This is a genomic window from Pectobacterium quasiaquaticum (assembly GCF_014946775.2).
GTDB lineage: Bacteria > Pseudomonadota > Gammaproteobacteria > Enterobacterales > Enterobacteriaceae > Pectobacterium > Pectobacterium aquaticum.
Genome location: NZ_CP065177.1, coordinates 1497220 through 1553772 on the forward strand (window position 1 = coordinate 1497220; position 56553 = coordinate 1553772).

Genomic DNA, 56553 nt, shown 5'->3' on the forward strand with positions numbered 1-56553 from the left:
AAACAATTCTTTCCGACTTCCGATCGTCCTGAGGTACTGGTAGAAGTACAGATGCCCTATGGGACTTCCATTGAGCAGACCAGCGCGGCAACGGCGAAGGTTGAGGGCTGGTTGCAGAAGCAGGAAGAAGCAAAGATTGTGACGTCTTACATTGGGCAAGGTTCACCGCGCTTTTTTCTGGCTATGGCACCTGAACTGCCCGATCCGTCGTTTGCAAAAATTGTTGTGCGGACGGACAGCCAAGAGGCGCGCGAGGCGCTCAAGTTTCGGCTTCGTGAAGCGGTGGCCAATGGCCTGGCACCCGAGGCGCGTCTCCGAGTGACTCAACTGGTGTTTGGCCCATATTCACCGTATCCGGTGGCCTACCGTGTTATGGGGCCGGATTCGACCACGCTGCGTGAGATTGCCGGCAAGGTGGAAGCGGCGATGCTGACAAACCCGATGATGAGGACCGTCAATGCCGATTGGGGCCCGCAGGTGCCGACGCTGCATTTTACGCTCGATCAGGATCGTTTGCAGGCGGTGGGATTGACATCGAATGCGGTTGCTCAGCAACTTCAGTTCCTGCTCTCGGGGGTTCCGATCACGTCGGTGCGTGAAGACATCCGCGCAGTACAGGTTATGGGGCGTGCTGCTGGGGATATCCGGCTTGATCCAGCCAAAATAGCGGGCTTCACGCTCGTGGGGGCTGCCGGTCAGCGTATTCCTCTATCACAGATAGGGGAGGTCGGCGTGAAGATGGAAGATCCTATCCTGCGCCGCCGCGATCGCACACCAGTCATTACCGTACGGGGTGATATCGCCGAAAACCTGCAGCCGCCTGATGTCTCTATGGCGATCTTGAAACAGCTACAGCCCATCATCGATACACTTCCGGCCGGATACCGTATTGAACAGGCTGGCCCGATTGAAGAGTCAGGAAAAGCCACTCAGGCGATGGCACCGCTGTTTCCTATCATGATTGCGATCACGCTACTGATCATCATCCTACAGGTGCGGTCAATGTCGGCAATGGTGATGGTGTTTCTCACTTCACCGCTGGGGTTGATTGGCGTGGTGCCAACGCTGCTGCTCTTCAACCAGCCGTTTGGCATTAATGCGCTTGTGGGGTTGATTGCGCTATCCGGCATCCTGATGCGTAATACTTTGATCCTTATCGGGCAGATCCATCACAACGAGCAGGAAGGACTCTCACCATTCGATGCGGTGGTGGAGGCGACGGTGCAGCGAGCCCGACCTGTGTTGCTGACCGCGCTGGCCGCCATTTTGGCGTTCATCCCGCTCACTCATTCTATTTTCTGGGGCACGCTGGCATACACGCTGATTGGCGGTACGTTTGGCGGCACCATCATCACGCTGGTGTTTTTGCCTGCGATGTACGCTATCTGGTTCAAGATACGTCCAGAGAATGAGAAGCACGTCGATAAACCCGCCGCGGTGTAAGCCGTCATTCATATGAAAACGCTCGTCACACAGGGTGGCGAGCGTTATCCAGTCTGCTGCGTGGCACAGTTTTCCACGTCGTCATTGTCATTAAAATCACCATGAGCACTGTCATTATGGCGAAAACGCATTCCTTCGAAAGCCCGCGATTGACCGGAAAAATTGTCGCGTTATTGGCTGGCCTTTCGGCGATTAGCATCTTGTCTACAAACATTATTCTTCCGGCTTTCCCCGATATCGGAGAGCAGCTTGGGGCATCCCCCCGTGAACTCGGTCTGACGCTGTCCAGTTTTTTCATCACGTTCGCGCTGGCTCAATTGGTTGTCGGCCCATTATCGGATCGTTACGGACGCAAGAAATTGGTATTGGGCGGACTCTCGCTATTCATCGTGGGTACGGTAGTCGGTGGCTTAGCCGGTTCATTTGAAACGCTGATCGTTGGAAGAGTGATTCAGGCGCTGGGCATCTGTGCTGCGGCAGTGTTAGCCCGAGCAATTGCACGCGATCTGTTTGACGGTGAAACGCTGGCGCGGGCGCTATCGCTGACGATGATCGCGACAGCGGCGGCCCCTGGCTTCTCACCGCTGGTGGGAAGCGTGCTGACGACGACATTGGGCTGGCGCGCGATCTTTATCCTGGTGGGGCTGGCCGCCTTTGTCATCGCCGTCTTCTATGCGCACGGGCTGGGGGAAACGCATCCCGCTGAGCGTCGCGCACCGAACTCCCTTTCGAGCGTCATCGTGGCGTACGGCAAGCTGGTTGTGGATGGGAAATTTATCCTTCCGGCACTGTCGATGAGTCTGTTGATGAGCGGCCTGTTTGCCTCTTTCGGTGCTGCACCTGCGATTCTGATGGAGGGGATTGGCCTATCGTCATTCCAGGCCGGACTCTATTTCGCCTCCACCGTGTTTGTTGTCTTCGGGGCGGGAATGGCTGCGCCGCGACTGGCGCGTCGCTATGGTCCGAGAAGCGTGGCGTCGGTGGGGCTCGCTACCGCGTTAGCGGGTGGGAGTTTGCTCCTGCTTGGGCCGGAAGCCCCAAGTCTCAGTGGGTATACCTTGTCGATGATCGTCTTCCTCTGGGGAATGGGCTTAGCCAATCCACTGGGAACGGCCATTACGATGGGGCCTTTCGGGAAAGAAGCGGGTTTGGCATCCGCACTGCTTGGGTTTTTGACGATGGGAATGGCGGCAATAACAACCTGGCTGGGATCGGTACTGACGTTTCCCGCTGTCACCACGTTGGGCGGTATACAGGTGACGGCCTGTCTGATAGCACTGATATTGTTTCTCAGTGGCTCACTATTTAGCTCCACCTAACCGTGGCGTGTAAAGGTAAGCGCTGTCACATTTTTGTTAACCTTGTCTGGTGTTTGATGAGGTTTTTTCATTCAAAACTGCCTGATGAATATCAGGTATTCATTCCAGCCTCAACGGCTACAGAAGGTCTATTGAGCTGTGATTTATAAAGATATAGGCCGTGTGAGTCGGATAGTGTTAGGGGGGTTATCAGAAGATTTGATACTGCGGATTTTCGCGTTGTGACGAGACAGTTGCTAAGGGATTTTTGGGGTCACTCCGTCATCGAACCAGCTTGACCCCAAATCTGACCACCACATTCTCCCGATGCGGAGGGAAAACGGAACGTACACCAGAAATATTTTTGCATGTGAACGTATTGAATCAAATGATAAAAACAAAAATCCCGCTTAAGTTTCCTTAAGCGGGATTTTCTAAATTTGGCTCCTCTGACTGGACTCGAACTTCATTTGTAACTCCTGTTTTTATTGGGTTTTAAAAAATAATCTGATTTTTTACCAGCATTTTTACCATCATTGTTTAATCCACTCACATAAAATGTCAATTAAAAACAATTGGTTGTTGTCATAACTTGTTGTCTTCTGCTGTTTGTTCAAGGTTTGATATTCAGCATCATATTGTCAGTGTTATTATGACTTTATGCTTTAAAAACAGATCATTATTGAATGAAAACTCCATTTTTAACATTTTTCCTTGATTGGATCTGATACAGGTTGAAGCCGGATTCACTATGCGTGAGAATATGCATCCAGTTGATCAGTTTCAGCAAGACCTGAGACACCCACATGCATGTGACAAGCTGTTTTGAGCAAGTAGCAGAATTCTGAATTGTTCACAGGGGCTTCATGGACATACTTTGACTCCCCCTTTATAGTGCTTCACTTCTGTTTTCAATGTTTTCTAGCTCCTGTCAGGAACAGCTAATGCTCGATCTAACTGTGTTGGATTATCTAAAATATATGGGAGTCGGGTTAATTCTGATCCCTTTTTTCCTTGTATCTATAGCTGTAATGATAAAAACGAAAAATGAGTTCAAGAATAGTGGGCTTGGATTTGCAGTTTTTTTCCTAGCGATTCATATTACGTTATTCCTTGCTCCTGCGGGTATTCTCCTGTCTATCTATCTTGATAAAGGAACGGGTGCGTTATTAATCACTTCTCTTACTTTCTTATTTATTTTATCAGGCGCATACGTTTACGACAGGATCATAAAACGCACTTTCGTCATCAGGATTGATGAGGAGACGTATTATGTATTATATCATCGAGCAAAAGATGATGGTGTTTCCATCAAAGACCTGATTGTGGGGAAAATAAAAAAGAATAATGGTACAGATTGTCATACAGGTTTTAATGAACCTGATCAAGATAGGACTTGAGGCTATCCCGGTCAATTGATAATGAAGATCTGAGACTAGGCATCAATTAATGATTTCAATGAATCAACGTATCCATTATAGGCTACCTGACATCTTTTTTCACTTTCTCTATCCTGTTGAATGAGATAGCTTTATCACAAATCAAAGCCAACATTTATAGAGAAAACAATGACAAAAAAGATGCCTAAAGCGGAGATTGTCGAAGCACTGAACGAGTGGTTTGACATAAGCCGCTATGATGTGCTGAAAAATTTAACCTTAGAACAAATTTATGCTGAGTTGGAAAGACGGATTTTTGCTTATAAAGCAAGACAGCAATGGGAAACAGCAGGCGAAGAGAATCGTATGCTAGCGGTATACCATGATGCCCAAATCCGTTCTGGTAAGGTTATACATGAGACTAAATGGGTCTCTGACAGTCATATGCTGGCACACAGTTATGCTGTCAGGCCAATGACAAGGACTTCGCTCTTTAACTATGGTCGGGCAATGTATCGTCTGGAAAACAATGTTGCTAAAGATGATGTTTCAGTGAGTTCGGAATACATATCTGAATACCTGAAACAGGGCGGGTTGAATCCTTCCAATAAGATGCTGATTGAAATTGATCTGGATGAAGCCAGCAGTGATGATCTGGCAGAACACCTAAAAGTGCTTATCACTCAATGGCAGAAGCACCTGAAAGCGCTCAAGCCACCGGAAAAAGATTTCCGCTTTGGTCATAAAACCTTCCAGAAGATACTCGATTACAAAATCATTCCCCTAATGGATCTCATTGGTTGGGAACAACTCAACAATCAGAAAATCCCGTATCCGGTATTGGCGGGTATCTTGCACCCAGATATGCGGTATGCCAGAGGGAGCGAGCAAATCAAAGACACTGATTACCCTCTAGCCTATGACTTCTTAAACAATGATAATTATTTCAAGTCGTTAAATGATTTTTTCATAAAAAACATGCATGTAAAAAGTTCGAATATTATTGAAGTCATCACTATGAATGACAAACCTGAACCTAAGAAGAAAACAAGGGAAAGTCGCTAAGCCTGAACGTCCCCGGCATTCACCCCTCGTAAAAATCCCCTAAATTCACTGGTCCTGAACTTCCCCTCTGTTCAGGGCTGGTGAACCAACCTCGTTTTTTACAAGCATTATCCATACAATTATTTCCATCAAGTGCACAGGAGATAAATATGGTTCAAATCGTAGCAAACAAAAAACAACGTCTTATTCGTTTACCAGAAGTGATTAGAAGAACAGGATTTGGAAAGACATGGATTTATACGCTTATTAAAGCTGGACGTTTTCCTTCACAGGTTAAAACAGGATTAAGGTCTATTGCTTTTATAGAAAGTGAGATTGATTCATGGATTGAGAAAATCATTTCTGATTCACGTCCTGCATCTGAATAACAAACATTTAAATAACAATAAGAGGAAATAACATGAATAATCAAGAAATGGAAAGCATCAAAGAGTTATCCACAAAAACATTTTATGACATGACAAAGTATCTTTATGTGGCTGGAATGCTGATATATAAAGAGCAAGGAGATCATGAGTTAGTTGCATCTATTATGTTAGATAATAATAGAACGGAATCATATCTTTCACATGTTAAAGATCATCTTGCTAAGCGTTTTGATGGACATATGGAAGAAGCGGGTAAAAGAGAAAGACTGATTTATGTTGATATGGATAAAGTTATATTGGAAATGAAAAGTGTCCATATAAATGCATTACTTTTTGGCATGAGCTAACAACAGCGTATTCGGCCCCGAAAGGGGTTAATAAAAAACACAATGAATTAAATAAGCATTTAACTATGAGGATATAAATATGTCTAAAAATACGATGGGTATTAATAAATCAACCGAACTGTTCTATGACCTTGCATGCAGATCGTTTTCCGTAAGCTGGAATATGTTTATGGAAGTTAATGGTGATGGTGACGCCAATGATTATTTGGATGACCCGGATTTTATGAGTCCATTTATTATCCATGTGATAGACCATATCCAGAACAACTTTGAAAGATTCACTGCTCAGGAAGGGAATAGTGGTGATATTAATCAGGTTAACTTTGAACAGATCGCTACCATGTTAGTTGAGTATTTAGACACCTTTAGAAAATAAGAAATAATCTTGCCCCAAAGGGGCTAACCAAAAATATAGGAGGGAAATATAAATGGTAAACAACATAAAGAAAAACGAAATACCTACGATATTACGTAAAAAAGACAACGAAAAAAGTTCTATGACAAATAAAATATCTGTAGTTGTAAGCGTGTTGTATGATGGAACTCCAGAAGTAATGAATACTATTCAAGAGCGTTTTGAAATATTTGTTGCTATTACTGGATATTCAGCAGAAGAAATCATGGATGACAAGAATATACTTGATGAGTTAAATCGATTTATTAATAACGAGCTAGTAGATGATTTGGGGCTGGAGTATGGCTGTGTCATCACCAATATCGGTTATAACAACTAATATTTTACTGACTATTAACTGAAAAGTAAGGATGAGAAAATGAAAGAGATTGTATTGAATAGTCATGATAAAACAAAAAATGAGCTTGTTGCTAACATCTTACAAGGATTCTGTGATGAGATATATAATATTTATGAAAATGATCCTGAAACAGCAATCTATATTATGAGTTGGGGGAAACTTTCAGAGGCTATTTATGATGTGGTGATAACTCGTGAGATAATGAAATACTCTATTAAAAATGATGTATCTGGTATCAATAAAAATGATTTGAAGGATGAAATCTTACATTGGCATCTTGAACATATCATTGAACTTGTTTCAAGAAATATAAATCAGGATGAAAATCCAGATCCTGTTTACTGGAAGCTGAAAATGACAGTTGTTTGATATTAAACATTATGATTATTCCCTCGAAAGAGGGAAATAACATGAATGATAAAACTAAGGGTTATAATATGATTGATGAATTCCACGTTATGTATATGTATAGAAAAATCCAAGCTGAAGCAGCTACTACTGATTTAAAAACCTTGAATCAACTGTTGAAGAAGTTCCGTAAGGTGGTTGCGGAGCGCCGTGAAGAATACTATCAGGAGATTGGTGAGAAAAAGGCTCAGAAATTGAGGGATAAGAGATTACAACAGCTACTTGAGAAAATGAGGCGTGATCGTGTATCACCTGAAGACCTTTATCACTGACACCTGACACTGACACAGGTACTATTGCTGACGACATCCATATTTCGCCCTCCATCGAAGTGTTCATCACTGAAAACGGTACAGTCATACCCGTGTCTAATATATAGAGGGTAGGAATGTGATCGCAGTGCTTTTTGAAGCAGATGTTATTCCCACACAGCAAGAGCGTTATCTCCAGCTTGCTGCTGAATTGAAACCGCTATTAGCCGATATTGATGGTTTCATTTCTATCGAGCGTTTCCAGAGTCTGACAACAGCGGGAAAGATACTGTCATTGTCTTGGTGGCGGGATGAAGACGCCGTATTGCTATGGAAACAAAATGTTTTGCATAAAGCGGCTCAGGCAGAAGGACGTCAATCTATCTTCTCTTTTTATCGCATCCGTATTGCCCCTGTGCTCAGAGACTATTCATCAGAAACCCGAGGTCAGGCCGATGTATGACATCCATGTTGTTTTAAATAATGCGCCGGGCGAACTGGCGGCATTGGGGACAGTATTAGGTCAAAACGGTATTGGCCTTGAAGGTGGTGGCGTATTTACTGTTGCAGACAAAGCACATGCGCATTTTCTTGTTGAGAAGGGGGATGCTGCCAAAGCCGTGCTGGAAAACGCAGGATTTCAGGTTGAAAGCGTACGCAGGCCACTGATCCGAAAACTTAAGCAAGAGCGCCCCGGTGAGCTGGGAGAGATAGCGGCAATGCTGGCTGAGAAGGGGGTTAATATCCTGTGCCAATATAGCGACCATGCAAACCAGCTGATCCTTGTGACTGATAATGATAGTCTTGCCAGTAAAGCAACGGAGAAATGGGCTGTCGTGCCTGAGTAACATGTTAAAACACGCTAATTCAACAGATAGCGGTGATGAACTGGAACATTCAATGGCGGCCTTAGCTGCTGCCATGTCTGATCCGTCCCGCATAAAAATGCTCTGCGCATTGATGGATGGACGTGCATGGACAGCGACAGAGTTAAGTGTGGTCGCTGATATCGCGGCGTCAACTGCCAGTGCACATCTGTCACGGTTGGTCAGTGATGGGCTGATTACTTGTCTTTCGCAGGGGCGTCATCGTTATTACCGTCTGGCCGGAACAGACATTGCCGGGCTGATTGAAAATCTGATGGGTGTATCATGGCGCTCAACATCATCAGCTAAAATCAGCACACCTTCCTCATTACGGGCTGCCCGGACGTGTTATGACCATTTAGCAGGTGAGATCGCGGTTCATATCTATGATTTTATGGTTGCTGAAGGTTGGGTTACGTCAGATGGCGCGTCAATGACGCCATCAGGACAAGAACAGTTCCGAGAGTTAGGTATTATGTCCAAGCCAAAAACACGACGTAAAACGTGCTGTGGCTGTCTTGACTGGAGTGAACGGCGATTTCATCTTGGTGGTGAGGCTGGTGCTGCCTTTTTTGCACATTGTGAGCAAAAAGGGTGGTTAACCAGAATACTGGGGTTCAGAGAAGTAACTATTACTGCCAGTGGGAAACGGGCGTTTAAAAAATTATTCGGGCTGTATACGTAATTTATGAAAGTGAAAACGATACACATCGCTACAGTGCTCTTAAGGCGGATTTCATTAAACATCATCTGCGGTTGGCTCTCATAGAATAATAATGGTAGAAAGCCCTGCTTACACTACTGTTAGTTAAATTTATTAAGTAATCTATTAACATCAAAATTTTTATTATAATATAATCATCTTATATCCATGGCATTCATAGGGGAAAGTGTGAGAGTTGGAAGCTCAAGTGCAGGTAAAATCAAATCTTCACACCCTCAATTTGAGGTAAAGGCAGTCGTAAGAGATGGTATTACGTATTACTACCTTTATCATAATGGGACTAATAATTTACGTAAGCCAGTAATTGAATATACGGATAAAAGTGTTGCAGATAGGGACTGTCATAAATTCAATCGTGACTTAACAATCTAACGTATTACCTCGATGGTAAGAAGAGGGTGGGATTCGACATCATCATATAGCTCTTTGTAACACTTTCTCATTGCATTTATTTCTAAATGAGAAGGTGTTACTTGACGATCATTATGCAGATAAAGATAAACACAATCACCAGTATTATATCTTTCTTTAGCAACAAAACCTGATTCTGCTGAAATACCAACAGGCCATTCACAATGAGTATCTAATATAAACGTATTTGGATCTATGGTTTCTACTCTAAATAATTTTTTATCAGGATGTAGAGATAACATAGGGCACATTATTCTATGCTCATAGACTACGCCATTATCGAGAAAGAAGTGCTCACGTACCTTTGGTGTAAGGCTCCAATCAAATAAATCTACATAAGTAAATCCACCACGTTTCTTGGCTATATTAGGCCATTCGGTTTCTATTTTTAATTTGTATTTCATAATATATATTCCTATGTGTGTTTACAGATATAACACATAGGGTGCTATTATCTATGTGTTGGGGTATTTTTTTCAAAAATAGATAATGATATTATGTAGATAAAGAAACATAAACTTATGCTATTATATTTGAAATTTATTTAAACTTAAGACAGTATCAGCCATTGAAAACCCATACCATATTGGTGCCTTCACCAATATGGTCTTTCTATATTCATTTAAACAGCCATTTTTCTACGTGCTTTATTCGATGCTCCAAAATCTGATGAAATACTGGAAAGCTGTTCAAGACTCTGCTCAACAGAACGTTGAAACTCAAGTGCAGCCTCTGTGCGCTGTTTTATTACCAGAGCAACAATCTCAGCGTCTGTTTTTTCTGAAATAGCTCTCTGGTAGATCATTCGCTCATGCATGATATCAAGATTACCGGATGATTTGGCGGCTGTTCTTGCCGTTGAGCTGCTTATAGGGTTGAGTTCAATGACAAAATTATCTATCAGTGATTGTCTCTTCTTATCCAGTCTGCGTAGCTCATTATAAGCAGACCTGTATTTATCTACTTGTGTTCCAAAAGGATATTCTTCACGTACTTTACGATAGCCTTCTAGATATTCATCCATTGATGGTTGTTGTTTTAGTTTTTCTACAGTTTCAAAATAGGTTAATATATCACTGTTATCCAATTTTACATTTCTCATAAATACCTCGTTAATAATATGTGTTATATTTATATGTTAAGGTATATAAAGAAACTGTCAAATTCAGCAGTAAATTAAATAAGGGGAATTACTTTCGTTTTATATTAGTTGGTATAAAAACGCCTAAGACTGATTGCTTTATATATTAACCTTGATTCAATCTATTATAATGCCAAAATGAAATTATTATTTAAAACAAGCTGAGGGGTTTTATACTGATCTGAAATAAACTCATCACTACCAGTATAAAACTCAATTTTCCCGAATTCCCCATCAAGGTTTTTATTGAATAGTAAATCAACCTAACATCGCAATATTTATCTAATAGGTCTCTTCGATAAAAATATTTTTATGTTGTAGTATAATCTATTAGATGGTTATAGGTTGAGCCAATAATTTTTCAGATAGGTCACTTTATTTAATTTTTTGGGTGGTAAAACCTTTTAAATCTACGGAGTTGTTCTTCCTTATTATATTGTTTCTCGATGAGATCTAGCCTCTCTTTCTCTGCCTGTTGGCGATTTTGTTCATTTTGAATGATGCTACTTACCTGTGAAGCTGGAATAACCTTAATATTGTTTGACCAATATCGGTAAGGATTATTCGTCTGAATGTTGTCAACTGTGGTTGATATTTTATCTACATCAAGCTTTTTTTCAAAAGAAATGACACGGTTATTACCCTCTTTTGAAATTAATTTGGCTGTATTCTCTAAGTTTTCCTGACTTCTTAAATTAAATGCTCCTACAACGATATTGTGATCTTGGTGGTATAAAGCCTGTTTTTTATTTTCACGATAACACTCAAGGTAAGAATAGAGTTTGAACTCTTGAATACCAAATGTTTCCTCAAGCATAGTCATTTGTTCAGCCAAGATATTCAGAATATCGTTTTTGGATAGTTTTTCATGAAGTTTGATTTCAAGTGAACCGGGGAGTTTTTTCATTTTTTTTTCCTTATTGTTATTTTTATCATGATACTGCTTTCAAATGGTTTGTGGCATCAGCCAAGTCTTTTCTTGCCGCTTCATTTTCTTTCGTTCGTTTGTATACCTTTCGGGGCTTATCGATCTTGATACTGTTTTTAGCATTAGGAACAGCATTATTATTTTTCTTCTTACTAAAAATAAAAGCATCAGTATAGATCTCTTTCGTTTCTGTTTCTAAAGCTAGGCTTCGTCTTTCTTGCTTTGAGTAATCAGTATAGCTTTCTGGATATTTTTCAAGCTCAGCATGAAGACTTCTGGCATTGCTTAAATGCTCTTTACGCTTTTCATCAAGTTGATGGCTTAGACCTTTGGCGAAAATGTTCGAGTTAATATACAGATGCCCATGATGTTCAACGAGAATACCTTTCTGTTTGAGCTTTTTGAATATGTTGGACATATTGCCGGATGCAATATTCAGTGCCTTGCAGAGTGATGATTGCGACAGATTGATGAGGTTTCCGAACTCCATATATTCTAAGATATAAGTCAAGACACGGAATTCATTCTTAGATATATCCAAATCAGAAAAAACACGAAAGTTGGAAGTGAAGGCAAAAACATAAGGCTGTGCAAATGAGATCGATTTATCTTCTTTTGTTGCAATAACTGTAGTCGATTTTATATCCTTGTTTTGCAGTAAGTGTCTTGCGATATCAATCTTTTGTTCCGTGGTTAATGTTTCAAATAAGCGAAGTAGTTCAGTGTCATTAGTATTCATATTATTCTCTCTTATAGTTTTTATTATATGTTATTTATTACTATGCAGAAAAATAAAAGTCAATAGTTAAACTATAAATAAAATAGGACTTTTATTATTATGCTATTGTTATATGTTAAAAAACCTATGTTCAAACATAGATCTTGCTATGTTCGAACATAGGACGGATCTATGTGCGCACATAGGAGTTTGCTATGTTCGAACATAGCAAAAAAAGTTGTGAAGCCTTGATTTTATTGGGCTGGGACAGTGCTTATAATCAAATAATTAGTAAGAAGTTAAGAGAGTCCAGTTTTCCTTTTTCCTTATGTGCAGGGTGTTTTACGTGGGAATATGTGGTTTTCTTTTGGTTTATTTTCAGCGAAGTGATTGTTTCATACAATCACGAAGCGCTGCTGATGTATTAGGAATAGTGTAATTGTTTTCCTTTTATTTTATTGACGGCTATCGCCGCAATTCTCTATGGATAAATCCATCATTAACAGGGGCAAGCCCTGTTCCAGCAATGTGATTGTTTTGGACAATCACTAAGTGCTGCTTCTTTGAATATAGTTTTCCTATGCGTTTAAGAGCAAATGCTATAGTCTTGATGAATTTCTAGCTAATATACTGACAAAGAGCGAAGCCATGAGCGAAAGCTCATAAAAAGGATCTGTTTTTTCAATATGAAGTTTTAATTAAGTATAGGGTAAATCTGGGGTCACGTATTCAACTCGGTGATCGTCAGGTAGAATGTTAATCTGTTTTCCTAAATATTTAGAAGAAGAGCCTGATGGCAACGGTTGAGGTAAAATGCCCATTTTGTGAGCAAACAGACCCAGTTAAAAAACATGGACTGGGAAGCACCGGTCATCAGCGCTTCCGCTGTCAGACCTGTTGTCGAAGTTTTCAGCTTGAGTATGAATATCGTGCCTGTCAGCAGGGTATGAAAGAGAAAATTGTTGACCTTGCCATGAACAATGCCGGTATCCGCGATACCGCACGCGCGCTGCATATCAGTATTAATGCCGTTGTACGCACCTTAAAAAACTCGCGCCGCGATGTGTAACCACGCTTCCGCTGGACAATCTCCAGATTCAGCTTATCTGCGAAGTTGATGAAATGTGGTCGTTTGTTGGCAACAACAAGCAACAACGCTGGTTGTGGTATGCATGGGAGCCTCGTCTCAAACGTATTGTTGCTCATGCTGTTGGGCGTCGGAACAAAAAGACGTTGCGCAAATTACTGGGATTGCTTTCAGGCTTCAGCATAGCTTTCTGGTGTACGGATAACTTCAGTGCTTATGAGATGTTGCCGGATAAAAAGCATATAACTGGCAAGCTTTACACGCAGCGGATTGAACGTGAAAATCTGAATCTTCGCAACCGGTTAAAACGACTGAATCGTAAAACTATCGGGTACTCAAAATCAGTGGAAATGCATGACAAGATAATCGGCACATTCATCGAGCGTGAACATTATCTGCAATGACCTGATCTACATATTGAATACGTGACCAAAAATATATCACAATGTCAGAAGTGTAATTTGTAAGCATTGAAGTGCATTAATCAACAGAGGGTAAATTTAAAATTCAAAGTAAAAAAGAATATTAAATTCCAATTAAATATTAGCGTTTTTTTTAACGATGAATTATTCTCACCAAAATGGAGGGATTATGATATTAATTGATAATGTTAAGAATGAAGAGTTACGAGATATACGTTTTGTTTTAACCGATATGGATGAGACTCTGACTTATCAGGGAAGGTTGCAGGCTCGGACCTATGAAAGTCTTGAGAGGTTACAGGATGCGGGTATCAAAGTTATTCCAGTTACGGCTGCCTCCGCCGGGTGGGCTGATCAAATGGCCAGAATGTGGCCTGTTGATGGTGTTATAGCCGAAAATGGTGGTTTGTTTCTTATTCGTAATACCAGAAACCATGATGTTGATAGGTATTATTGGCATGAAGATGAGTTTTTAAATAATCGACAACAGCTTAGAAAAATCCAGAGACTGATTCATCATCAGCAGCCATGGTTAGAGGTATCTGATGATCAGGATTTTCGCCTTACTAGTATCGCATTCAAACTACCGAGCGTTCCTGAAAAAATACAACTGCTTGTTGATGAATTAAAGAAATATGGGTGCAGTTACACTATTAATAATTTATGGGTGTTGGGCTGGTTGGGGCAGTATGACAAACTGCTTATGAGTCGAAGGATATTGAACCGATTTTATGCTCTTGAAGAGTCAGATGAGCAAGAATCAGTTTACTACAGTGGTGATTCACTCAATGATGCACCAATGTTCAAGTTTTACAAAAAAAGTTTAGGAATGAACTCTATCAATAATATATTAAAGGATATGCCTGCTTTGCCTAGCTGGATTAGCAAATTTCCGGGTGGGAAAGGGTTTGTGGATGGCGCGATAAGGATTATCAATGCTAAAGAGGAGAATATAATTAGTTTTTTTAAAGATCATAATTGAAACATTTAATTTAATATTACTCTTTCACTATTGTGTTGTGAATATAGTAGAAGGACTGTGCTTTGTTCTATGGGGACTGTCAGGTTTTTTCGTATTCTAATACAGGCAGAACAAAACGGGCTAATACAGCTATACAGATGGAAACCATACCATATTGGTAGAGTCACCAATATGGTTGTTATCGTCTTCATTTAAACAGCCATTTTCATGCGTTTTTTATCTGACGTTATAAAATCTGATGAAATACTGGAAGTCTGTTCAAGACTCTGCTCAACAGAACGTTGAAACTCAAGTGCAGCCTCTGTGCGCTGTTTTATAATTAGGGATACAATTTCTTCATCACTTTTTTCTACAATTGCTTTCCCATAAAGCCTACGTTCATAAAACTTATCAAAATTCCCTGATGATTTTGCAGATGTGTTAGCTGTTGAGAAACTTATAGGATTAAGTTCTTCAATAAAAGAATCTAAAAGATATTTTCTCTTTCTATCCAACCTGCGTAGTTCCGTATGGGCTGAGTAATATTCTTTTAGTTTATATTGTGGCACAGCGTCATCTTCATGCAGTTTGAAATACTCTTTTCGATATTCATCCATTGGGATCTGTTTTTTAATTCTTCTGTCGTATTAAAATATGCTAATAAATATCTGTTATCTAGTTTTGTTTTTCTCATAATATCACCTTTAATTATATACGTCATAATATATATTAAGGGATAGAGTGAAAGTGTCAAATATAGAGAGGTGAAAATAATACAATGTACGGATGAATAGATTATATATTTTCATCTTCATTGATGTATTCATGATAATCATCAAACATATTATCTCCTGAAACTGAGTCCCAATCTATATCATCATCAGGTGCAGAAAGTAATGGTGTTTCATCTCCCTTTGTTGTTTCTTCTTTATCCTTATTATTTACAAGTATGGACTCTTTATATACGGTAGAAAAAACGTTCTCTACGCCTTCACTGGTAGTTCTGAGCGATTTTTTTACATATTCCTTGCGTGTTCCATTAAGCGTCCTGTATTGGCCTTTCAGAAAGAGATTTGCATTTATTAATGTGTGTTTACCATCTAGGATAAGGATGCCTTTATTGATAAGTTTTTTCCAGCATTTGCATACATTTGATTTACTCATGTTCAGTTCTTCAGCGAGGGCTGATTGAGATATACTGGCTATAAGATTACCATGCTGCATGAGCTTACATAATCGGATCATTATTGTGTACTCTGCGCCAGACATATTCTTTCCGAGCTTTTCCAGATTATCTAAAAAAGCGTGAGCATAGGCTATTCCCGGTTGTATATCAGAACTATGCTCTTTCCTTACATTAACAGTTATTTTGTCTTTTTTATTTCTGTTATAAAAACTGTAAATCTCTAGCTTTTGTTTATCTGTGAAGTGATTTCTGTTGATATAGTTTTCTACTTCTTCACTGCTTGAGTTCATTATTTTGTTGTAATCAATGCTCATAACCATTCCTTTTATTATTATAATGTTTTTTATATACAACACAGAGTGTAATCTTGTCAAAAATAAATGTGAAAAAAGGAAAAATAATACACTTTTGCGAAATTGCGTTCACTTTTCTGGATATGTTAGATTAGTGAAAAGTTTCCACAGAAGAAACTTTAGTTGCCGTACAGGAAACTTCGATTTCCTCATGGGAAACTTAAATTTCCGTACAGGAAACTTTTATCGTTAAATTTCTTTTAAATATAATGAGTTACGACTCTTTAATACTGTAATATGTTTAATAACCTTAACGTGAATTGTGCCGACTAAAATGCACCATCTAATTTCTGTCTTGTTTTTACTCTATGTTATGACCAGTAAGTGATTGTTTTATACAATCACGAAATGCTGCTGGTATTTAGAAATGCTGCAATGTGTTTTTCCTTTATTTTATGAGCGGCTATCGCCGCAATTCTTTATGGATAAATCCATCACTAACAGGGATTAACCCTGTTTCAGCAATGTGATTGTTTGGGACAATCACTAAGTGCTGCTTCTTTAAATATAGTTTTCCTATACGTTTAAGAGCAAATGCTATATGTTATCGTGGTAATGCTATGTTCGAACATAGGATCAAATTTATAACTTGACGATAAAACGATCTAAAACAGATCTTTTTCGTCTTTACTATCAAATATTAAAAATACCATTTCAAGATAAAATATATTAATGTCAGAGTCAGGGCGTAGCCGTGCTCATGAAAACAGATTCATCGTTTTCGATAGCACATGAGCGTTAGCTCATAGAGGGAAGTGATTTTCAAAAAAAAGATGTTAGTGCAAATAAAAAGGAAAGCTTCGCAATGAAAATTATATTTTTTACTTAAGAATAGTCAATCATTGCTAAATGCTTAAACCCCATGTGGCGATCATGAAAATCGCCCGGTTTCTTTTAATCCTCTTAAGTATTATCTCTTACTTCTTGCAAAATTAAATTAAGTAAAAATCGGCTTGTAGCCCTTGTGGTATAAGACTTATGACGAAAATACACGACTGACCGTACAGTCAGTGTTCCTGACTCTATAGTCAGTATTCCTGACTGCACGGTGATATTTCCTGACTTTGCAGTCAGTTTCTATGTCATTTTATAGCTTAAAAACGACAGTGCTTTAAATTATCGTCACTGGAATAGTTGCGATTTTTAAAATATTTTCGCAAAAAAATATGCAAAAAAACTTGATATCTTTTTTGTGCATGGTATTTAATTTATTATAAAAAAAATAAGAGGGAATAACATGATGAATGAAATAGATGTTGACTTGGATTTAGGCTTAAATCCTTTTTGTTTTAAGACTGAGCTAACGATTGAGACGAGAAAGAAAAATCTGACTGTTTCACGAGGAACGGAACTTATTGAAAGAAAAGATACCAGTAAAAGCTACTTCGCCAATATCGTACATACGCAAGAGGTCGATAAAGAAGAGTTTATTAAAATTTATACATCTCAGATAAAAGCATACTTTGATCTCACGAAAACAGCGTACAAAGTGTTTTTCATTTTTTTACGTATATATCAGGATGCGATAGGAAAAGATCACTTTTATCTGAGTTGTAAAAAAGCGATGTCGCTTGCGGAAAAGATAGATCATTTTGTCTTGTCTGAATCAATCTTTTACAGAGGGATAAAAGAACTCATCGAAAAACGTATTATTGCTAAAACCAATGAGAAAAACTGGTATTTCATAAACCCTGCTATTGTTTTCAATGGTGATCGTGCTCGTTTTGTTTCAGAGATTATAAAAAAGAAAGAAGCAATGGAAGAACAACCCGAAAGCGTGGTCAGTCATGGTAGCAGCAACAGAAAAACCGAAGATAAAGACAGAGAAATTGAGGCAGTGATACAAGAGGTTAATAACCAAGAAGACATAGATTTTTTAATCTCAAGATTACAGGCTAAAAAATCCCAAGGAACAATGGCTGGTACAAAAATGGCTTGGTGTGCTGCTACTGAAGAAGCAACTCTTTTACCGCCAGAAGAACCATTGGATTGGGATAATATTTAGGGAGAAGATTCTTTTACGAAGATAATGCTCAATGAGTGTATCAGCGAGAAACATGGAAATACCCATGTGGATGAACAGGAGAACGTATAATGACAAATAGCAACAATCATAGTTCTATGAACAAGAAGGAAAAAGAAATTTCCAAATACACAGTAGCTCAGCGACTTAAAGAGCAAGCCATCAGCTCTTATACTGATTATCAGAAAAGCAGAGAGCACTTGACAGGCAAAGAGGTTAGCAATTTTCTGCGTAGTGGTCGTACTGGTGAACTCCCAGAGTGCCATAGATGATCTGATACTTACTTGAGCTATACTCGATATTAAGACTATAGAACCGTCGGATGATTTATTTTCATAAAAGGTAGAAAGAGTAAAAAATTATTAAGCAAGAGTTAAATTTGATTTTCCTAAAATAAATATGGTATTAAAAATAAAACAAAAGGAAAATAAAAAATGACTAATATTAAAATCATAACTCTATTTAATACTAATGAGAAAATACCATTTCTGACTTGTGTTGTTAAAGATGTTGAAGAGAACGAACACGGAATAAAACTTATCCTTGAAAACGGGAATAATATCTATGTTAAAGATTACGATTCTTTCTTCCTGTCTGAATCAGAAAATGATTGTGATAAGGAACGAATGGTAAATGTGTATGGGAGATTGATTTCTGAACTCAGTCAAGTCAGCGAAGAAACAATAAGATCACTGATGTCAGAAATCAAAACTTACAACAGTCAGCATCCCAACACACCTGTTAGTGTTCTGGATGATTACTATTACTGTAGCAGGGTGAAAGCCAATACCTCAGATGAACCCGCATTGATGAATGCACTTGGCCTACAAGATCTGCGTGAAGCCATAACAGAAGATATCTTCTTATCCGAACTGGAAGCTTCTGGCGGTATCGTGCTTCACACCGACATGGGCTATCCAGTAGCGGAATACAAAGGTACAGACATCAGAATAGCTATAGAGCCGATAAACCTTGCGCACATCCGAGATCTGACCGATGGCTATGTGGTAATGTTCAGAAACGGTGAGTTCGAGCATGAGATGGAGGGCGATCTCTATGAGGCATTGTCTGAAGCTGTTGATAGGATTAAGATTGCGGTGGTATTTCATTAACATCGATAGCAGTTATTTAACAATCTAGAGAAGTTAATTCGCATTTTTATATCTAAAATAACGTAATTCGGGGTTTTGAAAATTGAAAAATAATAATTTGCGTAGATATACAAATCTACCATCTCTATTGTGCATGCTAACAACTAAGAAAATTACATTACTAGATCCAAAATCATGGGATGATAAAAATGATTCTTATTTCTTGGATATATATACAAGTAAGAAAGGGCTAAAAAAAACTCTAGCTCTTTGCATGACTAAAAAGAACGAAACGTATCATCACTGGAGCGTTTTTACGTCAAAGGAAAGTGGTATCTGTATTGTATTTGATCTCAATAAATTTGAAGCCCATCTTAATAAGCAAAAAAATATAATTCATGGAGATGTAAGCTATATGACACTAAAGAAAATTAAAAACAATAAAACTGTCAATGTAGATAAGCTACCATTTTTGAAGCGCTTTGCCTTTACGGATGAATCTGAGTATCGTTTAATTTATCCTTCATTGGAGGACATAGACTATAAAGATATTCCATTACCTATTGATGTAATCAGTAAAATTTCAGTTAGTCCTTGGATGCCAAAGCCATTTTTTGACGTGATTAAAAACACTGTCAAAAAGATAAGTGGTTGTGAAAATATAAAGGTTAGTAGATCCTCCCTTATTGATAACATTACATGGAAAAATATTGGGGACAATATAAAATAGAGTGTTATTCTTTTTTTAATAGATATTGTTTTGTTAATGATAATATCAGGAACTAAAGATTCAGTTCCTGATATTGTATCTGTCATTTCAATCCAACAACCCACGCGAAACCTTACTTGCTGTCTGACTGAAATTATATCGGTCAACAACATTCCCTTTGAACCAGATCTCAAGGGAGTTCATGTGAGCCGTGTTGCTGTTCTTCAGCAGGGCCAGACCGGGAATGTAGTTTGAGATCTGAGTTTCGCCTGACATACTGGAGTAAGACCACATTTCCTGTCCATCGTTGGTGGCCCTTGTTTGTGGTTCCCCGAATGCAGCTAAGATTTCCTGCTGGGTAGTTTTCCCTTTAACGATTTTGGTTTTTACAGTCTGCTGGGATTCATCTTTCAGGGATTTGTTGCCGTAAGTAGTGCAAGCGGTAAGAGGTAAGATCACCAACGCAGCGATAAACAGTTTTTTCATGTTAACTCCATATAAACAGTAAACGTAAAAAAAGACGTAAAGAAGCCGGGGCCAGAGGTATATCGAATCTGGCTATATAAATTTGTGTTAATGACTGGCGAAGAAAGCCGCTTATCAGATGTTGTGAGTCTTTTTATCTAATCAGCTAACGGCATACCTTATGGTTGTTTTCCCTGATGTTACATTGATAACAGTGATGTAAAGGCTATAGAACCGCTTTTGTAGCAGGTCTTACGGCCTGTAGTCCCACCTGCTTGAACCTGCGTATAAATCATCCTGTAGCCCTGTCGCTCACTTTATCCAGTAAAGATTCATCTAGCAAGAAAATGATCGATAACACAGATCGATAAATTGATATTGATAGATATTGACGATTGATAATGCTTTTTCGATCGGTGTTGTAATTGATTTAATCGATCGAATAAGCAATTTATGATAGTTAATATCTATCATTAATTTGTTTTTGATCGTTACAAACGATATGACGGACCTTAAAAATAATTGAATCCTATCAATTGGTTAATCAGGTGGTTTTGCCGTGTTATGCCAGTAACAATAAGCTTCAACGACTACAGGTGCACAGCAGACAACCTCTACATAACAGCATTTTTGATTATCAGGATGGATGGGAAGATGAAGAAGATTTTACTCGTTGCTTGCACGGCTCTTGTTCTGGCGGGATGTGGTGAGAAAGGTGATTTTGAGAAGGCGATTAACGCGCAAATATCAAGGTCCAAGCTGTGCTACTCACTGCAAAACAATGACTTTGCGTTCAATAAAGGTTTTCCGATCAAGGTTAACCGTGGCTACCGCTCTGCCGGATACAGTGCCAGTGATGAAATCCTGAATGGTCTTGTTGAACAGGGGCTTCTCACCGTTTCACAGCAGCCTAACGGCTTTAGTAGCGTTGATGTTTTGGAAGTAACAGACAAAGGACAAGAGGTTGATTTCTGGAACCGTGAGGAAGGTGCCTGCGTGGGTCATCGTGCTGTTGCTGAGATTACAAGCTGGACCGAACCCAGCGAAGGTAATGGCGTTAAAATGACGCAAGTGACCTATACGTGGAAACTCGATGGAGTGCCGGGCTGGGTTGATAAAAATGCGTTCTCTGGCGTTAAGGGGATGGCTGAACCAGAAGAAGCCAAAATTGTTCTGGTGAAAACCAATAACGGCTGGGCCGCTCGGTAATTACAGGAAGAACGCTATGAACTCTATCTATTGGGTGCTTTTCATCGGTCTGTTGATGAACATACCATCACTGGCACCAGTGCTGTTTCTTCGTAAGGCATCAAAGAATGTGAAAGTATCGATGGCGTTGAGGCTTTTTCTGCTTAACGCCTTCTTCGTCATATCTCTAGTGACGGTATCGCAGAACACCACACAAAAATACGGGTTATTTCCTGTATGGCTGATCATCACTGCTATCGGACTGTTTGCGGTCACGCTGGTGCCAACGGTGAAATTCGTGCGTAAGCATTTAACTGTCGGGAAAAGCCGGGCAGTTATCCTGTCATCATTCCTGATTGTCTATGCCGTCAGATTTCATAGCGTGTTTTCAAACGCTTATGGCAGCGGATACACGCTTAATGGATACAATGTGGTGTGGACGTTGTTTTTTCTGTTTGCCTGTCTGTTGGCTTATCTCGGTTGTGCTGGGAGTAAAACATATTCCGGTTATTCTGCGCCGTCATCTGCACCGCAGTCAGATTATTTTAAGCCGACCAAAGAATATGAGACGCAATCACAGATTGATTACGATATTGCTGTGAAGGGGCGGAGTGTTCTATCTGATCCCAATCTAAGCATTGTTGAGCAACAGCGTTATCGGGATGCTTTGGAGCAAGGGAATTATGAAAAATAGTGACTTATAGAAAATAATGGAAGGTGATGTTGTGCCTTCCATTTTTATGTTTTTATTTATACACGTATGTTTATTTTATAAAAATAATGGTTTTTCTCCGATTTATGTTATTTCTTTAAGATGTGTTTTTTTTTGTGTGTTGAATAGTATACATTGAGATTTCTATTAAAGCATTTTCTATATAATATATGTACTTATCTTTGTCACAATTGCCGTGCGCTTGTATTTCAGCAAAGGACAAGCTTTGCCACTTTTTTGACTTCCTTTATATGGTCAATTAGTTCTTTAGCATTTAGCTCTTGAGATATCCTTCTCTTTAAATTAGATGTTTTACCAATATATAGCGCTTCCCCGAATTCGGCATAACGGCGATGAAGAATATAAATTCCATACGTTTCTGGGATTTGACATATTAGTTCATGTTTCCAGTTATAGTTAATATCTACAAGATTTATTGGCTTGTGCAAGTATAAATCAGCTGGGATTGAGTATATTTCGTTTGAATATATTATAACGTTCTACTCCATAATGAAATAAATCGGTAGAATTGTCTCATGTGATTTATTAGTGTGTAATACCATTTGTCTATCAACTCTGGTTGGTATTTGATGGATATCTACTTTAAATCATGCGATTTTTTTATGTCCAATCGTTATGATAATCCGGTGGTTTCAACTGTGCAACAGGTGCTTTCCTATCAGCCGCTAGTGTTGGTATATAATCAAGATCACTATCAAGCGATGCTGACTTAGCCGGATGGCTTGGGAAGCTGATCATACCCACGTAATGTGGACACAGCCCTGCGAGGTTCTGGTTTTCAAACTGTTCCGGGCTGAGTCCGCCACAGGTACTGTGGCGACTACAGCGATTGTAATCGTACTCAATATAATTAAACACCGTTGTTCGCATTATTTCCCGGCTGGCAAAGTGCTCACCGTGGATACATTCCACTTTCAGCGAGTGGAAAAAACTTTCTGCACAGGCATTGTCGTAATAACATCCCTTTGCGCTCCGCCGTAATTTAACAACAGGTTTTACCTGATTCTGGCAAAGAACTTTGTGGATCGTTGCCATTGCAAGTGAGATAGAGTGAATTCGTTTTAACTCGCTCTGAATCCGTCTTGCCCCAGATTTCGCTGTGAAGGTAACTTCAGAATTAGTGCGACTTCGCCAGCGACAGTTTTTGTTGATGGTGAGTGTTTAGGGCGAGGGCTATGGCTTTCCAGACCAGCAATGTATTGAGCCAGATATTTTCGCCACCATTTACGCAATGTAGGGCGAGAAATTCCAAAGCAACGACATACGAATCCTGCATCACCGGACTGTAGCCGCTGCTTAATTTCACTGTTCATAGTGAGCATTATAGTGAAACAATGTCTATGAATCATACACTATATTTTTGTAGCCTACATCTAATTGTAACAACCTGATTTATAGTGAACTTTATAGCGGGCTGCTTTGTTGCCAAGTATGCCCGCTTTTGAATAGATTTTATTTTATCTTATCTAATATTTTAATTAGCATTAACTCACAGGATCTTATTGAATATTCACCTGCATCTATATTGTTTAACCCCTTTATTTGCGAAAGCATGTACTCACAACATGATTTAAAACCATTTTTATTTTTGACTGAGAGGATGTTATATTTAAGTGTAAAGAATTTATCATACTCTTTTACTTGTCTATATCGATACTTGTCATTTTCGCACTTAGATAATAAAACATGCGCACTTATAAAATAATCCCATACAGCCTTGTCATGCTGTTCTTTTATCGATTTTTTGATGTTAAGCCTTGCCTGTTGAGTGTCTATACTTGACGTCGAATAGTTTCTTATAGCTTGTTTTTTATTAGCCCACTCATAGGCGGTATTTAAATTAGATTGAGCATCATCGATTCTGTCATTGGCTATTTTAGCCATGGCTAGTTGAAGCCAGTAATGAGATTCTCTGCTCAGCCATTTAGCTTTTAATATTAGATCATTGTAATAACTGAATAAATATGATTTTTTACCATCCATATCTTTCAGTAAATTATCAATATTACTAAATCTCATTATTTCTTTAATGAGACTATCTTTAAGATGAATTATATTACTATCTCTTTCACTATTCCGTCTGTTTTTTTCATTCTCAATTAAACCTACTAGATTTAAAAATGCTTCAGTTTTGTATTTGTTTGTATATAGATTTTTTAATGTTACTCTACAAAATATACTAGATTTATTTGTAAATCCAGAGTCTCTATCATCTGAGTAAAATAAGGATATATGTTCATTTCTCTTGAATGAAATTGAGTCAATGTAATCGCTACCTAACAACTCTCTTATTATGTAATTATCAATGCGAATATTGAGGTATTTAAATAATAATATCAAGAAAGATATATCTCTAGTCTTGGGGTCTTTTATTATTGAATCAAGGTATTCGTTGATTTTACTTATGATATTTTCAGATGACAGAAGATCTAATAACGTTTCACTTATTTGATTTTTATAGTCATCAGCTAATATTTTTCTTTTTATGTTTATTGGTAATGTTACTTTTTCCTCGCCCCAGAAGTTAAGAATATCTACTAGCTCAATTAAATAATCAACTTCACTTTTCAGATTTTGATTAATAGGTTTCGTTGATAGTTCATCTATGTTAATAGTGTCAAAATCAATATTTTTGAAATCAATCTTGTCAAACTCTATATTCCTAATGCTTGAAACCAATATCACATTATTTGCATTTTTTAACATTGAAAAATCAGATGTTAAATATTGATTATGATTTAAATCATCACATACTATAACGGATAAGGCATTTGAATTTTTTAACTTATCTAAGTCATCAGAATATGATGGAGGGCTAGATATGTCTATTTCAGTTGGTGTGTATATATTAACATTTTCAGTTTCTGACAAATGCTTTATTAATTGTTCCAGAAGAACACTTTTCCCATTTCCTATTTCGCTTTTTATGAGTACGTTTTTGTTCTTTTTGATTTTTTCAACGCACTCAAGGATATAATTTACTCTAGGGATAAAGTGGTTTCTTTCATTATTAAGAAAATTTTTGTAGTCACTGTGTATTTTTTTTCTGTCAATCTTGCCAAACAGTAAGAAATTATTAATATCAAACATTGTTATTTCTTCAACATCTTCAATATCTTCATATTTTACAAAATTTCTTAGAGATTCTTGTTTAATTGGTAAGATGGTTTCAGTATATTTCGTTTTTATAACTTCTGTAAAACATTCAGTTCCAATATTTAATACATGACCGTAAATCCCTAACTTAAATAAATCTGATGAGCTAGCATCTGGAGACGTTATAATAAATGTCTTTTCTTTGAATCTATCATTTGATTTAAGGATTTTTTTTATCAACTCATCGTAGAGAGAGTAACCTATAAATACAATTGCTGGGGCGCTTTCAAAGTCTTTTTTTAAAAGCTTAAACCAGTATGTCTCATCAAATTTATTAAGGACATAAGATATATCGCCAAGTGCAAATTCATTTAAAAGTGATTTTTGACTTAGTATATTCATATCACCATTGATATGAATGCAAACATTACCATCTCGAAGACATTCGGACCCAGTGAGCGGGTTTATTGTCCTCATTTTTTTTTGTATATTATTACAAGCCAATTCAAAACCAAAATCATAGTTTGTTGTGTAACATCTTCTCCAATTTATTCTCGCCACTTCTTTATGGTAACTGCGCACTTCACTTATTATAAATTCATCCTCTAAGGTACTTATTAGATCGTTTGTTTTCCTTTCATTTATATAATGGTCAACGATGTCTTTAAGTGGTATTTCATTACTATCTATAACCCCTGCTTTTTTTAATAAAACTTCAGCTAAATCAGTGGCACCTTTCGGTTGAGCATTTTTTAAATTAGTCATGCCATAAGAAAAACCGGCACCCGTAAATAGAACTGGGTCACCAAACTTCATTTTTTCTATTAATAAATCTATCTTTTCTTGCATTATATTTCCTTTTTTAAATAGATGCGTTATAAATTTATTTGCGAGAAATTAAAATCGTGTATTTTCAGCAATCAACTTCTTACCGTATATTCTATACGGAGCAGGAATAACTAATTTATATTCCTGTCATCGCATAGGATTCACTAGTTACCTACTCAATACTGACAGACTTCACATCAGCATAGGGAACCATAGTATCGATAATATGATATGTTTTTTTGTCTATCCCACACAGTGAAATGAACACCTTGACAGAGTCATTAATTGTCTGGGTTAAGTGACTTCTTCACCTATACAGATAAATGACGTGCCTGATATCCACCTCGTATGCCTGCAATTTGTTTCGGTTGCAAAATAGTAGACATACTAGGTCTTTCCTGTGAGTTTAAATCGTCTCCCAGACTTAAAGGCTTTGTTCTTCCAATTAGCGGATCTTTCTTAGCTCATAGAGCGAAATCCAGTCATATTTTTTTGTTATGTATAAAACTTAGCCTCGGAAACACTCAGCTATGGCAGCCTTACCGCTCGATTCTGCTGGTGTTCAGCCCCTAACACAATGTCCCCCTAGTTCAAGGATATCGTTGCATCGATCAGTTGAACTCACAGCTCCTTGCCGACTATCAGATCATGTCTGTGACAGTATACATAAACACAGTGTTATTCATAATCACGATTATGGCAATATCTCGGCAGCCTCAATTTTGGAATACGGTTCTTTCCTGTATATTCTGATGGCTGCGATAGCGAGAAAGACACACTGTTATCAACATCAATTTTATCCTTCTCTGGACGACTTGGAAAGCGTCTGATCTCGTCTTTGGTTGGACTATAAGTGTCACTGTTAAATTTGGTACGTTTTTCATACTCAACGCGTGGCACATAGATACCTTGCACCTCATCAAACACGTAGTTTTCAGCAACACGCTTATCATGTTCAGCATCGACTGAAACAAGGGCTGGCTTCTTCTTGGCCCAGACGAATTTCTCCCTTATATATTCAACCACCAGTAGGGTGAAACGCTTGAACACACTACTCTGACGGGGTTTAGCTTGCTTCCTCTTACTTTTAACAGGAGCGCGTTTAATTGCTCTGGTCGTTGAGGGGGGAGAGGTTTTCAGTTTAGTGCGTGTATGAGGAGCAGGGGCAACCAAAACAGGTCTTTGGTTTTCTGATGATGACGACTGCGAACCCGTTTCAGTCAGGATAATTTCTACTGGTTCAGGTAGTTCAGATACGGTGAAACTTCTGAGGTCAACAACGATCTGAAGATCCAAATCTTTGAAGGTGTTGTATGTGGCCTGAGCTTCTTGTTTCATCTCATCACGTACAGCCTGTTCAGCAGCACGTTTTTCCTGAACCTGTTTGCTGTTCCATTTAGCACGATGAACACGTTGCATAGGGGGGCGGCAGGTCAGCGTAGCCTTGGCAATCCATAGTGCCTTTTCTTCAATATCTAACGTAATAGCTGCGTTTTCCAAGGCTTCATTGTATTGAGTATCAATAGAACGGTGATCAATACGCTCATTACTGCCAGCGGAGGCAAGATAGCGGTTGGCAATTACTGACCATGATTCACGCCAAAGGATTACGTTTTTTTTGTCGTTCCAGCTTCTTTCTTTTTTGCCGAAGCCATCAGCGGTGATTGGTTTTAATGTCAACATCACATGTGCATGGGGGTTTTGACCATCCAAATCGTGGAAGGCTATATCGGCAATCATCCCTTTATCAACGAAATTTTTCTGGCAGTATTCAACAACTAATTTTATCTTGTCTTCATTGTTAAGTTCGCAAGGGATAGCCACATCAAAATAGCGGGCTGTTTGACCGTCTTTTTGACGCTCAACCTTTTCGACTTCATTCCAAAGAGAGGTAGAGCTTTCGATAATATGGGCAGGTGCGGAAACAGGCGCTAATATCTGATTATGGAATAAATCTGTTCTATGGCTGAAATCGTAGGTATTGCCTGTGCGATCATCTGTTATTCTGCAACGCGCGTGGTAAGCAGCCTTCCTACAGGAAGACATGCCCTCTGAGCGCTTCACAATTTTAAACTCCAGATGAAAAATCGCCATATAATAAATAACCTCAAATATAACTATGCTGCTGTTAGTTTTTCGCAAGAAAAACTTTTGTGTTGATGTTGACCTTTCTTTTAGCCTGCGGCAGGCAACCGTCGGTAGACCCCACACGCTCACGAAGTGAGTGTATAAGTGGGCATTGTTTTCTTAAAAAAAGAAACAATGTAAAAGCTCCTCTCATTAATTAATACGAAATATATTACTGTCTGTAAAACAAAACGCCGAATTAAGCGACGCAATATGGATAAACGGCTGAAGTATTCCGCGATATTAAAATGATGGGTTTTTAAATGGCGTCCGAAGGACAAAAAGAGTGTTAATTTATCCCGCCGTAAGGCGGGAAAGTGCTAAAACAAGAAAATAGGCAAGTTTATCGGTAGTTTTCCCTGTTGCACAATTCACAGGTCAATTATGGAAATCAGGATTAAATTTTAATAAGTGAAATGAAAAACACTAATAGACAAAAATAAGTAACGCGGAGAGTATTAGATAAAATAGTTAGTGATTACTATCATGTGGTGTTGTTGATTTTTATTTTACCTTGCCATTTTGGGTTTTTGTTTTGTTTTTTTTGACAAGGAATAATAATTTGAGTAATTAATATATAACAATTATTAATTAACAATAGAGGGTTCAGAATGGGAGGCTTGATAACAACAGCAGCACGCCTTAAAGATGGTACGGTTGTAAGCTTTAGGCACTATACCAACAATGACTTTAACCTTGTCTTGAGACAAGATGATTTTATTAAGGAAATGAAAAAGATTTCTCCAAGCATAAAAATATCACCTAAAAGAAAATACATGAAACTCAGCAGGGATGATGTTGTCGATAAATTTGAAAGAAGGTTCTCAAAGACAACGTTTGATTATGTGTGTGGGAATAGCTTTCTAGCCCCTGTCTGGTATGGAATCAACTTCTTTGATTATAGAAAAAATGTGGCATTTTCGGTGAATGATTTTTCAAGCAATTTGCATTTTTTGACTTACAACCTAATGTCTAATCCGATAGTCATAAAAATGCTTAAACAGGGTATTATGTTTACAGAGAGTGATCTTGTCCGCTTATCTCATAATGTACCTTTCGTTTATTTGAGAGAGCTATTAAAACTCAAAGAGCTTAAATATATCAATGCATTATATGATGAAAATGGAAATGTCCTTGATCTTAAAGATCGTGACACATTTGATGTCATTCGTTCTTTTTTTGATGGAAATTTAGTCAGGCCTGAATATTTCAAGTTAAGAGTTAAATATCCGAGGTGGGATTTTTATTCCCGCTCTGATGGTGAGTATGGATTCGATATATTGAAGGCTTACTTAGAAAAGGAAAACCTCCTGACTAAAAATGATAAGATTTCGTGGGGGCTATTCGAGTCAAATGGGCGATAATTGAACATGGCAACGGTTGATGTTGCCATGCATATTCTATTCGTTAAGGCCTATTTTTAGGTTTATTCTGACGCTTAGGTTTTAGTGTTATTTTTGGTTTAGGTAAGTTTGTTTCTATCTCGATAAGAAACCTATTGAACTCATCAAGACCACTTTTTAACATTGTATTAATGTCATCTGTATTAGTTTCTCCATGTAAACAAGCCATAACATGGTCTATAAGATAATCATCGAAAATTATACTATCTTCATGGAAATACTTCTTTTCACGATCTCCTATATGAACGACAGGAATCTGATGGCTGTTATCTCTTAAAATCACGATATAATGTTCAGTGACTCTCGCCATCTTCGCGCATTGTACTGAGAGATCTTTAGTATCAGAGTTTTTTAACGTGTTATTTTTGGCCTGACCTATGATACCTTTTTGAAGGCTTTCATCGGATGTAGAAATCCATTCTATCTTAATCCCAAAATCACATCCGAATCTGTGTTCAGGAGAATTTTTTCCCTTGTGTGCAGTTTTTGATGTCTTAAAGCGTAAATAATATCCATTACCAAAAGATATCTCTGCTAATGATAACCCAGCGCAAAATGCAGCGAAAAAATCATCCTCTTGTCTATAATTTTCCCTTGTAAAAATATTAGTGATTTTTGTAAGTTCAGCATGTAATTTCGTTTTTAATTCATTGTAGTCATCGATAGAAATGTTTAGCCTTTCGTAACTCATTTATAGTCCTTAATAATTATGAGTGTCAATTTTCTATTTGTTGTTAAATACTTGTGATGGTTTATATATTTTGAAACGTTAGAAAATAATAGCAGACTTAAAATGGAAATAAAATGATTTTAGGTTGATAGCTCTCACGTATAAGTTTTCGCCTCGCGCGATGAGAAGTGAAGCATCAATGTGAAAAGCTATTTAGGTTAGTTGGATGAAATAGTATTAATTTCGATAGGTATTAATGCTGTTATGTGGGGTATCAACATCGGTTTGATGAGTTTTTTTATAAAATAAAATGAGTTGCCTGTATTGATAATTATTCAAAATGTGTTAAAGGAGAATATATAACAAATACAAGGAGGTGTAATGTATAAAAATAACGATGAAGCTATTGATTGGGAAGCCAAGCGACTTTTAGATGATGGTATCTATACCGATACAGAACAAGCCTATTTAGAAGCAGAAAAGATAGTAATCAATATTAGGGAACAGGCAAAGCAGCGCCAGATAAAGCAACAATTTAAATTGAAGATTAAGTCAATCAAGAAAAAAATTGGTAATGGTTATGATTACGCTGACATCCCTTATGCCAACAAGAAAAAACATTGGGGAGATGATATATGACAACAAAAACGATCAAACAACAAATTGCTTCAGCACAAGAACGTCTATACTTCTTGGAAGCTAAAAAGAAACAGCAAACGAAAAAAGAAAACACCCGCCAGAAAATTATTTTCGGTGCAGAGGTTGCCAAAGTCTTAGGATGTGATATTGGTTATGTAGATAAAGAATTAGTCTTTGGGGTTCTGCTTAACATATCTAATCTATCTGAGCGTGATATTGAGTCCTACAGAGAGCGAGGACAAATCTATATCGAGAATGTTATAAATAAATCCAAATGTTAATTATTTTTTCACGTCCGAACGGTGAACCGGTCTAAAACTTGCTTTTAGGTCGGTGAACTGTTGAGCAAGCCCTAGAGGGCGCGGTAGCCAATTCAGATAAAATAAAAATAGGGGAAATATGTATTCTAAAGAAATATTTTCTACAGGAACGCCTGAAGATATATATAAAATGATTTTTGAACAATTACCATCAATCGAAAGTGATTATATTTGGCACGGTAGAGGTTGTAGATTATTGTTCACTATCATAGAAGTATTGGTCTATTTGAGAGAAGCAAAATTTGTTATCATTGATTATGGGAAAATAATCCAATTAATTGAACTTAAAAATCTAAAGGCTTTAATCGATTCAGATATACCAGAGCATTGCCGAGATAGTTTGAAGGAATATATTAGCGGTCTTCTCCCCGTTGGAAATGAATACCCTGTACACGAGTTCATCACGTTCCGTTTCCTGAAGATAGATACTTCTTATTTTTCATGACCAAAATTTCCACCATGTTTTTTTGCTTTGAACCCCTGATGTATCTTTGGGGGATGAAAATGATTCCAATGTTGTATTAACAGAAGGTGAATTATTTTTTATGTAATCGATTAGTGATATCCATTCTCCCTGTCTCATTGTTTCAATGTGCTCTAAAGAAATACCCATGCATGAGAATTTAGTGTTACTTTGGTTCAGTACTTCCTGACACCAAAATAAATAAGCCTCGCCAACATGAAAACCGTCATCCCAACTTTCTATGAAACCAGCATCTAATACAGTTTCTTTACGACAACGTGAAATCTGACAATCACCGAGATAGGAGAAGTCTTTTTTAACGATATTTCAGCTTTTTGCTGGCTTGAATAGAAGCACATTAGGTAAACCCCCTCGGCTGGCGCGAGTTCTGCGTAGTGGTCTTTTAGAAGCTTATGGGGATAGTCTATCCCATTTCTGTTTTCCCATCTTTTGGCGCGAAAGAAACCATCCTGAATTTTTTTAAGTTTTACAGCGGTATCGATGCGGTAAATGTAATCATCCATACAATAATCTCTTCGCGTAATATAATAAATCCGCTAACTATAGATTAGCGGATTCGTTTTCGTGGCTTTATCAGATAGCAAAATCTTCCAAGCTCTTACCGTTATCAAGTGCTTCCTTGATAGCTTTAGGAGTACGGCCTTGACCTGTCCATAACTTTTCACTGCCGTTTTCATCGACATATTTATATTTGGCAGGGCGAGGCTCACGTTTAGATTTTGCTGACTTGGTTGCAGAAGCAGAACCAAGCAATTCGGATGGATCAATACCATCTTCCAGAAGTTGAGCACGAAGAGCTTCAATTTTGGCCTGACGCTCTGCGTTTTGTTGCTGTGTGCTGGCTTCTTCTTCACGGCGATCTTCTACAATCACAGTGAGTTTTTCCAGCATTTCTTCCAATGTTGCCAGATCGGTTTCACGCGCCTGAGCACGTAGGGTACGAATGTTATTTAATACTTTAAGTGCTTCACTCATAACTTATTATCCTGATGGTGATAAAGAATCTTGGATGGATGTTATTAGGACTTACTATATAAATGCAGTATTGTATATCATTACAGATAAGTAAGTACAGATTAAAAAATATTTATGAGCACTGAAATTTTACCATCTGAAACAATAATATTATAAAATATTACCTGAGTAATTGCGATAATTAATCATATCAAGCTATTTTAATATAAATATTTTATGGGGTTCGCACATTGTTACTCTCTTTTTGTTCGTCTGTAGTTCTTCAATTAAGGTACTACATTCTAATATCTTTTATTATTCATAATAAAGAGATGTTAATTTGTAAGAAATTGATTCACGGTTGTATTGATTTATTTCTTTAACTTGCTAATTGAATAGTAGGTGAAAAATAAAAAAGGACAATGGAAATGAATAAACAATTTCAAAAAGGGTTCTCACTATTAGAACTTGTATTAGTTGTTGGCGTAGGTGCTACGGTAGGTTTTATTAAATTTCAGGATATGAAAACAGAACAAGAGAATGTTCTGGCTTCTGCTGTTGGTCAGCAAATGAAGCAGATGGGTGAAGCCGTGAATGGGTATATCAATATTCGTTACGATAAACTTTCAACGTTATCGAATGCTGCCGAGAATGGATCAGATCCGGGTCCAAGGATGTGTAGTGGTAGTGTATGTGAAATCACATACATGACATTAATTAATGAAGGATTATTACCTTCCAGTTTTACGGGGCTGAATGCACAGAAGTCTGCCTATAAGATAATATTAAAACGTGATGGTATCAGTCCTAACTATGTCATTAATGGATTAATTACTACAACGCTTCCTTGGTCTGAGGGATCAAAAATGCGTTATGACCTATTAGGAAAGGCGATGTTATCTGCTGGCATCGATAGCGGTATGACTAAGAGTGCAACTGTTGCTTCTGGCTATGAGGCTCAATGGTCTGAAAAAGCCTCTGACTTCCGTAATATTACGGCTGAGGGTCTATTAGCTTACCGCACTGGTTTTGATAGTACGATGTATACTGTTTATCTCCGCCGTGATGGAACATTACCTATGACAGGAGACTTAAATATGGGAGGTAAAAACATAGGTAATGCTAAAAACATCACAGCAACTGCTTCAGGCGATTTTGGTGGTGATATATCATCCGGTGGGAATATAATATCAGGAAAGCAGTTGATAGGTCATAATGGTGGTGGCGAGATATTCTATATTGGTGGTGGGGATGCTAATGACTATGAATTCAGATTAGGTTCAGCAAAGCCTTTAACATTATGGAGATCTGGAGGCTTATCAAATGAGCAGCGTCTTCAAGTGTGGGGGCGTCAGGATAATAAAGGGGATTTTTTTGTAACCGGTGATAGTAATAGTAGCGGTAATATTACAGCCTCTGGCAATATTTCATCCAATAAAATTGTCTCAGGAAACTATCTAAAATCAGTTAGCGTTAATGTCTCAGGTCAGGTGTGCAATGAAATCGGTCTGATTAGTAGCGATTTAAATGGAAACATACTTTCTTGTGTTAACGGCAAGTGGGCTTCTCCTGCCAGTGATGGTATTCCTATTGGTATTCCTCAACCGTGGCCTTCAACAACAATACCATCGGGTTGGTTAGTCGCTAATGGACAATCCTTTAATAAAAATACCTATCCTAAATTAGCGTTAGTTTATCCTTCCGGTAAGTTACCTGACCTGAGAGGTTTATTTATTAGAGGAGACGATCAAGGCCGTGGATTAGATGTTGGTAGAGATTTAGGTAGTTATCAAGATGATGCCCTACAGAAAATAACAGGCTCTTTTCCTGTTGCTAACCGTTATCGTGGACATTTTAATGGTTCATTTAAAACAACTGGAAACTGGAATACGAATTATAAAAATGGTGGTAATGATGATTGGGGAAAACAGGTTCAATTTGATAGTAGTTATACTACAAGGTCTGCTGACGAAACCCGACCTAAAAACATATCATTTATTTATATCATCAAATCAGAGTGAGATGTATATTCTTAATAAAAGATGAGTTGAAATATAATCCATATAATAAATTTTTCGTGTGTCAATGTGTTGAATACAATCTTTATTATATTAAAAATTCATTGAAGTAATTATCAATAATAAATTTCAACATGGATTAAATTTGAAATTAATAAGCTATTAATTGTATTATAAATACAAATCCGAAACAGGCAGTATCATAGACACTCTGGCGGGTGGTTGGGGTTTCTACCACCGTGATCTCCGATAAGAGTATAACTATTCTAAATGAAATGCAGGCAGGCGATGTGAAATAAAAAATATGGACAGTGTTTTGTATTTTTTAGCAATCAATAAAATTTCAATGAAAATGGTTATGAATCATGGAAAAGAAGAAATCAAAGAAAAATCCGCTTGAGGAGACGGCAGTGTTAAGTCGAATTGCCAAAAACGCCTCACAGAAAGCGATCAACGAGGCATTCAGGGCTGGAATACCTATCCACTGTATTTCAGAAGGAAAACTGGTAAAAGTATATCCTGATGGAAGAAAAGAGTGTGTCAAAAATCTGAATATAGAACCTCTTTCTCTCGCATCAGCCGTTCGTCAGTTAACCCGCTAATTACATTCGGCTGCCTATTGTTTTATTCTGTATAATTTTTTATTTATTATTAGATGCTATAAATAGCACAATAAAAAACTAAAAGAGGTTATTTTAATTAAATATAAGGGGTTAATAATGAGAAGTTCTAAATTCTGTGGGTATAATAATATATCAAACTCTCTTGAGTTTATATATGAAAAAAAACAATCAACCATTTGGTATTAATTTTTATTACGATGATAAGCGAGAAAGAACAATAGTTTATTTATATAGGGATGAGGTGAAATATAAATATTCTAACACTGAAATCGGTTCATCACATAGAGAAATAAACAGAGAGGATGTTACATCAATTCCTTTCCTCCGTGAGTTTTTTGAAGTAAATGATAATAAAGAGTTGGATAAGTTGAAGAAAGACATAAGTGATATTGTTTATTCTCATCTTAGAAATGGATTATCATTGACAGATGACTTAGGTTTTGAAAAATATGAAAATTCAAAATTGACACCCAAAACTATTAATAGAAGGCCTAAGTAAAATTTTATCAAAAAGTCGCATGGAAAACTTAACCGCAAGGTGTTGTGTTAAATAAAGTATAACTATAATTTAATTTTAAGGAATACGATTGTATGTCGTAACTGTCATGAAAAATTAATATATAAAAAGTAATGAAATAGCCGCTGAGCAAGCGGCGTTAGCTTCTGGATAATCACAAAAAATTCTATTTTTGTAGAGTGAGCATAACGGGATAACAAACTGGCAGTTTGTTATTAATGAAATGGTTAAAACGAAATGAAAAATTTCGGAAAAACCAATTAGTGAAAGCACGATGAAAGAATAGTCCACTTCCTTCGAAAACGGTAAGTCTGTTTCCATGGTTTAGATGGTGGAGAAGTCAAAACAACAATAAAATGTTAATTTATTTTAGAATATATTTAATTAAGGATATGCATATGGGTGAAGTGGAATCAAATAGAGTGTCAGTAAAAGAGAGAACAAAATGGACCGATGCTGTGAAAGATTTAAGGCACAGCGGTTTGATGAGTAAGGTGAATATTCCAAACTTATCCCAATTAGGAAAGATAGATGCTGTTAAACTAAAAGATCTCGTGGATAAATTATTTCATGAAGGATACCAGCCTCGGAAAGTTATCTTTTTAAACAAAGACAGGTTTTTTGTTGCGCAAGATTTTTCTACAGGGGAAGATCTTTATTCTTTACCTAAAGGGACTAAAGTGTCGTATGCATACCGTATGCAGCATCCTGATGGAAGGACATATCCCGTTCCTTATGTGGGATACAAATATGCGATTTTGCTTTTTTACATAAATTATCTTGATGGAAAAACTGGCCCAAACTCATTGGGAATAACTGACGATTTATTTAACACAATGATACGCTCAGCAAAAATTATATGTGAAAAACATTCAAGCCTGTATCGAGAAGTTAATGATGAAAGCCTCAACGGTTATGATGACACAAGTTTAATACAGCAGGCGGTAACCAATATAAGAAGAAATAAAATTTAGTAAAAATATTTTTGATAAGGTATTTTAACGTTAATGTCAGCCGTTCGTCAGTTATCCCGCTAATTATATGCCGCTATCTATTGTTTGATTCAATGTAATTGTTTATCTGTTTTTCATCGTTTGGATGAAAAGGAGTTAAACATGGTGCTATTAAAAAACAGAAAATATAGAAAAGGGTTCTCTCTGCTTGAGCTAATATTGGTTTTAGGTGTTATTGCTGGGTTGATTGTTAGCGCGTTTATTGTTTACCCCAAGGTTCAGGCAGCACAGCGTGTAGAAGCCGAAGTGAAGAATATTGCAGCAATACAAGCAGGAGTCCAGTCAGTATATGCCTCAACGAATTCTTATTCTGGGGTGGTTAATGGTTCTATGTATAAAGCTGGGGTATTTCCAGACAACATGGTAAAGAGGTTCGCTCTTGGGTTTTATATTGTAAATTCGTGGAGAGGGAATGTTGTCTTGGCATCTGACGATACAGGTCCAGCAGGGACACCCGGAAGTGCATTTACTATAACTTATAATGGGGTGCCTGCGGCTGAATGTGCCAGATTGATTTCTGCTACAGCAGCAAATTTTTATATCATACAAGTAGGTTCAATAACGGTTAAAAATGCTGATGGGAATATTAATACCGGCGACGTGTCTGAAGCATGTAGTGCGAGTGAGAATAACATTTTAATATTCACATCGTTATAGATACAGACTGTTTTTGCAAAAAACCATGAAAGATAATGAAAGCCATTTATTCTTTTTATTTTATTAATGCTTTGTCGATATCTTGACCGATTTTTAATTTTTGCTAATTAAAATGTGTGTAAATAAAAAGGACGATGAAAAATGAAAATAACAAATCAAAAAGGGTTTTCCCTATTGGAAGTCACATTAGTGTTAGGTATCGGCACAGCAATGGCATTCATAAAGTTTCAGGACATGAAAAGCGATCAAGAGAAAATAGTGGCGAATACCGTAGGTTCACAGATGAAACAAATGGGAGAAGCGGTTAATCGTTACATCAGTATCCGCTATGACAAACTTTCAACATTAACTTCAAGCAGCAGCCAGAGCAGCGATCCGGGACCAAGAACCTGTTCTGCTAATGGTTGTGAAATCACTTATCAAACATTAGTGAATGAAGGGCTGTTGCCTGTCAGTTATACCGGAATCAATGCGCAGAAATCATCTTATAAAATCATGTTAAAGCGCGATGGAGGTTCACCTAATTACGTTATTAACGGACTGGTTATCACCACATTGCCGTGGTCAGAAGGAAACCGTGTTCGCTATGACTTATTAGGCCGTGCTATGCAAGCGGCTGGCATTGATAGTGGTATGACGCAATCCGCTACGGTGGCATCGGGAACTGCTGGTCAATGGACTGAGAGCCAAAATAGCTACAGTGGGATAAATGCAGCGGGATTGCTGGCCTACCGTGTTGGATATGACAGTTCTATGTATTCCGTTTACCTCCGTCGTGATGGAACACTCCCTATGACAGGTGATTTGAATATGGGAGGCCAGAGTATCAACAACGCCAAAGACATTACCGCATCGGGTGACGTGAACGCGACCTCATTTAATGGCATCTATGGGCGTTTTGCCAAGAACGTTAATGTGTCTGAGGATTTAAATGTTATTGGTTTTTCCACATTTGGTAAGAACGTATCAATGAACAGCCAGCTTACGGTAAAAAACGGCATCAACTCTGAAAACTACATTTCAGCCAAAACCCAGAGCAGCAAACTTCAGATTGGTGGCGGTGGTACCAGCGATCCAAATATGATCCTGTTGAATGTATCTGGCGGAGCAGGTGATGGCTACCTTTCCCTGAATGGGAATAACAATTCCTCTGTTAAGCTCGATATCTGGGGAAGCCAAAGAGTGAGAGGCGACCTTACCTTATCGGGTTCAAATGATGGAAAAATGACAGGGGCCATTTCTGCGTCAGGAAATATTACGGGTAAATATTTGCAGCCTGCTTCAATATCAATTGCGGGTGAAGTTTGTTCGCCTGATGGTCTGATAAGCAGGGATGAAACAGGCGCGATATTATTCTGCCAATCAGGCATATGGAAAGGAACAGGTGGCGGAAGTATCACCCGAACAGCCACTGATAGTTTACGTTTTCAGTCCACGGGGGATTTTAATTATCTCAATGTCTCTCTTGCTACATTATTTAATCACAGGGATGGTTCTCACACGACATCAGCCAATTTTAATGTGTACGTTAACAGCACGTTGATAGGTAAAATGACGACATACATTTATGTGGAAAAAGGTGGTAGTCGTGGGCATTATTGGGGATATCAGAAAACAGGAGTGGATGCTCAAATGTTCAAACACGCTGTTAACCAAGGAGATGTTATTTCTGTTGAGTTGGATAGTGCCTATCTTGCTATAAAAACAGACATAATAGTTTCTTTGTCCCAGTGAGGAAGCCTTATTAAACTATTTTTTTGGTTTAATAGTAAATAATATCTGATCCTAAATAAAAATTTCGTTAATAACGTCTATTTGTCGTTCTGATACGGGTTTCGGTATTGAATCATCCATAAAAAGCGCCCAACATTCAGCTCTCGAAAGGAATGTTTTACTGTCAAAGGAGAATGACAATGCCGGGTGCTGCTCGTCTCAACGACATTGGAAGTGGTCATGACTGTTTCCCTGAAACCCCGATAATCGAAGGCAGTTCTGATGTCATTATTAATGGTCAGCCTGCTGCCCGACAAGGTGATGCTGTTCTGCTTCACGGTTGTCCCTGTCCCAATGCACCCCATGGTGTTCATTCCCGAAAAATTGCCGAAGGTTCATCCACCGTCATTATTAACGGTAAAAATGCTGCGCGTATTGGGGATGGCATCAATTGCGGTGGCGTCATCATATCTGGCAGTGGCAATGTCATTATTGGTGATACACCCCATCGTTCTCCCGTTCAGGACTGCGCTAAACAGGCAGCATTAACCCGTGCGCCATTGCTGGTGTTAACACCAATGCTGGCAGTTGAGCCTGTTTTTGCCAAATCCTGTTTACGTGGCGCGGGTTGTACTGATGCGGGAAAGGAAGACGAGCCACAGGGCAATATTGGGGAAATGAGTTTTTATGTCGCCGAGCCTGTTGAGCAGGCTAATCCCTCGCAAGAAAAATCAGTTGAGGTAAAGCAGTATGCGCAGGCAGCGAAAAAGAAAAACACGTCTTCTGCTGTTTCTCCTCCTCAGTCATTTGCCGGAAAAAACGAGCCGTTACCGAAGACCCCGCCCGGTGCGATTAACAAGCCTCAGATACCCCCGATGGAGCCGTGGTATAAAACGGTATTTGATCTGTTAGTGGGCAAAGCGGATGCGGCAATGTTGCCGCCCCCTCAACAAGTGGTAATGGCCGGTACGGCAGCACAGGCGGGGGCGACCGCTGCTGCGGGTGGAGCGGTAGCGCAGGCTAATCAGGATGCCGCAAAGTCACTGACACATCAGATGAAACGTCTTTCTGGTCCATCAATCTGGCAAGGCCAGTTGCAGATGGCGCAAAGTTTCTTGCTGATGGGGGCGTTGATTCAGGATCTCCTGAAGGGTGAAAAAGACGATTTGCTGACACAGGAAAAGCTACTGGAGGTAGCGAAGAAGCAGGGAACCGTTCCCAGTCGTGTGCGTTATCAGTGGGTGGAAGATGAGGAAACGGGCAGTCTGAAGGCGGTTGGCTACCACACCAGTATGGAAAGTGGTCGTGATCAGGTGCGCGTCAGATTACTGAAACATGATTTCCCCAATAACCGTTACGAGTTCTGGGAAGAGGGGGCAACCGGACCGACGATTTTATGGACACCGGATAATCCGGGCATGGAATTACCTACAGATACGGCACATGGTGAACAGCCTGTTATTCCGTCAGCAGTGCCGGGATTTGAAATTCCAGAGATGGATGATGTCAGCATTCTTGCGACACCGATGCCGGACGAGAAGGATTTTCGGGATTACATTCTGGTGTTCCCTGAGAATGCGTTTCCACCGATTTATGTTTATTTGAGTAAGAACCCACTCGACCCCATCTGGACTCGAAGAAAGAAAATTACGGAGGTTAGAAATGCTTACAAACATTGGGAAAAACATGGGCATGAGTTTCCAGAATTAAAGAATGCAAAGCAATATGTTGATGCCGCTCATGATTTTATGAATAAGCCTCCTGATGGAACGTTAACTAAAACTCGTGACAACGGTGATGAACTTTTCTATCATCCAGAAACTAATATATTTGCTTCAAAATCTAAAGATAACGCTCCCCGGACAATGTTTAAGCCCACAGATAAAATGGATTACTGGAATGACCAATGAATATGATTACCCCTGTCCATGCTGCGGTAAGCATGAATTTGAAGTGCTAGGTGAATATGATATTTGCTCTAATTGTGGGTGGGAGGACGATCCTTTTCAGTCTAAAAATCCTGATAGAAGTGGAGCAAACAAGATGAGTTTAAACGAAGCTAGAGAAGTTTTTAGAAATGGTCAAAAAGTTAAATGATGTAATAGTAGAGATATATGGCGAGTTATTCTTTATTTGATGTTGTTTCTTTGAAAAATCCTCTTCCAGAGGAAGGGTTGAAAAAAGGAATGCTAGGGGCTATTGTGCACATTTATAACGAACCATCCCCTGCATATGAGATAGAGTTTTGTGATGATAATGGCGAGACACTGGCTTGTATCACATTAACACCAGACTGTTTCAGTAAGGTTGATTTTAAAAAGTAGTCTGATGATTTACTTATTAAAATAAAAATCTTATAACGATGAAATGTAATCAAAAAAATTAAATAGCAGCACAACAATCTGTATGTGCTGCTCAACTTCCCACACAATTAAAGTTGAGGCCTTAATGCGTTATCCTCATGGCTGTTTCATTAGTCTACAGGAATCACTTCTGGCGTATGAAAAGTACGAAATAACAGATCAAGCCTTTCCCACAAAACAAAGATCAAAATCTCTTTTGCTTTGGGTTCATCCAGTTCAATAACGGCATAAGCTAATGCCCGACACTGATCGATGATTTCTTCCAGTTCCAGCGGTGTGTTATCGAACATGATAAGCCTCCGTTGCTGGATATGGCAAAAAAGCAGTAGCCAGATGCAGATTTTCAGGAAGGGAATAGGTAAACTGACAGACAGCCATAGCGTTATCCTTGTAACGTTGAGGTTAGCCCCTGTCTGGTATTGCACTACTTTTCAGGGACGAAACAGGTTCATCGGTAGCCTTGTATACAGGCGTGAATCATATAGGCTGCAATTTAAGACTAGGACTGTTACTAGTCAATTCAATTAGTTAACGCGATATAAACATCCATACCGTGCAAGCATCCAGCCTTTCAGACCCGTATAGCTTCAGAACTGCGTGAACAGTTGGATGTGGTCGGTTGCGAATGATGGGATAAGTCTGGGGTGTTGGTTTAAGTAATTGGTTCAGCAGAGCTTAAACGGTTCTGTGTTAAGTTGAAGGGGGGATATTTAGCATCGCCTTTCATTGAAAATATTTATTTCAAATAAAATTCATTATCACTCATTGACAATATAACTCATCTTGTTATATCTGACTGTGTCGATAAATAACATAGGTGATAAAATGAGAATATTTTTTAATTTAAGAAATGACTGGCCTGATAATGTAAAAAAATTAGATTCAGCTAAATATGATCAAAATGAAATCCCTTGGTGTGGTAAAGAGCTGTTCTTTTTACATGAAGATGGAAGGGTTTATCAGAAATATGTGAAGATGCCTTTTATCGTTGATGTTGATGAGTTTTCTTTATTTTCGTTAGTAACGAAAGACGATAACTCATTTTTAATAGAGAAAATCACTGATTGGCCTAAAGGTGTCAATATTCGAAAAGGATTTATTCGTGCGCAATGGGGACATAAATCCAATGGTCGCTGTTGGTATGTGTTTCCTGATGGTGGCAATATGTATGCGTATTTTGATGCTCCACTGATTAAAGAGCATCATAGGATATATAACGTAATGCCTTTTATTTCATACGAGGTCTTGAGCTAACTTGTTTTTTTAGCTCTTCAATCTTTATCTTCGCTTCTTCCAATGAGTTGCAAACAGTAATGACTCGTTGGTTGACAATATCGAAAATCAGGTGCATTTCTAATTCAATAGTAGTCTCTTCATTGCCGTCAAATCTATATGATAGATTGGTTTTATGCGGGATAATGATATATCTTTCATCCATGATTTAGCCTCATGCTGTGTGTTATTTAGGCGATAATTATAACGCATCATTAACGAAATAGTTGAGTGAAATGTCAGCCATCCGTGGCTTTTTCAATCTATCCCTTCTGCCCAAACTCAAACGGCCTGACCATCCCGTTGTGATTATCATTCTGAAACCAGAAGCGCATAAAATGGCTTGTAAAAATAATCATATACGAAAAATTAATAGAATAGTCGAAAAGTTCAGGATGAAATATTAACATTCTTTCCATTAAAATGTTTGTGAAATATAGTCTAAATAGTAGGGGTAACTTGACAGGTTGAAATGAATATATTAATTGATGATCGTGGTTTTAAAATTTTCAAATAAAAGGTGGGATAGTTATGGTTTCTTATGGGTTTATTATTTTGGCAGGGATTTATTTGGTTGTAATAACAGGAAGAATGTCTGGAAGTTCAGAAGATGCGGATAAAAACATCAAGATAAGACGTTCATCCTATCTTGATGGTCCATCATCAGGAATTTTTTAATTTCCCGACAACAATTGCACCACGGGTAACAGAAAAGCCCGTATCACCGAGATATTTTTTGTTGCCGTTACTGAGAATGGCATGATTCTGTTCTGACGTACCGAGATTCAGAGGCAGAATGTTCACAACCTCATACCCCTCTTCATCGAGTTTGTTATAAGTATCTTCAAGTGCTTTGGAAAATTGATCATAATCTGCGAGTCTTGAGGTTGGCAATTCAACAGATTTTGTTTTTTTCCACCAGAAATATCCTTCTGTAACTTGATCTTCATATTTACCAATGCCAGCGTAAAACCATCGGGTAACAAATTTTTTCATAATTTAAAATTCCTTTTTATCACATTAGTTTTTTCTGCTTTACGAAATTTCTTTGTTTGCTGGCACTTTGTTATACGGATTTTTCAGCAAGGGTAGGCCGAATATTTATAGTGCCAGATTATGTTCTGAGAAGAATCAAAAAGCCAGAAGGAATAAGGTTTTTAGCAAAATAACGGGCCATCCGTGGCCTTTCGCTATTTATCCCTTCTGACCAAACTCAAACGGCCTAACCATACCGTTGCTGTTAGCATCCAGAAAATCAGCCCACCATTCCAGCATCAGGCGGCGTTGCTCAAGGTGTTTGGCCTAACCTGATCTGGATAAAGGCTTCACTTTGCTTTAGCATCACGGATCTGGCTACAATCTTTCATTCATTGTGATGACTCAATAATGCATAGGGAATGGCAGTTTGAATAGACATAATAATAAGTTAATGGAAATTCCTGCTGATTATGTTTTCCATGAAAATCATAATATTTTGCATCCGGTGAACAATACTGAGCATTGGGGGGAAGTAAAAATAACCAGTAAACAGTTCAACCAACTCGGAGGGAAGATTTTTCTTCGTGCGGGTAAGCATATTGGTCCTCATAAAGGCTTTGGTGTTAGGCATATCTGGTCAGAGCGAGGATCTAAGCTTATTCAGTGGGGATTTCCTACCATCCATGATGTCCCTCGTTTTGTATCCGAGATTATTGTTCATCAGGCAGGGATAGTATGTGAATTCTCGGAAATGGGAGGATACCACCGTGTGGTTGTTCTGAGAGGGCGTAAAGGATGTGCTGTGTTAGCGGCATTTGACAACCCCAATGATGGGGGTAGCCTTATCTATAGCGTTGTTACGGCATATCGCAACATAAATCCAAACGGTACATTGGTAGCACAAGTTTCTGTTTTATAAATGAAAAAGGCGCTCTTTTCAGAACACCTTTTTCATTATTGAGGTTGGTAGTCGCAGCGCTTGCTTAGCTAACTCTCTCTGAGTTGGGTCACATGCCAATCATAAATTTGCATTTATGATTACCGCTACCATAAGGTCGGTGAACCTTACAATCCACACTATCGAACCAATATCACCGTGATATCCGATAGCCCTGCTCTTATTAAGCCTCACAATTATCTTACTCAAATTTGAGCAAGAGTCAAATTTATCCCTTCTGCCCAAACTCAAACGGCCTAACCATCCCGTTGCTGTTAGCATCCAGAAAATCAGCCCACCATTGCAACATGAGGCGGCGTTGTTCAAGGTGTTTGGCCTTATGGGTGTAGGCAGCACGAACGTTGTTCTTTTCCATGTGGCTCATCTGAAGCTCTACCACATCTTCAGGCCAGATACCCGATTCAATTAAGGCACTACACGCCAGCGTTCGGAAACCATGACCGCACAGATCGGTTTTGGTGTCATAGCCCATTTTGCGCAGTGCCTTGTTGATGGTGTTTTCACTCATCGGTTTCATCGCATCATAACAGCCAGTCAGGATAAAGCCGTCATCACCGTTAACGTCATAGGTGAGGTCTTTCAGCTCTTCCAAAATTACCAGTGCTTGACTACACAGAGGGACATAATGCTTTCTGCGCATTTTGGCACCACGGCCTGAATGCTTGATCCCTTCAATGGCTTCACGCTGTTCAGGGATAACCCACAAGGCACTTTTGAAATCGATCTCTGACCATCGGGCAAAGCGGAGTTCGCTTGAACGGACAAAAATCAGTAGATTGAGTTTGATCGCAAGTTGCGTCAATCTGCTACGGCCTTTATAGCCTTCCATGCGTTCCAGCAGAGTAGGTATCTCTTCCAGTTCAATAGCGGGGCGGTGTTCCGTCTGTGGCTTCTGAACTGCCCCTTCCAAATCATAGGCAGGATTGAAACGGATCATCTTTTGCTGGACGGCATAACGCATGATGGCGGTGGTGTACTGTTTCACCCGCATGGCAATTTCCAGATAGCCCAGCTTCTCTATCTTTTTGATGGGAACCAGCAGATCGCCTGTATCCAGTTCTGCAATATCTTTGTTGCCAATATCAGGGAACAGATAAGTTTCCAGTCGTGTCCATACAGAACGCTGATAATCTTCCGACCATGTGGTTTTGGTGGCAAACCAACTTTTGGCAACCGTTTTGAAAGCGCGGGTGTTGTTACGTCGCTCTTGAACGATTTTGTTGTCAGCCTGTTTTTTGGCGCTGGGGTCTACTCCAGCCGCTAACAGCTTTTTTGCTTCATCTCGTCGTTGTCTGGCATCAGCCAGAGAAACAGCAGGGTAGACACCGATGGAGAACACCTTCTGTTTCCCTTCGAAGCGATAGCCTAACTGCCAGTATTTCGAGCCGTTGGGATGTACCAGCAGGTAGAGGCCGAACCCGTCAGTGAGCTTAACCACCTTTTCTGATGGTTTGGCATTTTTTACTTTAGTATCAGTAAGTGACATGACGGTTCCCTCCGATTGCTGGTAAAAACGAAATCGAACCAGCTTTACCAGTATTTTTACCAGCAAAAGGGTATGGCTTCGAGTGTTTTTGGGTGAACGAGGGTGAACCTGAAGAAGGGGATAACCAATTGATTAAAAGCAAAAAAGCAGACGTCTGTGAACGTCTGCTTTCTTTAATTTGGCTCCTCTGACTGGACTCGAACCAGTGACATACGGATTAACAGTCCGCCGTTCTACCGACTGAACTACAGAGGAATCGGTTAAGTGCGATGGATAATAGCGGGAGCGTTTCGGGTTGTCAAAGGCTGTTATCGCTTGGTGTGTTTGATTGCCGAACTAATAACCAACATATTGAAATTATTGCTCAAGTTGATCACTAGAAAGCAATGAAATGTGCTGATTAATGGGTATGCTTGCACTCTAAAATAGCAGGGATTGCTTTAAGATGGTGCAGGTTAGCATTGGCTTGATGGCGGGTTTCCTAGGTAAAATAGGGGGCGTTGGTTAGCATAATCATTGCTTTTCCTTATTTTACCTGTGGCTTATCAATGAGGTATCACTTTTTCTTAGACATGGGTACATAATATGGCGCGCTTTTTGCTACCTCTTTAGGGTAACTACTCAGGAGGCAGACATGAATCTTAGACGGCTCAAGTATTTTGTGAAAATCGTTGATATCGGTAGCCTGACACAGGCTGCTGAGTTGTTGCATATTGCACAACCGGCGCTGAGCCAACAGGTCGCGACGCTGGAGAGTGAACTCGAAAAACAGCTGCTGGTACGGAGTCGGCGTGGTGTGACGCCCACCGAGGCGGGGAAAATTCTTTATTCTCATGCACAGACGATATTGTCACAGTGCGAACAGGCAAAGGATGCGGTGAGTGGCGCACGGCAATCAATGAGTGCGTAAGCATTAGTCATCGAGCCAGCCATTTCCCGATGGCTGGCTACTAATCAAACTTTGTGTAAGATGTTCTATCATAATGGTGCTCTTTCTTATTTGTTTTGTGATGTTAATCACAATTAATGACATTATCGATCTTCCTCAAAGCAGAGATTTTTTCGCTTAAAAATAAAATGGCCTTTTAGTTTTTTTTATTTATTCTTTTTATTTATCTGTAACTTCATTTTATTGCTGCTGTGTGAATATGATTTCCTTAAAATGGTAATAGATACTAGCGATCAGGCCATTCACAGTGTTACATTAATCTTCGTTATGTTTTCTCTAATCCTGTGCACCAAGACAGGTGTTGCCTTATGGGTGTATGACGGTTATTTTTTTGATTAAGGAGTTCAAATGAATAATATCCTCTCTCATCTTTTAATAAAGCTGGCAGAAAAAGAAGTTGGAGAAAAAGCGCTTAATGCGAAGATTGAATCGTTAGAGATGCTGATTTCTGCTATTGTTTCAACATTTGATGACAGTAAAATCAATGAGTTAAATAGAAAAATAGAAGGTGTAGTTGCTGATGCCTCACAGCGGAAGGATGAACATAATTACTTAGCTCTCGAACTATTGGCAAAAAACATCAATCGAATCACAACCGTTTCATTGCGGGAATAATTTTCTTATATATCAATGGTGGTGACATTAATTGTTAGAATATTAATTTTCGTATATACAATTGAGAATTATTTATATCCAATAATAGAGAATACCTGTGCTATGCGTGATTTTGCTGAAAAAAATTGAAGGCGCTGACGTTGTCCGCGCCTTTCTTGCGTTTATACGCTTTACTTCACATCAACAGCCTGCTTTTTCCGACGAGTAAACTGATAAGCAATAGCCAGAAAAATAAACCACAGCGGCGTAACAATGAGCGCCTGACGTGTATCTGGTTGTAATGTTAACAGTACAATAACGAAAGCGAAAAAGGCCAGGCATACCCAGCACATGAAAATACCCAACGGCATTTTATAGGATGACTCCGCATGTAGCTGAGGGCGCTTTTTACGGTATGTCAGGTAAGAGCACAGGATGATGCTCCAGATGAACATGAATAAAATCGCGGAGACGGTGGTCACCAGCGTAAAGACCGTCATCACGTTTGGAATCAGGTAGATCAGCACCACGCCCGAAAGCAAACAAATGCAGGAAAACATCAACCCAGTTGAAGGAACCGCGCGTTTAGATAGCATACCGAAACTTTGCGGCGCATCACCTTGTTTCGCTAGGCCAAAGAGCATACGGCTGGTGGAGAATACGCCGCTATTGGCTGAGGATGCTGCCGATGTCAGAACGACAAAATTGATCATACTTGCAGCAGCAGGTAGGCCAACCAGTACGAACATTTCCACGAAAGGACTGCGATCCGCAGTAATTGCGCTCCACGGGGTGACGGACATAATCATGACTAATGCAAAAACATAAAACATGATGATGCGAATCGGTATGGCGTTAATTGCGCGGGGCAGCACGACTTTCGGATTTTTAGTTTCAGCGGCAGTTGTACCTACCAGCTCGATACCGACAAATGCGAACACGGCGATCTGGAATCCGGCGAAGAAACCACTTATCCCTTTAGGGAATATACCACCGTTATTCCAAAGGTTGGTAAAGGAGGCGACGTTTCCTGATGGGGAAGAGAATTGCATCATTACCAGCGCGACACCGACCACGATTAACGCAACGATAGCGACAATTTTGATCATCGCGAACCAGAACTCCATCTCGCCAAACAGCTTTACGGTTGCTAGATTTAGTGTCAGTAATAGTAGAACGCAAAGCAGGGAAGAGACCCACTGCGATAAATCAGGGAACCAGAACTGCGAGTAGGCACTAATGGCTACGACATCTGCGATCCCAGTTACGACCCAACAGAACCAGTAAGTCCAGCCGGTAAAGAAGCCCGCCCATGGCCCAAGGAGGTCAGCAGCAAAATCGCTGAATGACTTATAGTTAAGGTTGGAGAGTAATAGTTCTCCCATTGCGCGCATGACAAAAAACAGCATAAAGCCAATGATCATATAAACGAAGATGATCGAAGGACCCGCCATGCTGATTGTTTTGCCCGAGCCCATAAATAACCCAGTACCGATAGCTCCGCCGATGGCGATGAGCTGAATATGACGATTAGTCAGATTCCGTTGCAGTCCCTCCCCCTGTTCAGGGGCAAGGTCTGCGGCTTCTTTTGATTGTTCGACCATGTAAGTATACTTTCCTGTTTCTGTCTGTGATGTTTTTTGAGCTCTTTGGCGGCTCTCGTCTGCGAAAATTTAAGCGAATAAGATAGCGCAACTGCAGTGCTTATTACAGTGGGGGTCTGAGATAGCCAGAGATCATAAAGAGGACTGATAATGATGTAAGGTGCTGTTGTATGTTTTTCGCCCTAAAATGAAGAGGATATACAGTGATGAGAGGAAGAGATAAATAGCTTGAGCAGGTTAACAAAATTAGCAATCGCTAACAATGTTATTATCATGCATAAAAAATTAATATGAAGTGTTTGACAGGCGCGCTGGGGAGGAGAATAATCCTCCCCGTTGGGTCGTTAGCTCAGTCGGTAGAGCAGTTGACTCTTAATCAATTGGTCGCAGGTTCGAACCCTGCACGACCCACCAACAATATCAATGGCTTATGATATTGATTTTAGTTTGTTATTATTTTTTCTTTTGTTAATTTATTTTTAATTATATCTATTCTTACCGTTAATCGTATTTGCTGCATTAATTTATACTCTCTTATATTTTATTTCTACGCCACTTATCACACCCTGCCTTAGTTAATAGATGTGACATTTCTAGTATATTTTTATTCATATGACGCCTTAACGCTAGGTGGATATATAAGATGGTTGATGATTTCGCTGAATGTTATCACTTCGGCTGGTGAGAAGGTGCCTCATACGTGCTGAAGAGTGGCGAGAAAGTGCTATGCTTAACTGATGGAATTGTTGACAGATCGTTTATGATGTTACGAGTTGTTTGCACAAGATTGTGTTCACATCCACTGGGGACGGCGTTTAGAAGCTGCTGGCGTTTCCTGGTTAGCCATGAGCAAGTTTCTGCTTGATTTCGGAGGTTCATGTGGGATTCGAAAAATTACTGGCTGTCATAGAAAAAAGTCACCAGGATCCAAAATCGGTTATCTCATTGTCTGAACTGAGCCAGGCAATCCATGAGATAATTTGTACTGAAAGTTCAAAAGAGTACAAAATAAATGAATGCTTCACCGAGCTGAGGGAACTGGTTGATGAAAGAAAAGCGCTTTCCAGAAAACAGTTCCTGGATAAAGCATTGGTGATGGAATTGACGCAATATAAAAAGAAAGAAGAGGCGCTACTTCTGAAACTCACGCGTATTGGAAATAAATAGACGAGAGTCTCTATTTTTAAATCAGGAAGGCAAGGCTAAATACCACTACACCGCCAAGCAGATTATTAATATGGCGGTGTAGCAAATAGTGCTATTTACGGTAGCTGGTTTTGATTTGTTTAATCGTGTTATCAAAAACGGCAGCTTGCTCGGCATTTTCCAATTGAGCAATATATCTTTCCATATTGATGATAACTTTACCAGCATCTGCTTGGCCGATTGCTTTTAATAGCAGTGTAACCATAGCCTTCAGACAGGTGACTTCATGGGCCAGTGTTTCAGCGGATGCAGCAGTAGAAAAATCTGCGTTGCTCATGTTTTCTCCTCAATAAGAAAAAGATATTTTTTCGCCTGCTGCGGGCGTTACCGCGGGTATGGCAGGCAGAACTAGATGGGCGGGAGTATAACATAAAGCATATTGTGGATTGATATTATTCGCGGATAAAGCCATTTTAGTGACTGTTTTTTATGCATTTAACTTATTAAAATAGCGTCTATATTTTGGTTTTTTTGTGGTAATGGCTATCGATGTGTTTTGTTTAATGCATATGATGTTCACTATGGACGTTTTTCATTGAATATATTATTTGTATAATACGGTGGCAGACGATGATGTGATTCCTAATCACACCTTGATTACAATAGTGATTTTTTATTGACATTCAAAATGTAAAGCCAATTGCATGCCATTTGATTTACATTGTTTTCTATACATTTTGTGCCAGCGAAGTGTTTATCCACACTCTGTAGCGTATTTGAAATGTTAAGAATGTGATCAACATACACCCTTAGGTTAACGATATATTGTTATGATCGAGAAATGCGCTTTATTCGTTCTCGGCATATTTTAAAATACATATTCATATAAATCTGTGTTCATTATTTTTTGAAATCAACGTAGTATCACCTGCAAGCAACTTTTCATGTAAGTGTTACTCCCTTTTTTGGAGAATTATTCTTTGATTAGCGTTTTTCTTGTTGATGACCATGAACTGGTGCGGGCAGGGATACGACGCATTCTGGATGATATCAAAGGTCTGAAAGTGGTTGGTGAGGCGTGCTGTGGTGAAGATGCCGTCAAGTGGTGCCGAAGCAATGATGTCGATGTTGTTTTGATGGACATGAGCATGCCGGGCATCGGTGGGCTTGAAGCAACGCGCAAGATCCTGCGTTTTACGCCAGATATAAAAGTCATCATGCTCACTATTTATACTGAAAATCCGTTGCCCGCTAAAGTGATGCAAGCTGGCGCCGCAGGATATGTGAGTAAAGCTGCTGCTCCTCAAGAAGTGATCTCCGCCATTCGTGCGGTACATGCGGGTAAGCGGTATATCGCTTCTGATATTGCTCAACAGATGGCGTTGAGCCAGTTGGAGCCGCAGACGGATGCGCCGCTGGAGTGTTTGTCTGAACGCGAATTACAGATTATGCTAATGATAACAAAGGGACAGAAAGTGACTGAAATTTCAGAACAGCTCAATCTTAGCCCTAAAACAGTGAACAGCTATCGCTACCGTATGTTCAGTAAGCTGAATATCAACGGCGATGTAGAGCTGACCCATTTGGCTATCAAACATGGGCTTTTTACCGCGGAGACATTGTTAAGTAGTGAGTGAGAGTTTCGATGCTTCTGCATTTTTAAAAACGGTAACGAGTCAGCCCGGTGTCTACCGAATGTATGATGCCAGTAATACGGTCATCTACGTCGGTAAGGCAAAAGACTTAAAAAAACGACTTGCCAGCTATTTCCGTAGTCATGTCGCCAGCCGTAAAACCGAGGCTCTGGTCAAAAGCATCAAGCATATTGATGTCACGATCACGCACACAGAAACTGAAGCCTTACTGCTGGAACACAACTACATCAAGCTTTATCAGCCGCGTTATAACGTCTTGTTGCGCGACGATAAATCCTATCCCATGATTTTCCTGAGCGGTGATACGCATCCACGTTTGGCTGTTCACCGTGGCGCTAAGCATGCGAAGGGTGAATATTTCGGTCCGTTTCCCAACGGCAATGCTGTGCGTGAAACGCTAATATTGCTGCAAAAGCTGTTTCCTGTGCGCCAGTGTGAAAATAGCGTCTATCGCAATCGCTCTCGTCCTTGCCTGCAATATCAAATTGGTCGCTGCCTCGGGCCTTGCGTTAGCGGTTTGGTGAGCGAAGAAGATTATCAACAGCAGGTTGACTATGTTCGCCTGTTTTTGTCTGGTAAAGACCAGCAAGTACTGAATCAGCTCATCTCCCGGATGGAAGCGGCCAGTCGCGATCTGCATTTTGAAGATGCAGCCCGGATACGCGATCAGATCCAGGCGGTTCGGCGGGTGACAGAAAAACAATTTGTTTCCGGCGACGGCGAAGATCTGGATGTGATCAGTGTGGCTTTTGATGCTGGCATGGCCTGCGTCTATGTCCTTTTCATCCGACAGGGAAAAGTGCTTGGCAGCCGGAGCTATTTCCCCAAAGTCCCTGGCGGTACGGAATTGGGGGAGGTGGTGCAGACTTTTGTCGGGCAATTCTATTTGCAGGGAAGCTTAGGCCGAACGCTTCCTACAGAAATTCTGCTCGACTTCACTCTGCCCGATAAAGATTTGCTGACGGAGTCTCTAACGGCAGTTGCGGGAAGAAAAGTACAGATTCAAACGAAACCCCGCGGCGATCGTGCTCGTTATTTAAAATTAGCGCGGACAAATGCCGCCACGGCGCTGGTCACAAAACTGTCTCAGCAGTCCACCATTCACCAGCGTTTGGCTGCGTTAGCCAATGTTTTGCAGTTGCCAGCAATCCATCGAATGGAGTGTTTTGATATCAGTCATACGATGGGCGAACAGACTGTGGCATCTTGCGTAGTATTTGATGCCAATGGTCCGTTACGTTCGGAATATCGCCGCTATAATATCAGTGGCATTACGCCAGGCGATGATTATGCCGCCATGGCGCAAGTCCTCCGGCGCCGATATGGTAAAGCGCTGGATGACAGCAAAATACCGGATGTCATTGTGATCGATGGCGGAAAAGGGCAACTCGGCCAGGCTCAGGACGTGTTTGACTCGCTGCAAGTATCATGGGATAAAAACAAGCCCCTGCTACTTGGTGTCGCGAAAGGCAGCGATCGTAAAGCTGGGCTGGAAACGCTGTTTTTTGAGTCGACGGGCGAGGGCATGGCACTACCGCCTGATTCTCCCGCATTGCACGTTATCCAGCATATTCGCGATGATTCGCATGACCATGCAATTGGCGGACATCGTAAGAAGAGAGCAAAAATAAGAAATACCAGTACGCTGGAGCTTATCGAAGGTGTCGGCCCTAAACGGCGTCAAACCCTGTTGAAATACATGGGAGGGCTGCAACCTTTGATGAATGCCAGTATTGAGGAGATTGCAAATGTTCCAGGAATTTCGCATGCATTGGCAGAAAAAATCTTCCATGCATTGAAACACTAGGGACAATGTTGCAACATACTCTTAGTATCCACTCCAGCCAGATAATTACCTAAGCGCTATGCAATTTAATATACCGACGTTGCTTACCCTGTTTCGTGTTGCTCTTATTCCGTTTTTTGTGCTGGCGTTTTATCTTCCATTCGTCTGGGCACCGCTGCTCTGCGCGTTGATTTTCGTGTTTGCTGCTATGACGGATTGGTTTGATGGTTTCCTTGCCCGCCGCTGGAAACAGACCACGCGTTTTGGTGCCTTCCTCGATCCTGTTGCGGATAAAGTGATGGTGGCTGTGGCGTTGGTGCTGGTTGCGGAATACTATCACTCTTGGTGGATTACGCTGCCTGCCGCGACAATGATCGCGCGGGAAATCATCATTTCAGCATTGCGCGAGTGGATGGCTGAAATTGGTAAGAGAAGTAGCGTTGCCGTGTCGTGGATAGGGAAGGTTAAAACTACGGCTCAGATGATGGCGCTTTTTGCTTTGCTATGGCGCCCAGAACGTATTGTCGAAGGCGTTGGTGTTGTGGCGTTGTACATCGCCGCTGTACTGACTTTCTGGTCCATGTTTCAATATTTGAACGCCGCGAGACACGATCTGCTTGAACCTTGATCGAAGCGCCGTAAAAACCAGCAAACGAACGCGCTTGCTTGATAATTTTATTGACTCATTGCGTCATGTCAGTAGAATGCACCGCATCAACAGCAACGCTGGTTTATAAGAAGTTAAGAGAATCAGTGAGTTCTGTGTTGCGGGAATAGCTCAGTTGGTAGAGCACGACCTTGCCAAGGTCGGGGTCGCGAGTTCGAGTCTCGTTTCCCGCTCCAATTTAAAACATCGGCAATTGCGGATGTTGGTCACTAAGACCTAAATATTTTGGCGCGTTAACAAAGCGGTTATGTAGCGGATTGCAAATCCGTCTAGTCCGGTTCGACTCCGGAACGCGCCTCCAATATTTAAGCCCGGGTGGTGAAATCGGTAGACACAAGGGATTTAAAATCCCTCGGCGTTCGCGCTGTGCGGGTTCAAGTCCCGCCCCGGGCACCATTGATAAATCAATAGACGTCAACCGACGTCTATTTTTTTGCCTAAAACCCACGGTTTTACTGGCTTCCCCTTCATTCCATGCTCTTCTTACGTCAATACAATTCAACTGACATCAACTTGCTTGTGCGGGTACAATTGCGGGTATACTTCAGTATGGTAAATCCTTGTACCCTCAATAACGCATTTATTGAAGGAAAAGCATTATGGCACTCACGGATATCAAGGTACGTTCAGCAAAACCGGAAGAGAAGCCTTATAAACTTACCGATGGAAACGGTATGTTTCTTTTGGTTCATACCAATGGGTCTAAATATTGGCGCTTACGCTATCGTTCGGATGGCAAAGAAAAGATGCTGGCGCTAGGTGTATACCCTGAGGTTTCCCTTTCTGAAGCGCGTCAGAAGCGTGATGAGGCGCGAAAACTTATTGCTGCTGGCGTTGATCCTAACGAGCATAAAAAAGCAGTCAAAACTCAGCAACAGGATGATGCACAAACTTTCGAAGTTGTAGCCCGCGCCTGGCACGCCGACAACAAGAAATGGTCTGAATCCCATGGCGAGCGTATCCTGAAAAGCCTGAGCGACAATATTTTCCCCGCCATCGGTGGCACTCATATCGCAAATCTGAAAACACGCGACTTGCTGACACCAATTAAAAGCGTTGAACGTTCAGGACGTTTAGAAGTGGCTAAGCGTCTAAAACAACGTGTGACCGCCATCATGACCTATGCCGTACAAAACGGCCTGATTGATTATAATCCGGCGCAGGATATGGCAGGGGCAATTATGCCAGGCAAAGTTGAACATCGTCCTGCGTTAGCGCTTGAACGCTTGCCTGAACTTCTTGGCCGCATTGACGGTTACAAAGGCCGTGAGTTTACCAAGTGGGTTATTAACCTCTCCCTACTAATTTTTATCCGCTCCAGTGAACTCCGTTTTGCCCGTTGGCCTGAAATCGACTTTGAACGAGCGTTGTGGACGATTCCCCCAGAACGTGAACCAATCCCCGGAGTGAAATTCTCCGAGCGCGGTTCAAAAATGCACACACCACATCTTGTCCCACTGAGCCGTCAGGCGCTGGACATCCTTAAAAAGATCAGAGAGGTGAGCGGGCATTGTGAGCTGGTTTTCATTGGAGATCATTCGTCACGAAAGCCTGTTAGTGAGGGAACGGTAAACAAAGCGCTGCAAACGATGGGCTACGACACGAAAACGGAAGTATGCGGTCACGGCTTTCGTACTATGGCCTGTAGTTCGTTGATTGAGTCGGGCTTGTGGTCTAGGGATGCAGTGGAGCGGCAGATGAGCCATCAGGAAC

Annotated in this window: 60 protein-coding genes, 5 tRNA genes and 4 pseudogenes (2 of these 69 cut by a window edge); 48 read left to right on the forward strand and 21 right to left on the reverse strand. The window is 39.7% G+C overall.

Annotation, left to right across the window (positions count from 1 at the left end; genetic code table 11):
• The 13 genes from IG609_RS06825 to IG609_RS06885 form a co-directional block, all read left to right on the forward strand.
• On the forward strand, positions 1-1443 hold the final stretch of the coding sequence (locus tag IG609_RS06825) for an efflux RND transporter permease subunit (RefSeq protein ID WP_193398473.1). It extends 1647 nt beyond the left edge of the window; the window shows 1443 of its 3090 coding nt (coding positions 1648-3090); the start codon falls outside the window, past its left edge; its stop codon occupies positions 1441-1443.
• Positions 1444-1559: 116 nt separating this feature from the next.
• On the forward strand, positions 1560-2762 hold the full coding sequence (locus IG609_RS06830) for a multidrug effflux MFS transporter (protein ID WP_193398472.1): 1203 nt from the start codon (positions 1560-1562) through the stop codon (positions 2760-2762).
• A 923-nt stretch (positions 2763-3685) separates the two neighbouring features.
• Complete coding sequence (locus IG609_RS06835) at positions 3686-4141, forward strand: hypothetical protein (protein ID WP_193398471.1); 456 nt, start codon at positions 3686-3688, stop codon at positions 4139-4141.
• Between the two features lie 168 nt (positions 4142-4309).
• A complete protein-coding gene (locus IG609_RS06840; protein WP_193398470.1) occupies positions 4310-5185 on the forward strand; it encodes a DUF6387 family protein in 876 nt (291 codons plus the stop codon).
• 149 nt (positions 5186-5334) lie between these two features.
• Complete coding sequence (locus IG609_RS06845; protein ID WP_193398469.1) at positions 5335-5553, forward strand: helix-turn-helix transcriptional regulator; 219 nt, start codon at positions 5335-5337, stop codon at positions 5551-5553.
• Between the two features lie 32 nt (positions 5554-5585).
• Positions 5586-5900 (forward strand): hypothetical protein, encoded by a 315-nt coding sequence (locus IG609_RS06850; RefSeq protein WP_193398468.1) that lies wholly within the window; start codon positions 5586-5588, stop codon positions 5898-5900.
• Positions 5901-5979: 79 nt separating this feature from the next.
• The gene (locus tag IG609_RS06855; RefSeq protein ID WP_193398467.1) at positions 5980-6276 is read left to right on the forward strand and encodes a hypothetical protein; all 297 of its coding nucleotides are present in this window, start codon (positions 5980-5982) and stop codon (positions 6274-6276) included.
• A 52-nt stretch (positions 6277-6328) separates the two neighbouring features.
• Positions 6329-6634, forward strand: coding sequence for a hypothetical protein (locus tag IG609_RS06860; protein WP_404825834.1), 306 nt, complete (start codon positions 6329-6331; stop codon positions 6632-6634).
• A 39-nt stretch (positions 6635-6673) separates the two neighbouring features.
• Complete coding sequence (locus IG609_RS06865) at positions 6674-7024, forward strand: hypothetical protein (RefSeq protein ID WP_193398466.1); 351 nt, start codon at positions 6674-6676, stop codon at positions 7022-7024.
• A 68-nt stretch (positions 7025-7092) separates the two neighbouring features.
• Positions 7093-7335 (forward strand): H-NS family histone-like protein, encoded by a 243-nt coding sequence (locus tag IG609_RS06870; RefSeq protein ID WP_193398562.1) that lies wholly within the window; start codon positions 7093-7095, stop codon positions 7333-7335.
• Between the two features lie 118 nt (positions 7336-7453).
• Positions 7454-7777, forward strand: a complete 324-nt coding sequence (locus IG609_RS06875) for an antibiotic biosynthesis monooxygenase family protein (RefSeq protein ID WP_193398465.1) — start codon at positions 7454-7456, stop codon at positions 7775-7777.
• Entirely contained in the window at positions 7770-8162 is a 393-nt protein-coding gene (locus IG609_RS06880) for an amino acid-binding protein (protein WP_193398464.1), read from the forward strand. Before IG609_RS06875 ends, IG609_RS06880 begins: the two co-directional genes overlap by 8 nt.
• 1 nt (position 8163) lies before the next feature.
• On the forward strand, positions 8164-8865 hold the full coding sequence (locus IG609_RS06885) for an ArsR/SmtB family transcription factor (RefSeq protein ID WP_193398463.1): 702 nt from the start codon (positions 8164-8166) through the stop codon (positions 8863-8865).
• A 407-nt stretch (positions 8866-9272) separates the two neighbouring features.
• Here IG609_RS06885 and IG609_RS06890 read toward each other — a convergent pair whose 3' ends face one another.
• The 4 genes from IG609_RS06890 to IG609_RS06905 form a co-directional block, all read right to left on the reverse strand.
• Positions 9273-9719, reverse strand: a complete 447-nt coding sequence (locus IG609_RS06890) for a hypothetical protein (RefSeq protein ID WP_193398462.1) — start codon at positions 9717-9719, stop codon at positions 9273-9275.
• 218 nt (positions 9720-9937) lie between these two features.
• Positions 9938-10417: a DUF4756 family protein gene (locus IG609_RS06895; protein WP_193398461.1), complete on the reverse strand. Its 480-nt coding sequence runs from the start codon at positions 10415-10417 to the stop codon at positions 9938-9940.
• A gap of 418 nt (positions 10418-10835) precedes the next feature.
• Positions 10836-11363 carry a hypothetical protein gene (locus IG609_RS06900; protein ID WP_226374185.1) on the reverse strand — a complete coding sequence of 176 codons (528 nt, stop codon included), beginning with the start codon at positions 11361-11363 and terminating at the stop codon, positions 10836-10838.
• 25 nt (positions 11364-11388) lie between these two features.
• Positions 11389-12123, reverse strand: a complete 735-nt coding sequence (locus tag IG609_RS06905; protein WP_193398460.1) for a helix-turn-helix domain-containing protein — start codon at positions 12121-12123, stop codon at positions 11389-11391.
• A 194-nt stretch (positions 12124-12317) separates the two neighbouring features.
• On the opposite strand from IG609_RS06905, the gene IG609_RS06910 reads away from it, so the two are divergent.
• The 3 genes from IG609_RS06910 (at position 12318) to IG609_RS06920 (ending at position 14593) form a co-directional block, all read left to right on the forward strand.
• On the forward strand, positions 12318-12530 hold the full coding sequence (locus IG609_RS06910; protein WP_193398459.1) for a hypothetical protein: 213 nt from the start codon (positions 12318-12320) through the stop codon (positions 12528-12530).
• A 365-nt stretch (positions 12531-12895) separates the two neighbouring features.
• Positions 12896-13593 (forward strand): IS1 family transposase gene (locus tag IG609_RS06915; protein WP_250116829.1). Its coding sequence is split into 2 segments (ribosomal slippage): positions 12896-13145 and positions 13145-13593, totalling 699 coding nucleotides; the frame shifts between segments, so codons are not numbered across the junction.
• Between the two features lie 187 nt (positions 13594-13780).
• Positions 13781-14593: an HAD-IIB family hydrolase gene (locus IG609_RS06920; RefSeq protein WP_193397950.1), complete on the forward strand. Its 813-nt coding sequence runs from the start codon at positions 13781-13783 to the stop codon at positions 14591-14593.
• Positions 14594-14784: 191 nt separating this feature from the next.
• Here IG609_RS06920 and IG609_RS06925 read toward each other — a convergent pair.
• Together IG609_RS06925 and IG609_RS06930 are read right to left on the reverse strand one after the other, a co-directional pair.
• A pseudogene (locus IG609_RS06925) lies at positions 14785-15266 on the reverse strand (DUF4756 family protein).
• 101 nt (positions 15267-15367) lie between these two features.
• Complete coding sequence (locus tag IG609_RS06930) at positions 15368-16072, reverse strand: hypothetical protein (RefSeq protein WP_193397949.1); 705 nt, start codon at positions 16070-16072, stop codon at positions 15368-15370.
• Between the two features lie 1279 nt (positions 16073-17351).
• On the opposite strand from IG609_RS06930, the gene IG609_RS06935 reads away from it, so the two are divergent.
• From IG609_RS06935 to IG609_RS06950, 4 genes are all read left to right on the forward strand, one after another.
• A complete protein-coding gene (locus tag IG609_RS06935) occupies positions 17352-18116 on the forward strand; it encodes a hypothetical protein (RefSeq protein ID WP_193397954.1) in 765 nt (254 codons plus the stop codon).
• 89 nt (positions 18117-18205) lie between these two features.
• A complete protein-coding gene (locus IG609_RS06940) occupies positions 18206-18406 on the forward strand; it encodes an FUSC family membrane protein (RefSeq protein ID WP_193397948.1) in 201 nt (66 codons plus the stop codon).
• 162 nt (positions 18407-18568) lie between these two features.
• Positions 18569-19246, forward strand: a complete 678-nt coding sequence (locus IG609_RS06945; protein ID WP_193397947.1) for a BTB/POZ domain-containing protein — start codon at positions 18569-18571, stop codon at positions 19244-19246.
• 82 nt (positions 19247-19328) lie between these two features.
• Entirely contained in the window at positions 19329-19955 is a 627-nt protein-coding gene (locus IG609_RS06950; protein ID WP_193397946.1) for a DUF2971 domain-containing protein, read from the forward strand.
• An 87-nt stretch (positions 19956-20042) separates the two neighbouring features.
• Here the strand turns inward: IG609_RS06950 and IG609_RS06955 are convergent, their stop codons facing one another.
• Entirely contained in the window at positions 20043-20420 is a 378-nt protein-coding gene (locus IG609_RS06955; RefSeq protein WP_193397945.1) for a hypothetical protein, read from the reverse strand.
• A 633-nt stretch (positions 20421-21053) separates the two neighbouring features.
• Between IG609_RS06955 and IG609_RS06960 the strand changes: the two genes are divergently transcribed.
• On the forward strand, positions 21054-21608 hold the full coding sequence (locus IG609_RS06960) for a membrane lipoprotein lipid attachment site-containing protein (protein WP_193397944.1): 555 nt from the start codon (positions 21054-21056) through the stop codon (positions 21606-21608).
• Positions 21609-21624: 16 nt separating this feature from the next.
• Positions 21625-22281, forward strand: coding sequence for a hypothetical protein (locus tag IG609_RS06965; protein ID WP_193397943.1), 657 nt, complete (start codon positions 21625-21627; stop codon positions 22279-22281).
• A gap of 801 nt (positions 22282-23082) precedes the next feature.
• On the opposite strand, the pseudogene IG609_RS06970 reads toward IG609_RS06965, so the two are convergent.
• The 4 genes and pseudogenes from IG609_RS06970 to mobQ form a co-directional block, all read right to left on the reverse strand.
• Positions 23083-23292: pseudogene (locus IG609_RS06970) on the reverse strand (IS3 family transposase); the annotation flags it as partial.
• A pseudogene (locus IG609_RS06975) lies at positions 23269-23633 on the reverse strand (IS481 family transposase); the annotation flags it as partial. The pseudogenes IG609_RS06975 and IG609_RS06970, both read right to left, overlap by 24 nt.
• A 139-nt stretch (positions 23634-23772) precedes the next feature.
• Positions 23773-26265: an SIR2 family protein gene (locus tag IG609_RS06980; RefSeq protein ID WP_193397941.1), complete on the reverse strand. Its 2493-nt coding sequence runs from the start codon at positions 26263-26265 to the stop codon at positions 23773-23775.
• A 657-nt stretch (positions 26266-26922) separates the two neighbouring features.
• Complete coding sequence (gene mobQ / locus IG609_RS06985) at positions 26923-28338, reverse strand: MobQ family relaxase (protein WP_193397940.1); 1416 nt, start codon at positions 28336-28338, stop codon at positions 26923-26925.
• Positions 28339-28982: 644 nt separating this feature from the next.
• Here mobQ and IG609_RS06990 point away from each other — a divergent pair.
• Positions 28983-29735 (forward strand): hypothetical protein, encoded by a 753-nt coding sequence (locus IG609_RS06990; protein WP_193397939.1) that lies wholly within the window; start codon positions 28983-28985, stop codon positions 29733-29735.
• A gap of 43 nt (positions 29736-29778) precedes the next feature.
• On the opposite strand, the gene IG609_RS06995 is transcribed toward IG609_RS06990, so the two are convergent.
• On the reverse strand, positions 29779-30465 hold the full coding sequence (locus IG609_RS06995; protein WP_180786610.1) for a hypothetical protein: 687 nt from the start codon (positions 30463-30465) through the stop codon (positions 29779-29781).
• A 360-nt stretch (positions 30466-30825) separates the two neighbouring features.
• On the opposite strand from IG609_RS06995, the gene IG609_RS07000 reads away from it, so the two are divergent.
• The 3 genes from IG609_RS07000 to IG609_RS07010 all read left to right on the forward strand — a co-directional run bounded on the left by IG609_RS07000 (position 30826) and on the right by IG609_RS07010 (position 31848).
• Positions 30826-31083: a hypothetical protein gene (locus tag IG609_RS07000; RefSeq protein WP_193397938.1), complete on the forward strand. Its 258-nt coding sequence runs from the start codon at positions 30826-30828 to the stop codon at positions 31081-31083.
• On the forward strand, positions 31080-31364 hold the full coding sequence (locus tag IG609_RS07005) for a conjugal transfer protein TraD (RefSeq protein ID WP_193397937.1): 285 nt from the start codon (positions 31080-31082) through the stop codon (positions 31362-31364). The genes IG609_RS07000 and IG609_RS07005 overlap by 4 nt, the downstream gene beginning before the upstream one ends.
• Before the next feature lie 118 nt (positions 31365-31482).
• Positions 31483-31848, forward strand: coding sequence for a hypothetical protein (locus IG609_RS07010; RefSeq protein ID WP_226374137.1), 366 nt, complete (start codon positions 31483-31485; stop codon positions 31846-31848).
• Positions 31849-32120: 272 nt separating this feature from the next.
• On the opposite strand, the gene IG609_RS07015 is transcribed toward IG609_RS07010, so the two are convergent.
• Entirely contained in the window at positions 32121-32390 is a 270-nt protein-coding gene (locus IG609_RS07015) for a hypothetical protein (RefSeq protein WP_226374136.1), read from the reverse strand.
• 70 nt (positions 32391-32460) lie between these two features.
• Positions 32461-32862, reverse strand: a complete 402-nt coding sequence (locus IG609_RS07020; protein WP_180787367.1) for an H-NS family histone-like protein — start codon at positions 32860-32862, stop codon at positions 32461-32463.
• A gap of 407 nt (positions 32863-33269) precedes the next feature.
• On the opposite strand from IG609_RS07020, the gene IG609_RS07025 reads away from it, so the two are divergent.
• The 9 genes from IG609_RS07025 (at position 33270) to IG609_RS07065 (ending at position 41706) form a co-directional block, all read left to right on the forward strand.
• On the forward strand, positions 33270-34862 hold the full coding sequence (locus tag IG609_RS07025; RefSeq protein WP_226374135.1) for a tail fiber protein: 1593 nt from the start codon (positions 33270-33272) through the stop codon (positions 34860-34862).
• Between the two features lie 362 nt (positions 34863-35224).
• A complete protein-coding gene (locus tag IG609_RS07030) occupies positions 35225-35461 on the forward strand; it encodes a hypothetical protein (RefSeq protein ID WP_193397934.1) in 237 nt (78 codons plus the stop codon).
• Positions 35462-35636: 175 nt separating this feature from the next.
• A complete protein-coding gene (locus IG609_RS07035) occupies positions 35637-35981 on the forward strand; it encodes a hypothetical protein (RefSeq protein WP_193397933.1) in 345 nt (114 codons plus the stop codon).
• 416 nt (positions 35982-36397) lie between these two features.
• Entirely contained in the window at positions 36398-36973 is a 576-nt protein-coding gene (locus IG609_RS07040; RefSeq protein ID WP_193397932.1) for a hypothetical protein, read from the forward strand.
• A 141-nt stretch (positions 36974-37114) separates the two neighbouring features.
• Positions 37115-37669: a type 4 pilus major pilin gene (locus tag IG609_RS07045; protein ID WP_193397931.1), complete on the forward strand. Its 555-nt coding sequence runs from the start codon at positions 37115-37117 to the stop codon at positions 37667-37669.
• 141 nt (positions 37670-37810) lie between these two features.
• A complete protein-coding gene (pilV, locus tag IG609_RS07050) occupies positions 37811-39403 on the forward strand; it encodes a shufflon system plasmid conjugative transfer pilus tip adhesin PilV (RefSeq protein WP_193397930.1) in 1593 nt (530 codons plus the stop codon).
• Positions 39404-39582: 179 nt separating this feature from the next.
• The gene (locus IG609_RS07055) at positions 39583-41292 is read left to right on the forward strand and encodes an S-type pyocin domain-containing protein (RefSeq protein ID WP_193397929.1); all 1710 of its coding nucleotides are present in this window, start codon (positions 39583-39585) and stop codon (positions 41290-41292) included.
• Positions 41282-41479, forward strand: a complete 198-nt coding sequence (locus tag IG609_RS07060; protein WP_174876747.1) for a CPCC family cysteine-rich protein — start codon at positions 41282-41284, stop codon at positions 41477-41479. Before IG609_RS07055 ends, IG609_RS07060 begins: the two co-directional genes overlap by 11 nt.
• A gap of 17 nt (positions 41480-41496) precedes the next feature.
• On the forward strand, positions 41497-41706 hold the full coding sequence (locus IG609_RS07065) for a DUF4926 domain-containing protein (protein ID WP_193397928.1): 210 nt from the start codon (positions 41497-41499) through the stop codon (positions 41704-41706).
• A gap of 149 nt (positions 41707-41855) precedes the next feature.
• Here IG609_RS07065 and IG609_RS07070 read toward each other — a convergent pair whose 3' ends face one another.
• Positions 41856-42035 (reverse strand): hypothetical protein, encoded by a 180-nt coding sequence (locus IG609_RS07070; RefSeq protein ID WP_193397927.1) that lies wholly within the window; start codon positions 42033-42035, stop codon positions 41856-41858.
• 535 nt (positions 42036-42570) lie between these two features.
• Here IG609_RS07070 and IG609_RS07075 point away from each other — a divergent pair.
• On the forward strand, positions 42571-42999 hold the full coding sequence (locus IG609_RS07075; RefSeq protein WP_193397926.1) for a hypothetical protein: 429 nt from the start codon (positions 42571-42573) through the stop codon (positions 42997-42999).
• Here IG609_RS07075 and IG609_RS07080 read toward each other — a convergent pair.
• Positions 42974-43183: a hypothetical protein gene (locus IG609_RS07080; RefSeq protein WP_193397925.1), complete on the reverse strand. Its 210-nt coding sequence runs from the start codon at positions 43181-43183 to the stop codon at positions 42974-42976. The genes IG609_RS07075 and IG609_RS07080 overlap by 26 nt on opposite strands.
• A 497-nt stretch (positions 43184-43680) precedes the next feature.
• Positions 43681-44013, reverse strand: a complete 333-nt coding sequence (locus IG609_RS07085) for a hypothetical protein (protein WP_011093257.1) — start codon at positions 44011-44013, stop codon at positions 43681-43683.
• 409 nt (positions 44014-44422) lie between these two features.
• Between IG609_RS07085 and IG609_RS07090 the strand changes: the two genes are divergently transcribed.
• The gene (locus tag IG609_RS07090; RefSeq protein WP_193397924.1) at positions 44423-44914 is read left to right on the forward strand and encodes a hypothetical protein; all 492 of its coding nucleotides are present in this window, start codon (positions 44423-44425) and stop codon (positions 44912-44914) included.
• A gap of 247 nt (positions 44915-45161) precedes the next feature.
• Here the strand turns inward: IG609_RS07090 and IG609_RS07095 are convergent, their stop codons facing one another.
• Together IG609_RS07095 and IG609_RS07100 are read right to left on the reverse strand one after the other, a co-directional pair.
• Positions 45162-46439, reverse strand: a complete 1278-nt coding sequence (locus IG609_RS07095; protein ID WP_193397923.1) for a tyrosine-type recombinase/integrase — start codon at positions 46437-46439, stop codon at positions 45162-45164.
• 179 nt (positions 46440-46618) lie between these two features.
• A tRNA-Asn gene (locus tag IG609_RS07100) sits at positions 46619-46694 on the reverse strand.
• Positions 46695-47073: 379 nt separating this feature from the next.
• Between IG609_RS07100 and IG609_RS07105 the strand changes: the two are divergent.
• Both IG609_RS07105 and iraP read left to right on the forward strand, forming a co-directional pair.
• Positions 47074-47343 (forward strand): annotated as a pseudogene (locus tag IG609_RS07105) (LysR family transcriptional regulator); the annotation flags it as partial.
• A 393-nt stretch (positions 47344-47736) separates the two neighbouring features.
• Complete coding sequence (gene iraP, locus IG609_RS07110) at positions 47737-48003, forward strand: anti-adapter protein IraP (protein ID WP_102119242.1); 267 nt, start codon at positions 47737-47739, stop codon at positions 48001-48003.
• Between the two features lie 170 nt (positions 48004-48173).
• Here iraP and cycA read toward each other — a convergent pair whose 3' ends face one another.
• On the reverse strand, positions 48174-49586 hold the full coding sequence (gene cycA, locus IG609_RS07115; protein WP_193399466.1) for a D-serine/D-alanine/glycine transporter: 1413 nt from the start codon (positions 49584-49586) through the stop codon (positions 48174-48176).
• A 338-nt stretch (positions 49587-49924) separates the two neighbouring features.
• Here cycA and IG609_RS07120 point away from each other — a divergent pair.
• Both IG609_RS07120 and IG609_RS07125 read left to right on the forward strand, forming a co-directional pair.
• A tRNA-Lys gene (locus tag IG609_RS07120) sits at positions 49925-50000 on the forward strand.
• 465 nt (positions 50001-50465) lie between these two features.
• On the forward strand, positions 50466-50753 hold the full coding sequence (locus IG609_RS07125; protein WP_102119244.1) for a basic helix-loop-helix domain-containing protein: 288 nt from the start codon (positions 50466-50468) through the stop codon (positions 50751-50753).
• Positions 50754-50844: 91 nt separating this feature from the next.
• Here the strand turns inward: IG609_RS07125 and IG609_RS07130 are convergent, their stop codons facing one another.
• Positions 50845-51069, reverse strand: a complete 225-nt coding sequence (locus IG609_RS07130) for a DUF2594 family protein (protein WP_102119245.1) — start codon at positions 51067-51069, stop codon at positions 50845-50847.
• Positions 51070-51712: 643 nt separating this feature from the next.
• Between IG609_RS07130 and uvrY the strand changes: the two genes are divergently transcribed.
• From uvrY to IG609_RS07165, 7 genes are all read left to right on the forward strand, one after another.
• On the forward strand, positions 51713-52369 hold the full coding sequence (uvrY, locus tag IG609_RS07135; RefSeq protein WP_011094414.1) for a UvrY/SirA/GacA family response regulator transcription factor: 657 nt from the start codon (positions 51713-51715) through the stop codon (positions 52367-52369).
• Complete coding sequence (uvrC, locus tag IG609_RS07140; RefSeq protein ID WP_193399467.1) at positions 52362-54194, forward strand: excinuclease ABC subunit UvrC; 1833 nt, start codon at positions 52362-52364, stop codon at positions 54192-54194. The genes uvrY and uvrC overlap by 8 nt, the downstream gene beginning before the upstream one ends.
• A 58-nt stretch (positions 54195-54252) precedes the next feature.
• On the forward strand, positions 54253-54801 hold the full coding sequence (gene pgsA, locus IG609_RS07145; RefSeq protein ID WP_193399468.1) for a CDP-diacylglycerol--glycerol-3-phosphate 3-phosphatidyltransferase: 549 nt from the start codon (positions 54253-54255) through the stop codon (positions 54799-54801).
• A gap of 139 nt (positions 54802-54940) precedes the next feature.
• Positions 54941-55016, forward strand: a tRNA-Gly gene (locus IG609_RS07150).
• Positions 55017-55067: 51 nt separating this feature from the next.
• A tRNA-Cys gene (locus tag IG609_RS07155) sits at positions 55068-55141 on the forward strand.
• 8 nt (positions 55142-55149) lie between these two features.
• Positions 55150-55236: transfer RNA gene (locus tag IG609_RS07160), tRNA-Leu, on the forward strand.
• Between the two features lie 203 nt (positions 55237-55439).
• Positions 55440-56553 carry the 5' portion of a tyrosine-type recombinase/integrase gene (locus tag IG609_RS07165; RefSeq protein WP_193399469.1) on the forward strand. Its footprint extends 137 nt past the window's final position, so the window shows 1114 of its 1251 coding nt (coding positions 1-1114); its start codon is at positions 55440-55442; its stop codon lies beyond the right edge, outside the window.

What these genes read in the sequence shown, in the direction of transcription:
- IG609_RS06830 (WP_193398472.1), top strand. Translation starts at nt 1,560, where the DNA reads ATGGCGAAAACGCATTCCTTCGAAAGCCCGCGATTGACCGGAAAAATT.
- IG609_RS06835 (WP_193398471.1), top strand. Translation starts at nt 3,686, where the DNA reads ATGCTCGATCTAACTGTGTTGGATTATCTAAAATATATGGGAGTCGGG.
- IG609_RS06840 (WP_193398470.1), top strand. Translation starts at nt 4,310, where the DNA reads ATGACAAAAAAGATGCCTAAAGCGGAGATTGTCGAAGCACTGAACGAG.
- IG609_RS06845 (WP_193398469.1), top strand. Translation starts at nt 5,335, where the DNA reads ATGGTTCAAATCGTAGCAAACAAAAAACAACGTCTTATTCGTTTACCA.
- IG609_RS06850 (WP_193398468.1), top strand. Translation starts at nt 5,586, where the DNA reads ATGAATAATCAAGAAATGGAAAGCATCAAAGAGTTATCCACAAAAACA.
- IG609_RS06855 (WP_193398467.1), top strand. Translation starts at nt 5,980, where the DNA reads ATGTCTAAAAATACGATGGGTATTAATAAATCAACCGAACTGTTCTAT.
- IG609_RS06860 (WP_404825834.1), top strand. Translation starts at nt 6,329, where the DNA reads ATGGTAAACAACATAAAGAAAAACGAAATACCTACGATATTACGTAAA.
- IG609_RS06865 (WP_193398466.1), top strand. Translation starts at nt 6,674, where the DNA reads ATGAAAGAGATTGTATTGAATAGTCATGATAAAACAAAAAATGAGCTT.
- IG609_RS06870 (WP_193398562.1), top strand. Translation starts at nt 7,093, where the DNA reads ATGATTGATGAATTCCACGTTATGTATATGTATAGAAAAATCCAAGCT.
- IG609_RS06880 (WP_193398464.1), top strand. Translation starts at nt 7,770, where the DNA reads ATGTATGACATCCATGTTGTTTTAAATAATGCGCCGGGCGAACTGGCG.
- IG609_RS06885 (WP_193398463.1), top strand. Translation starts at nt 8,164, where the DNA reads ATGTTAAAACACGCTAATTCAACAGATAGCGGTGATGAACTGGAACAT.
- IG609_RS06890 (WP_193398462.1), bottom strand. Translation starts at nt 9,719, where the DNA reads ATGAAATACAAATTAAAAATAGAAACCGAATGGCCTAATATAGCCAAG.
- IG609_RS06895 (WP_193398461.1), bottom strand. Translation starts at nt 10,417, where the DNA reads ATGAGAAATGTAAAATTGGATAACAGTGATATATTAACCTATTTTGAA.
- IG609_RS06900 (WP_226374185.1), bottom strand. Translation starts at nt 11,363, where the DNA reads ATGAAAAAACTCCCCGGTTCACTTGAAATCAAACTTCATGAAAAACTA.
- IG609_RS06905 (WP_193398460.1), bottom strand. Translation starts at nt 12,123, where the DNA reads ATGAATACTAATGACACTGAACTACTTCGCTTATTTGAAACATTAACC.
- IG609_RS06910 (WP_193398459.1), top strand. Translation starts at nt 12,318, where the DNA reads ATGTTCGAACATAGCAAAAAAAGTTGTGAAGCCTTGATTTTATTGGGC.
- IG609_RS06920 (WP_193397950.1), top strand. Translation starts at nt 13,781, where the DNA reads ATGATATTAATTGATAATGTTAAGAATGAAGAGTTACGAGATATACGT.
- IG609_RS06930 (WP_193397949.1), bottom strand. Translation starts at nt 16,072, where the DNA reads ATGAGCATTGATTACAACAAAATAATGAACTCAAGCAGTGAAGAAGTA.
- IG609_RS06935 (WP_193397954.1), top strand. Translation starts at nt 17,352, where the DNA reads ATGAATGAAATAGATGTTGACTTGGATTTAGGCTTAAATCCTTTTTGT.
- IG609_RS06940 (WP_193397948.1), top strand. Translation starts at nt 18,206, where the DNA reads ATGACAAATAGCAACAATCATAGTTCTATGAACAAGAAGGAAAAAGAA.
- IG609_RS06945 (WP_193397947.1), top strand. Translation starts at nt 18,569, where the DNA reads ATGACTAATATTAAAATCATAACTCTATTTAATACTAATGAGAAAATA.
- IG609_RS06955 (WP_193397945.1), bottom strand. Translation starts at nt 20,420, where the DNA reads ATGAAAAAACTGTTTATCGCTGCGTTGGTGATCTTACCTCTTACCGCT.
- IG609_RS06960 (WP_193397944.1), top strand. Translation starts at nt 21,054, where the DNA reads ATGAAGAAGATTTTACTCGTTGCTTGCACGGCTCTTGTTCTGGCGGGA.
- IG609_RS06965 (WP_193397943.1), top strand. Translation starts at nt 21,625, where the DNA reads ATGAACTCTATCTATTGGGTGCTTTTCATCGGTCTGTTGATGAACATA.
- IG609_RS06980 (WP_193397941.1), bottom strand. Translation starts at nt 26,265, where the DNA reads ATGCAAGAAAAGATAGATTTATTAATAGAAAAAATGAAGTTTGGTGAC.
- mobQ (WP_193397940.1), bottom strand. Translation starts at nt 28,338, where the DNA reads ATGGCGATTTTTCATCTGGAGTTTAAAATTGTGAAGCGCTCAGAGGGC.
- IG609_RS06990 (WP_193397939.1), top strand. Translation starts at nt 28,983, where the DNA reads ATGGGAGGCTTGATAACAACAGCAGCACGCCTTAAAGATGGTACGGTT.
- IG609_RS06995 (WP_180786610.1), bottom strand. Translation starts at nt 30,465, where the DNA reads ATGAGTTACGAAAGGCTAAACATTTCTATCGATGACTACAATGAATTA.
- IG609_RS07000 (WP_193397938.1), top strand. Translation starts at nt 30,826, where the DNA reads ATGTATAAAAATAACGATGAAGCTATTGATTGGGAAGCCAAGCGACTT.
- IG609_RS07005 (WP_193397937.1), top strand. Translation starts at nt 31,080, where the DNA reads ATGACAACAAAAACGATCAAACAACAAATTGCTTCAGCACAAGAACGT.
- IG609_RS07010 (WP_226374137.1), top strand. Translation starts at nt 31,483, where the DNA reads ATGTATTCTAAAGAAATATTTTCTACAGGAACGCCTGAAGATATATAT.
- IG609_RS07015 (WP_226374136.1), bottom strand. Translation starts at nt 32,390, where the DNA reads ATGGATGATTACATTTACCGCATCGATACCGCTGTAAAACTTAAAAAA.
- IG609_RS07020 (WP_180787367.1), bottom strand. Translation starts at nt 32,862, where the DNA reads ATGAGTGAAGCACTTAAAGTATTAAATAACATTCGTACCCTACGTGCT.
- IG609_RS07025 (WP_226374135.1), top strand. Translation starts at nt 33,270, where the DNA reads ATGAATAAACAATTTCAAAAAGGGTTCTCACTATTAGAACTTGTATTA.
- IG609_RS07030 (WP_193397934.1), top strand. Translation starts at nt 35,225, where the DNA reads ATGGAAAAGAAGAAATCAAAGAAAAATCCGCTTGAGGAGACGGCAGTG.
- IG609_RS07035 (WP_193397933.1), top strand. Translation starts at nt 35,637, where the DNA reads ATGAAAAAAAACAATCAACCATTTGGTATTAATTTTTATTACGATGAT.
- IG609_RS07040 (WP_193397932.1), top strand. Translation starts at nt 36,398, where the DNA reads ATGGGTGAAGTGGAATCAAATAGAGTGTCAGTAAAAGAGAGAACAAAA.
- IG609_RS07045 (WP_193397931.1), top strand. Translation starts at nt 37,115, where the DNA reads ATGGTGCTATTAAAAAACAGAAAATATAGAAAAGGGTTCTCTCTGCTT.
- pilV (WP_193397930.1), top strand. Translation starts at nt 37,811, where the DNA reads ATGAAAATAACAAATCAAAAAGGGTTTTCCCTATTGGAAGTCACATTA.
- IG609_RS07055 (WP_193397929.1), top strand. Translation starts at nt 39,583, where the DNA reads ATGCCGGGTGCTGCTCGTCTCAACGACATTGGAAGTGGTCATGACTGT.
- IG609_RS07060 (WP_174876747.1), top strand. Translation starts at nt 41,282, where the DNA reads ATGACCAATGAATATGATTACCCCTGTCCATGCTGCGGTAAGCATGAA.
- IG609_RS07065 (WP_193397928.1), top strand. Translation starts at nt 41,497, where the DNA reads ATGGCGAGTTATTCTTTATTTGATGTTGTTTCTTTGAAAAATCCTCTT.
- IG609_RS07070 (WP_193397927.1), bottom strand. Translation starts at nt 42,035, where the DNA reads ATGTTCGATAACACACCGCTGGAACTGGAAGAAATCATCGATCAGTGT.
- IG609_RS07075 (WP_193397926.1), top strand. Translation starts at nt 42,571, where the DNA reads ATGAGAATATTTTTTAATTTAAGAAATGACTGGCCTGATAATGTAAAA.
- IG609_RS07080 (WP_193397925.1), bottom strand. Translation starts at nt 43,183, where the DNA reads ATGGATGAAAGATATATCATTATCCCGCATAAAACCAATCTATCATAT.
- IG609_RS07085 (WP_011093257.1), bottom strand. Translation starts at nt 44,013, where the DNA reads ATGAAAAAATTTGTTACCCGATGGTTTTACGCTGGCATTGGTAAATAT.
- IG609_RS07095 (WP_193397923.1), bottom strand. Translation starts at nt 46,439, where the DNA reads ATGTCACTTACTGATACTAAAGTAAAAAATGCCAAACCATCAGAAAAG.
- iraP (WP_102119242.1), top strand. Translation starts at nt 47,737, where the DNA reads ATGAATAATATCCTCTCTCATCTTTTAATAAAGCTGGCAGAAAAAGAA.
- cycA (WP_193399466.1), bottom strand. Translation starts at nt 49,586, where the DNA reads ATGGTCGAACAATCAAAAGAAGCCGCAGACCTTGCCCCTGAACAGGGG.
- IG609_RS07130 (WP_102119245.1), bottom strand. Translation starts at nt 51,069, where the DNA reads ATGAGCAACGCAGATTTTTCTACTGCTGCATCCGCTGAAACACTGGCC.
- pgsA (WP_193399468.1), top strand. Translation starts at nt 54,253, where the DNA reads ATGCAATTTAATATACCGACGTTGCTTACCCTGTTTCGTGTTGCTCTT.